Raw genomic sequence first — 57,671 nt, 5'->3', positions numbered from 1 at the left:
CGGGCGATGAGCTGGGCGTACTGCGCTCCGAAGTCGACGACCAGAACGGTGTCGGGGGCGGCGGCAGCGGGGGACGCTGATGGCACGGCGGCGGCCTTCCGGCGTTGAGCGTGAGCTTGAGCGTGAGCTGGGGCTCGTGCGTGAGCAGGGGGTCTGTTTTGTCGATTCTAACGGGCCCGCGGACACCCCCTTCGTCACATCCGACGGAGCCCGGTCCCACCGCGGGGTGCCGGAGAGGGCGTCTCAGCATCCGAGCCGCGCCGGAGCCCGTGTTGACCGGGCACGCGCGCGTGGGGGCATACTGGCCCCGTGACCAAGCACCTCAGCTTCCTCTTTACCTATGGCAACCGGCCCGCCGGCTGCCATGGTCGAGCTGCTTGATCCACTGACAAGCGACTTCCCAGGCGCCCCGGGCCGACAAGGCCCGGGGCGTTCTGTCATTTCCGGGCCTTGTCGCTCCGGGGCACTCCACCGGGATCGATCCGATCCACATCCGATCCCCATCCGACCAGGAGCCCCCATGAGCATCGCCACGACCGACAAGACCGGCGCCCGCACCCCCGAGGCCGCCGACGTGATCGAGGGCGCACGCGACCGCATCGACGCACTCGACGACCGCATCATCGGTCTCGTACAGGAACGGATGGCCGTGTCGGCCGTCATCCAGGAGGCCCGGATCAGTTCGGGCGGCCGTCGCGTGAACCTCTCCCGCGAGATGGAGGTCCTCGGCCACTACAGGGACGCCCTCGGCAAGCCCGGCACGTCGCTCGCGATGACGCTCCTCGAACTGTGCAGGGGCCGGGTCTGAGCACCTCACGGCGCGAGCCGGAGCCCCCGGTGTCCCACCGGATCTGAGTTCGGGTCCGCTCTCACCCGTACGGCGCGTGACCAGGCCCGGAGGGGCTTCGTTGGTCCCGATGTCCGTGCCAGCCAGGGGCGGGCACGGAAAAACCACGCGTGGCTCCGCTGGAGCGATGAGGCGCACACCTCGTGTGCGCCGTGGGACCTCGCTCCAGAGACGTGACCGGACGGCAGGGGACAGCAGCCCGGTCACCCAGGGAACGGTCGGCTTCGGGGACGCCCGAAGCCGACCGGCCTCCGTCCCGGAAGCGTCCCTTCAGTTGTCTCCCCCAGCCGCCCCCGAGCCGTCCCCCAGCTGTCCCCGAGCCGTCCCTCAGCCGTCCCGCGGTCCCCAGGTCCCTCAGCTTTCAGGCTTCTACGTACCCCTTTGTAGACCCAGGTGTCCCTGTTCGTCCGGATCATGTCGAACCGGTTGCGCGGGTCACGGCGCATCCACCACGATGCGTAGCAGGCAGGCCGCGCGTGCGGCACTCCACAACTCCATTGCCATTGGTCGAGACCACTCGTGCGCCCCTCGTGCGCCGGGTAGGCCACCGGCGCGAAGCAGACCCGCGGCGCACTCCCCCGGCGCCGCTCCGGGCACCGACGCTGCCCTGACGTCGGTGCTGACGGCCAAGGGCCCCGTGGTTCCGTCCCGCGGGGCCCTTAGCTCTGCGGTCGCACGCCCCGCTTCCGCCTCAGCTTCTCTCTCTGCCTCTGGTTCTACTTCTACTTCGCCGCAGCCAGCTTCGTGAGCTGTGCCTCGACGATCCCGTCGGCCACCTTCGGGTCGCCCTCCTCGCCGGAACGGGGCGACCGCGGGTCGAAGATGTTCGAGGCGCGGAAGGCGATCAGCGTGGAGCCGCTGCGTACGACCGTGACGCGATCCCTGTGCAGGAACTCACCGGTCCGGCTCGCCAGCTTGTACGAGACGGCCTCGTCGCCGTCGACAGGACCGGGCTGCGGCCTGACACCGATGTACCGGCGGCCGCCGTCCCCGAACGTGGCGCACTTCTTCGTCCTCGTCGCCGCGCGCAGGGTGTCCATGGTCTTCTCGGCGTCGGCCTGGCCGTACGCGAGGAGCACGACCTCGGTCGTCGTGGTGTCCGCGACGTCGGTGCTGGTCAGTGTGCGGCTGACGTGTGCCTTCGACTTCGCCGGGGCGGCAGCCGTGAGCATCTCGGCGAGCGGGCGGCACTCGGCCGGGTTCACCCGGCCCGCCGACGGCCCGGCCTTGTCCGTGCCCTTGTCCTCGGCCTCACCCGGACCGGACTCGACCTTGTACTTCTTCACGTCACGCGAGGCGAGGGCCGCCTTCTCCAGCTTCGCGGAGGCGGAGGCGGAGGCCGGGGCGGAGGTGGGGGCCGAGTCCGCACTCCCGGGCTTCTCGTCCTTGCCGGCGCCACCCCCGTCGCCACTGCTGCCGCCGCTGCACGCCGCCGTCAGGCCCAGCACCACCACGGTCGAAACAGCCACCACGCCCCGCGCCACAGCTGACTTCACGTTCCCGCTCCCCCACTCTCGTACGCATCGTGCGGAGTCACCCGCTCAAGCGGAGTCACCCGCACCCCTCCTACGACGGAAGATCGTTACGAGCGGTTCCCCGCCCCGGGTCGCCGGGCTACTGCCACATCCAGAACCGGAACGGGCTCAGGAGCACGATCGCCAGCGCCATGAAGCCCACCACGATCACCACGCTCCACACCCGGCGGCTGCGCTCCGAACGCCCGCCGCGCCGCGGCCCGGTCGGCGCGGCGCGCCACTCGTCCGGCCGCCACGCCCCGGCGGTGCCCTCCCCCCGCGCCGCCTTGCGCTTCCGGCGCCGACGGCCAAGGGCGCGGGATTCCGCCGCCTGTCGGCGCGCCGCCTCCTCGTCGAGGCGCCGCAGCCGTTCGGCCACCATGCGCGCTCGCGCGGACGGCTCCTTCGGCGCCGAGGTGCGGATGTCGCGCAGACTGTCGCGCTCGAACCGCTCCCACACCTCGTCCGGTATGTGGTCCGGTCTTTCGCCCTGCTTCCCCACGCCCGCCCCCTGCTGCTGCCTGCCGATTCCCCTGGCTCACGACGATCACCGTCGAGCGGAGGAATTTCTACGGCAACCGGCGACAGACGCACAAGCCATGTGATCCAAGCCACATAAGAATTCTGTGAGTTCGAGGACAACCATTCACAGGCGGCGCAGGTCATGCATGCGTAACAACGGCCACACCCGCGTCCCCACCGCGGAGGCCTCCACCTCCGTACCGCCCGCCCGGTGGTACGCCGGACTCACTGAGGTCTTCATGAAGCTTCGCCGTGTCATGGCCGCCGCGGCCGCGACCGCCGCAATAGCCCCGATCGCGCTGCTGTCGGCCCCTGCCGCCTACGCGACCCCGGACACCACGCCGACCCCGACCGCGACGGCCACCGAGTCGGCCACGCCTCCGGCCACGGGCACCCCGACGGAGCAGCCGACCACGACGCCGCCGCCGAGCCCGACGACCACCGCGCCCACCACGCCGGCGCCGAGCGGGACGCCCTCCGACACGGCCAAGCCCTCGGAGACGGCCAAGCCGACCGAGGAGCCCACCGAGGAGGAGCCGACCGAGGCGCCCACGGACTGCCCGGTCGACGAGGACAGCGACGACGCCGACACGAAGCTGGAGATCGGGCTCTCGGGCCTGCCCGGCAAGATCGTCGCGGGCAGCGGCTGGCACCAGTTCAAGCTGACCGCCTCCAACCCGAGCGACCAGAACCTCGGTGAGGTCCAGTGGCTCGCCATGGTGGACAACTACACCGAGAGCGAGGACGAGAAGGACTGGCTCGCCAACTACGCGCAGATCCAGTACTTCAACCCCGACACCAAGGCCTGGGAGTCCATTACGGACGAGGTCTCGGGCGGCTTCTACTTCGGCTCCACCCCGCTGGGCGCCAAGGAGAAGGTCGACATCAAGCTGCGTCTCAACGTCAGCGCCAAGGCCCCGGCCGGCGACGGCTACGCGCTCGGCCTCGGCGGTTACCTGGACTCCGAGGAGAACTGCGTGCGCAACGCGTTCTCCTTCTACGAGTTCACGGTCCTGAAGGCCGGCAGCTCGAACGAGAACCCGGGCGAGGCCGACAAGAACGAGGACGGCAAGACGCCCAACGGTGGCAAGACGCCCGTGGGCGGCGCCAAGGAGATCCCGGTCACCGGCAACCTCGCCGAGACCGGCTCCAGCTCCATGCTGCCGACCATCGGCCTCGTCGGCGGTGTCGCCGTCATCGCCGGTGCGGGCGCGGTCTTCGTCGTCCGCCGCAAGAAGGCCGACGCCACCGCGTAAGCACCGGTATCGGCACGCCGCTCAGCGGCACTGAAGCACGCGAAAGGACCTGCGCTCGGAGGGGGGTGCAGGTCCTTTGGCGTACGCGGGGCCGCTGGTGGTACGGGGGTCTACTTCTTGGCCGGCACCGCGGGCATCCCCAGGAAGGGCAGCTTCAGGGCGCCGAACGCGTCCGCCGGTACCGCCGGGGACTTCGGCTCGACTGCGGCGAGGCGCACGTACTGAGCGCCTTGCGTGGGACGCGTGTCCTCGGCGCCCTTGTTGGGCCAGAACGACATCGCGCGCTCGGCCTGCGCGGTGATCGTCAGGGACGGGTTCACGCCCAGGTTCGCGGAGACCGCGGCGCCGTCGACGACCGAGATGCCGGGGTGGCCGTAGAGGCGGTGGTACGGGTCGATGACCCCGGAGTCCGCCGAGTCGCCGATCGGGCAGCCGCCCAGGAAGTGCGCGGTCAGCGGGGTGCCCATCAGCTCGCCGATGTTCGACCCCGCGAAGCCGTTGATCTCCTTGGCGAGCAGCGACGCCGCCTCGGTGGCCTCGGGGATCTGCGTCGGGTTGGGCGCGCCGTGGCCCTGCCGGGCGGTCAGCAGGCCCTTGCCGATGCCTTTCTCCTTGCGGTACGTGGTCAGGGAGTTGTCGAGGGTCTGCATGACGAGGCCGATGATGGTCCGCTCCGACCAGCGCCGGTTGGAGAGCGAGCGGACCATCAGCCAGGGGTGCTTGACGGCGTTGCCGGCCCAGCCGGCCACGCGCGCCTTGCCGCCCTTGATGCTGTAAGGCACCTGGAGGATCGTCATGCCGCCCATCGCGTTGGACCTCTTGCCGTAGCGGACCGGCTCGATGTGCGTGGTGGCGTTCGGGTGGATCGACGAGGTGATCGCGACGCCCTTGGTGAAGTCCACCTTCTCGGCGCCGTGTTGCTTGCGGTAGCGGCGGTCGGTGGTCTGCGAGCCGACCAGGGCCTCGGAGTTGGTGCGGGTGAGCGCGCCGAGCCTGCCGGAGATGCGCGGGAGCAGGCCGGTGTCCTTCATGCGGTGCAGGAGCGTCTGCGTGCCGTAGGTGCCCGCCGCGACGACGACCTGGCGCGCCGTGAAGGTGCGCCCCTTGCCCTTGCGCTTGGCGTCCGTGGGCAGGGTCGCCACGGCGAATCCGCCTCGCGAGTCCTCGGTGACGGTGACGACGGAGGTCATCGGGTGGATGACGGCTCCCGCCTTCTCCGCGAGGTAGAGATAGTTCTCGTTGAGGGTGTTCTTCGCGCCGTGCCGGCAGCCCGTCATGCACTCGCCGCACTCGCTGCACGCCTTGCGGGAAGGACCGGCGCCCCCGAAGTACGGATCGGGAACTTCCTCGCCGGGCCCGGCCGTTGAAGTACCTGAGGCGTCCTGCTCGTCGCCGAAGAAGACGCCGACCGGCGCCATGTGGAAGCTGTCGCCCACTCCCATGGCCTCGGCGGTCGCCTTCAGGTGGACGTCGGAGGGGGTCGTGGTCGGGTTGAGCCGCACCCCGAGCATGCGCTTGGCCTGCTCGTAGTAGGGGCCGAGCTCCTCCTGCCAGTCCGTGATGTCCTTCCACTGCGGGTCGTTGAAGAACGGCGCGGGGGGCACGTAGAGCGTGTTCGCGTAGTTGAGCGAACCTCCGCCGACGCCCGCCCCGGCGAGCACCATCACGTTGCCGAGCAGATGGATGCGCTGGATGCCGTACAGGCCGAGGGCCGGTGCCCAGAGGTAGTTCTTGAGGTCCCAGGAGTTCTTCGGGAGCGACTCGCGGGTGAAGCGGCGGCCCGCTTCGAGCACGCCGACGCGGTAGCCCTTCTCCGTCAGCCGCAGGGCGGAGACGGAGCCGCCGAAGCCGGACCCGACGACGACGACGTCGTAGTCGTACGCCGCTTCGCCGTCGGAGCCGCCCCCGCCGTACCCACCGGCCTCGCTGTCCGGCTGTTTCTGGACAGAGCTCTCCTGTGACATTGACTCTCCTCGTTGAGATCTAGCGCAGGCGCAGGGACTTCATGACCTTCAGGCTGAGGCTCATGAACGCCGCGTACTTCTCGTCGTCCATGCCGAAGGACGGCGCGAGCGGCATCAGCCGCTGGTGCGCGACGGTCTGCGCCTCGGTGTACTTCAGGATGCCCTCGGAGCCGTGGCGGCGGCCGAGGCCCGAGTCCTTCATGCCGCCCATCGGCGACTGCACGCTGCCGTAGGCGGGCGCGAAGCCCTCGTTCACGTTGACGGTGCCGGTGCGCAGGCGGGCGGCCATCTTGCGGCCACGGTTGCCGTCCTTCGTCCAGACCGAGGAATTCAGGCCGTACGACGTGGAGTTGGCGAGCTCGACCGCTTCGTTCTCGTCGGTGAAGCGGTAGATGGAGACGACCGGGCCGAAGGTCTCCTCGGCGCACACCGCCATCGGGGCCTCGACGCCGTCCAGGATCGTCGGCTCGAAGAAGTACGGGCCTATGTCGGGCCGCGGGACGCCGCCCGCGACCAGCGTGGCGCCCTTGGCGACCGCCTCGTCGACGTGCCGCTTGGTGGTCTCCAGCTGCCGCTCGCCGACCAGCGAGCCCATCTCCGCGCCGTACGCGAGGGAGCGGCCGAGCCGCATCGCCTTCGTCCGCGTGGCGAAGCGCTCGACGAACTCGTCGGCGATCGACTCATGGACGTAGAGCCGCTCGATGGAGATGCACAGCTGACCGGCGGACGAGAAGCAGGCACGCACCGCGCCCGCCGCGGCCTTGTCGATGTCGGCGTCGTGGAGCACCAACATGGCGTTCTTGCCGCCCAGTTCGAGCGAGACGCCGACGAGCCGGCCTGCGGCGCCCTGGGCGACCTCGCGGCCGGTGCGGGTGGAGCCGGTGAAGGAGACGTAGTCGGCGTGCCTGACGATCTCGGGCCCGACGACGGGTCCCTCGCCGATGACGACCTGGAAGACCTCGGCGGGCAGACCGGCCTCGATGATGAGGTCGCGGGCCCACAGGGCGGTCAGGCAGGTCTCCGTGTCGGGCTTCATCACCAGCGCGTTGCCCGCGACGAGCGCGGGCAGGGCGTCGCCGATGGACAGCTCGAAGGGGTAGTTCCAGGGCGCGATCTGGCCGACCACACCGCGCGGCTGCCGGTTCTCGGTGACCTTCGTGAGGGTCGGTACGACACCGGTGTGGCGCTTGGGGTTCAGATACGCGGGAGCCTTGCGGCCGTAGTGCCGGGCGGCGACGGCGACGGCCTGCAGCTCCTCGTGCGCGTGCAGGCGGGCCTTGCCGGTCTCCAGCTGGATGAGGTCGAGGACCTCGGCCTGGCGCTGCAGGACCAGGTCGTGGAAACGGAGCAGGATCGCCGCGCGCTGCCGGACCGGCGTGCGCTCCCAGGAGATCTGGGCGACGCGGGCGCGCTCGAAGGCGGTGGCCACGTCCTCGGGGGTGGACTCGGGCAGGTCGGCCAGCTTCTCGCCGGTGAACGGCGCGTGGTTGGCGGTCCGGCCCGATCCGATCACGTCGCGGGTGAGCTGCGCGATGAGCTCGGGGGTCACCACGTCGGCGGCGGTGCGCGCACCATCCGGGGCGGTGGCTGTCGGGTTCGTGCCGAGGGGCGCTGCGATGGCCTGCGAGTCCGTCATGTGGGTGAGCGTAGGCCCAGGTCAGGGTTTTGGGTACCCGTCGGTAATCAGCTTTCACCGCGCACACACACGATGCCAGCGTTCACTGGCGGTAAAGCCCCTGATCAGGGGCTTAGCCACAGTTGATCAACAACGGGCGACCAATTCCGGCGGGACCCACGGGCAGGGCCGCGCGTCAGGGCTTGGCGATCTCCAGTTCGGCGATCGCGGTCTTGGCGACCTCACGGCCCCGCTCGACGAAATCGCCCTTGCCGGGGTAGTCGATCCAGAGCTTGTACATGTCGCCGGGCTTGGCGGTCTTGTAGTAGAAGACCTTGGCCTCGCGCGGTCTCGGCGCGTCCGAGTCCGAGTCGTCGACGTAGGTGACCGTGTTCTCGGCCGACTCCCGGTCCTTGTACGTGGTCTTCGCGGTGCGGCTGCGGGGAGCGGGCGTCTCGGCCATGTTGCTCTGGTCGCCGCCCTCGATCGCGTCGCCGTCGCTGTACGCCTGCGCGGCGGCGGACCCCGCCATCTCACCGGTGGCGTCCTCGGACTTCTTCGAGAGGTACAGCGTGATCGAGATCGCCGTGCTCGGGTCGGTGTACCTGACCCAGTGCTCGGTCTTGTTGATGCCGTCCGGCACGGACTTCACATAGTGCGGCGGCGCCGCGAGCGTCGCGCCCAGCGCCTTCTCCTCGTGCGTCTTCCAGCTGTCCGCCTCGGCCGCCGCGAACGGGTTCGTGACCACGAGGACGCCCGCGACCACGGCCGCGACGACCACCGCGCCGACGCCCATGAGCCCCTTGCGGCCGATGGTGACGCCCTTGCCTCCCGAGGCACCGCCGCCGCCGACCTGGACGACCCGCGTCGGCGCCGCCTGCGGAGGCCGGGCCGCCTCTTCTAGAAGGGCGCGGACCTGCGCGGCGCGCGGCCGCTGGCCGGGATCCTTGACCAGGAGGCCGTTGATCGCCTGGGCGAGCGGGCCCGAGGCCGAGGCGGGCGCCGCGGGCGTCGCGTTCAGGACGGACTGCAGCGTCGCCGGGGTGTTGTTGCGCCGGAACGGCGAGACGCCCTCCGTGGCGGCGTACAGGACCACGCCGAGCGACCAGAGGTCAGAGGCCGGCCCCGGTCGCTGGCCGAGGACCCGCTCCGGGGCGATGAACTCGGGCGAACCGACGAAGCCGCCGGTGTCCGTCAGGTTGGTCTCGCCCTCGATCTGGGCGATGCCGAAGTCGGTGAGGACGACGCGGTCGTGCTGCCCCAGCATCACGTTGTCCGGCTTGACGTCACGGTGCAGGATGCCCGCCTGGTGGGCCGCGTCCAGGGCGCCGAGCACCTCGAGGCCGATGCGGGCGGCGTCACGGGCGCCCAGGGTGCCCTCCTGCAGCGCCGCGCCGAGCGAGCGGCCCTGGACCAGCTCCATGACGATCCACGGCTGGCCGTCCTCCACCGCCACGTCGTGGACGTTGACCACGGCCGGGTGGTCGAGGCGGGCCGCGGCGCGCGCCTCGCGGCGCATCCGCTCGAAGACGTTGGCACGCTCGCGCTCGGGCAGGTGGTCGGGGATGCGGGGTTCCTTGACGGCGACCTCGCGGTCCACCGTCTCGTCCTTCGCGCGCCAGACCGTGCCCATGCCGCCGTGGCCGAGCTTGGACAGCAGGCGGTAGCGGCCCGCGATCAGCCGGCCCGCGCCCGGTTCCGGCTCGGACGGCTGGTTCGGCACCACCTGGGTGGGCTGGGCGTACGGCGACGGGGGCGGGGTCAGCGGGCCGGGCTGCTGCTGGGCGTACGGGTTGCCTTCCCTGGCGCCGCCCTGACCCCCTTGCCCGGGGGCAGCGGGCTGCGGTGGCTGCAGTCCGAAACTGGTTGGCTCGTACGGGCCGTAAGAGGCTCCCCCGTCATTGCTCATGCCCCATGACTACCTTGCCGACCACCCGGGGTTCCACCCGGGTCACTGACTTGTGACAGGGGTGATGCGCCGGGCGAAGCCTCAGCGGCGCACGAACGAGTCCACCGCCGTGTCGAAGTACCGCCGCCCCTCCTTGGCCTTGTCGACCGGCGCCGAGACCCACACGTCGTACATCCGGCCGCCCTCTTCCCAGCACAGGTCGAACGTGTGCCGGTCGCCCTCCGCCTGCGTGAAGCCGTCCCAGCTGAACTGCCAGAGGGCGGCGGGGCGTCCGTTGTGCGAGGTCTCGGTGACCTCTCCGTCCCGGTAACCGGGGTTGTTCTGAGGCCCCTTGGCGTCGGAGCGGCGCTGCACGGCGAGCGGGCCGCCCGGCTCCGGGGCCGACTCCTTGATGCCTATGCGGAAGGTGCCGCCCGACGACTTGTAGAAGGTGCGGGGCCCGTCCACCTCGCGCGTGAAGCCGTCCGGCACGGCGAGCGTGAAGCCGCGGGGGTCCTTCGTGACGCGGTAGCCCTCGGGGGGCTCGGGCGTGGAGGGCTTGGGGGTGCGGGAGCCTCGCGTGACGGTCACCGTCGGGGTCGGCGAAGGTGTGGGGCTCACCGTCTTCGTCTGCGCGGACTGCGTGGCGGGGGTGGTGGGCGTACCGCCGCCGTCGCCGTCCCGGCTCATCAGGAGCGCGGCGGAGACCCCGGCGCCGGCCACCGCGGCCACGAGCGCGGCGGCTATGAGCATGGCTCTGCGTCGGCGACGGGAGGGGCCGGGCGTCTGCGCGGGCGGGCGTATAGGCAGGTCACGGTAGGTGGGCGTGTAGCCGCCCGGCCCGGCGCCGGGCAGTGCCGAGGGCTGGCCGCCGGCCCGGCCCGCGGGCGTCGACGGCATCCGTCCCGTCTCGACGTACGTCCGCAGCAGCCGTTCCGCGTCCACGGTGCCCAGGCGCCGGTCCGGGTTGCGTTCGAGCAGGCCGAGGATGACGGGCAGCAGCGGGGCGGCGGCGGGCGGCGGACGGATCTCGTCGAAGACGACGGCGTGCAGCACGCCGCTGATCGAATCCCGGCGGAAGGGCGACTCGCCGGTCAGCGCGGCGACGAGGAGCGCGCCGAGCGACCAGAGGTCGGACTCGGGCCCTGTCCGCTCGCCCGACATCCGCTCGGGCGCGGTGTATTCGGGGGAGCCCACGAACGATCCGATCTCCGTGAGCGTCGTCGCCCCGCTGACCTGCGCGATCCCGAAGTCGGTGAGGACGACACGGCCGGTCGTCTCCTCCATGAGGACGTTCGCGGGCTTGATGTCGCGGTGCAGGACCCCGGCGGCGTGCGCGACCCGCAGCGCGCCGAGGAGGGCAATGCCCATCCGGGCCACTTCCCGCGCGCCCATCGGGCCCGCCCGCGCGATCCGCCCGGCCAGCGAACCGCCCTCGATCAACTCCATGACGATGTACGGGTGGTCGCTCTGCACGACGACGTCGTGGACGACGATGATGTGCGGATGTCTGAGCTGCGCGGCCGCCCGCGCCTCGCGCAGGGTCCGCTCGCGCTGCTGCGTCGCGTCGGATTCGGAGAGCGTGTCGTCGAGGGCGAGTTCCTTGACGGCGACCTGACGGCCGAGAAACTCATCCGTGGCCTGCCAGACCACGCCCATGCCACCCCTGCCGAGCCGCACATCCAGGCGGTAACGGCCAGCTATGACCCGGGCGTTGTCCCCCACGCTCCCCATGCGGCCATCATGCCCCACACGTGTGCGGTCGGACCCTGTGGGCCTGCGGGGCGGACTGGTTCCGGCCGCTTGTCCCAGTCGTCCCGGTCACGGGCGACCGCATTCAGCTCTCCCGCCAGCCCCGGAGCATCGCGTCGAACTGCTGGCGCGCCTTGCTCCAGTCTTCTGCGGGGGACGACATGTAAATCACGTACTCGACGCCGTCACGGCTGAGATACGCCTGTTCGATTGCCCGGCGCGGGCCCGCCGTCGTGTCGTTGGCGCCCGCCGTCCAGCTGAACTCCCAGAGGGCGCCCGGACGGTCGCGGAAGGTGTTCGAATCCAGTTGGAGCCGCTTGTAGCGGGGGAGCTTGACCCGCAGGTTCTTCTCCAGGTCCACCTGGTGCGTGTAGGGGCTCTCCCACGTCGAGTTGCGGTCGATGGCGATGCGCACGAAGTGGCGGCCGTGGTCGGGCGTGTAGTCGATCTGGGTGCCGTCGGCCTCGCGCTCCCAGCCCTTGGGCAACATCATGCTGAAGCCCTCGGCGTCCTTCACGCGGTGCCAGTCCGCGGGAATGCCGCCGACGGTCTTGCCCTCCCCGCCGCCGGCGGACTGCCGCGTACCGCCGTCGTCGCCGTCCGCGTAGTACAGGTAGCCCGCGGTTCCGCCGCCGAGCAGCGCGACCGCCGTGGCCGCCGCGACGATCATGGGCGCCTTGCGGCGCTTCGGGGGGTGGGTGGACGGGGGCTGGTGGGAGTTGTGGACGACGGTGCCGGAGGAGAGGGAGGAACCTGCGGTGTCCCCGTAGCCGTGGCGGTAGCCGTCGCCGCTCCCGTATCCGTTGCTGTTCCCGTAGCCGCTCCCGCCGGGGACGGTGCCGGGCTCCACGGAGCGGTGGCCGAACTGCGGGGTGTGGGCCTGCGGCTGTGGGTGGGCCGGGGTCTGTGGGTGGTTCCGCGGCTGCGGCTGCTGGGACGTGGCGTGGACCTGCGTCGGTACGTACGCCTGTGCCGCGCTCGGCTGTCGTCCCTCCGCCGCCTCGGCCAGCATCAACTCGGCGGCCTCCGCGGTCGGCCGCGTGTCCGGGTCCTTGCGCAGGAGCGCGCCGATGACCGTGGCGAGCGCGCCCGCGTGCTCGGCCGGCGCCGGCTCCTCCGTGACCACGGCCTGCATGGTGCCCAGCGGAGACGTGCGCCGGAACGGGGAGTTCCCCTCGACCGCCGTGTAAAGGGTCGCCCCGAGCGCCCACAGGTCGGACGCGGGCCCGGGGTTGGCCCCGCTGACGCGCTCGGGCGCCAGATAGTCGACGGAGCCGACGACCTCGCCGGTCCGCGTGATGGTCGTGTCGCCCTCGATCGCGGCGATCCCGAAGTCGGTGAGCAGGATGCGCCCGTCGTCCGCCAGGAGTACGTTGCCGGGCTTGACGTCGCGGTGCAGGACCCCGGCGGCGTGCGCGGCGCGCAGGGCCTTCAGGGTCCACAGGCCGATGCGGGCGGCCTCACCGGGCTCGATGCGGCCCTGCTCCTTGACGGCGTCGGCGAGCGAACAGCCCTCGACCAGCTCCATGACGATCCAGGGCCGGTCGTCGTACTCGAGGACGTCGTGGACGGTGACGACCGCGGGATGGTTGATCCGGGCGGCGGCCCGCGCCTCCGCGTGCGTACGGGCGAAGAGGATCGCGCGGTCGGCCTCGGCCACGAACTGCGCGGCCGTCAGTTCCTTGACGGCGACGGTCCGGTGCAGCACCTCGTCCTGTGCGCGCCACACCCGTCCCATGCCACCGCGGCCGATGGACTCTCCGAGCCGGTAGCGGCCCGCGAGGAGCAGGCCCTGCATCTGATTCACGATCCCCCGCAATGGTTCTGACATGGCACAGATTAGGGAGCGGTCGGCGTACGTGGAACCTCCGGGGGTGCCCGGAGACCTCACTGTGACGCGCGACGCAACGACGCCGGGCTGCTTCCGCAGCCGATCAACACCGCGAATAGCGGTCAGGAACAGTCAAACACCGTGCAAGAAGTGAAACATGATGACTAGAGAGCCGTGGCTGATGACCGCTCAGGAATCTGTGACCTGGTAGGTCGACGAGGCCTGTTCGTAGAGCCGGTCCACCTCATCCCGCTCGGACTCGGGCCCGCGGATCTGCACGACGTGGTACTTCCCGCCGACGATCATCGCCAGATTGCGTACGAAGACTTCGCCGCCGCCCGGCCCCTGCCAGGTGAACTGCCCCTCGCCCATGACCCGTCCGCCCACGTCGATCCTGCGCATCCCGGAGGATTCCGCCCAGGTCGAGTCTCGGAAAGGCTGCAGCTCGCGCTCGTGTTCGCGCTGGTACTTCATGGGGTCGCTGCCGTACTCGTCCGTGCCGTCCCGCCCCGGCACGACGATCAGTTCGAAGTCGCCCTTCGTGTAGACGACCTGCCCCCGCCCGTTCTTGGGCTGCCGGTCCCAGCCGCTGGCGACGGCTATGCGGAAGCCCTCGGTGTCCTTGCGCAGCGTGAAGCCCTGCGGCACCTCGGGCCCGCTGGTCTGCGGCTTCTGCGAGCTGGGGCTCTTCTCCGGTTTCCCGCTCGGCTCATCGGACTTGCCCTCCTCGCTCGGCCGGGTGCCGGAACTGCTGCCGGGGTCGGGCGCCTGACTGGTGCCGGGGTCCCCTGCGGAGCCCGCGCGCTCGCTGCCCTCGTTCTCCTTCGACTTGGGCATGAAGACCATGGCGTACGCGATCGCCGCGGCGAGGCCGACCAGGATGAGCAGGACTAAGAGGCGCCCCAGGGAACGCGGTCGCCCTGATCCGTTCCGCTTGGGTCTGGGCGCCGGGGCCGCCCTCTCGGGCGTGGGCATGGCGGCCGTCCGCCTGGGCATGGCCTCGGCGGCTGCCGGTGGCCTGGCTTCACGCCCTCGCTTGTGTTTGTGCTTGCGTCGGCCGTTCTGCCGGGAGTTCGGGGTGGCGGCGGGCGCGGCCGCGCGCCGCTTCTTACGGCGTACGAGATCACCGCGGCGGCGTACGACAGGCAGCCGCCGGGCGTCGAACGGTGGCGCGGGCACGACGTTCGCACCGGCTTCCGGCTCGGGCGCCGAGCGCACCAGCGACCGCAGCCAGCCGCTCAGTTCCTCGATGTCGAGGCGCTCGGTGGGGTCCTGACGCAGCAAGGACTCGACGACGGGCCGCAGGGCACCGCACTCCTCCGCGAAGGCGGGCGGCTCCGCACACACCAACTGGACGAGTTCGAAGGTGCTTTCCTCCGGGTAGGGCGCGTGACCCTGCACGGCCCGGAACAACAGTGCGCCGAGGGCCCAGAGGTCGGTGGCGGGCCCGATGGGCGGGGCGAGCTGCCAGTTCTCGTGCACGGGGCCGGCCTGCTCGGGCGCCCAGCGCTCGGTCACGCCTCCGACCACGGTCATCCGCGCGTGCCGGGCTCGCTCCGCGGCAAGCGCGGTGGCGGGACCACGCCGGGCCCCACTCCGCTCGGCGACGAGGGCGTCCCAGTAACTGTGTCCGGATGATGCGGAGGTGGCGGGGGGCTTGGGGGAGGAGGGCTTGGGGGCGGTGGTCTCGGGGGTCGGGGCCCCTGCGGGGGCCGGAACCGCGTGACCGGTGGTGGCTCCCATCCGGCCACGGCCGGGCCCGCCCTCGCCGGACCGCGCGCCGCCCGGCTCCGGTGCTTCGCCCCTGTACGGCTCCTCGGGGCGGTAACCCCCGGCGGAGCCTCCGGCACGCTCGACGCCCCTGCCCGCGGCGGGAGTCGTGGCCCCAGGGCCGCCGCCCCTCGGCACCGCTCCGTGCCACGGCTTCGTACCCGCGACGCCGTACGGGTCCAGGATTCGCCCGGCGGCCCCGGGCTCGGCCTCGCCGCCCCTGCCGTGCGGTCCGTCGCCGCTCCTCGGCCCAGGCAACTCAGAGCTCCGGCGCCCCTCGTCCTCGCTCACCCGCGCCGCGGCACGCGCCCCGGCGCGATACGCGGCTATGGCGCTGGTGCGTGCCGACCGCGCGCCGCCTCCGGGTTCCTGGGCGGGGGCCGGAGCCGGGCCCGCCTCGATCGCGGCCTGCCCTCGCGAGGGGTCGGGGTCATCGGGCTCGGGCCCACCACGGGCCTCAGCACCGACACCCGGCCCGGCACCGGCACCCGCACCCGCACCCGCACCCGCACCCGCAGCGTCCCCGCCCTCGAACCCCGCGAGGAACTCCTCAGGCCGAGGGTCGTACCCGCACAGTGCCTCTTCCGCCGCGCCCGCCGCGAGGCCCGTGAGGACCACTCGGCCGTCTTCGCAGACCAGGACCGTGCGCGCGGTGATGTTCCGATGGACCCAGCCGTGCGCGTGCAGCACCCGCAGCGCCGTCACGACGTCCGACGCGACCTCCGCCGCTCGGAAGGGACTCAGCGGCTGGTCCGCGAGCAGCGCGGCCAGCGGCCTCGCCGCCACCAACTCGCTGACTATCCACAGCGAACCGCCCTCGGCGAACACGTCGAAGACCTGGTCGAGCCGCGGATGGTCGGGGATCTGCGCTGCCGCCTGCGCCGCCTCTATCGCGCGGCGCACCGCGGGATCCGACGGCCGACGCGTCGTACGCGCCGACGGTCGCCGTACCGCCCCCGCGCTCACGAACCCGGCCGGAAGCTCCCCTTCAGGGAGGTCGCGCTCGTCGAGCTCAAGCACTTCCGCGTCGACGACCTCGGGCAACGGGACCTGCCTGACCAGGACTTCCTGCCCGCTGTACGTGTCAAAGGCCCGTGTCTCGGCGAGTTCGTACTCATCCGCGGGAGGCAAAGGGAGGCGATAGCGGTCGGCGAGTACCCGCCCCGCGTATTCGTCCACGACGCCTCCCCCGACCGCCCGGTGGTCAATTCCGTTCGCCTTACGTTCTGTTGCGGCTGCGTACCGTCCTCAAGCACTCACGATACGTGCCGGAGGCAAGCCGCATTGAGGGGATGCGAGATCTCACCGGCACGTTCCGCCGAGTCCGGCTACTTCTTCGGCTCGAACGTCTTCGCGAAGGTCCGCCACGTGTCCTTGCGCTCGTCGCTGTCCCACTTGGCTGCCTTGGCCGTGTACATGATTCCGTAGCCCTGGTGGTCGTTGACGACGGTGCCCCGGTCTATCGAGCGGTACTTCGTGCCGCCGTCGACGTACGTGAACTCCCAGTCGGCCGTGTTCCAGCCGCGGTAGTCGGCCTTCTCTATCCGGATCCGCTTGTACTGCGACCGGACCATGTACGACTCCTGCTTCTTCCAGTCGGCCACGGGGTCCGACTTGGGGGTCGGGGTCCAGCCGATCAGCAGCTTCTGCCCGTCCGGCCCGGTGAAGCGGGCGCCCGCGGCACTCGTGGACTGGTACTTCCAGCCCTTGGGCAGGCCCACCGAGAACCCCTGGGAGTGCTTGTACGTCGACTCGGCCGTGTCCCCCGGCTCCTTGCCGGAGTCGTCGCCGTCGCCCTCGCCCTCGCCCGGATCCTGGCTCTCGCCCTCACCGGGGCTCGCCCCGGCACCCGTGTCCGCGTCGCCCTTGCCCTTGCCCTTGCCCTCGTCGGCACCGTCGCCCTGCCCGGCGCCCTGGTCCTTCTCCTTTTCCTGCTCCTTCTCGCCGCTGCCCGCGGTCGCCCCGCTGGACGCGGCCTTGTCGCCGCCGTTCTTGCTGTCCCGCCCACCGCTCTCGTCCCCGTCGCTCAGCGCGAACGCGAGCACGGTTCCGAGCACCGCGAGCGCGAGGGCCAGGGAGAAGATCACGAGGGTGCGCCGGGGCACCACGTCGGTGAGCGAGGCCTTGGGAGGCGTCGCCCCGGAGCCGGAGCCGGAGCCGGAAGTCGCGGCCGGAGCGGAAGACGAAGCGGAAGCGGGATAGGCGGAGGTCTTCGCGGAATGGGAGCGAGCACCGGAGGCACCGGCGGCCGCTCCAGCACCAGCAGCCCCGGAACGCGAAGGCTTGCCCGCCGCCCCAGAAGCAGAGCCGGAGCGGGCCCCAGAGCCAGTACCGGAACCGGAACCGGAAGCAGAACCGGAACCGGAGTCAGCAGGCGAACCCGAAGAAGCAGAACCGGAAGCAGCCGCCCCAGTCCCAGCACCCGTGCCCGCACCCGCTCCCGTTCCCGCACCCCGCGTGGTAGCCGCAGCCGCAGCCTTCCGCACCGACCGGAGCGCACCCTTCAGCCGCTCGCCGGCCTCCGCGCCCGTCCGACCGGAGTCCCCAGCGGACCCAGCGGCTCCGGAAGCCCCAGAGCCCCCGGAAGTCTCAGCCGTACCCGCCGAACCCGCCGAACCCGCCGTACCAGAAGCCCCGCCAACCCCGGCAGCACCTACGCCACCGGAGCTTGCCTTGCCCTTGCCGAACCGCTTCGTCATCCCGAACGCCGGCGGCACCGGAGGCAACGGCACGACCTTCGTCGCGTCCACCGGCTCCGGCTCGTCCTTGACCTCCGGCGCGTGGATCACGTCGAGCAGGAGCGCCCGCGCACCCGCGTCGTCGAGCCGCTGCTCGGGGTCCTTGGCGAGCAGGCCGTAGATGACCTTCTCCAACGGCCCGGCGTTCGTCGGCTGTTCGACGTCCTCGGTCATGACCGCGGTGAGGGTCGCGATGGCCGACCCCTTGTCGTACGGAGGCACGCCTTCGACGGCCGCGTACAGCAGACCGCCGAGCGACCACAGGTCGGCGGCCGGACCGGGCTTGTGCCCGCGCGCCCGCTCCGGCGAGATGTACGAGGGCGCGCCGACGAGCATGCCGGTCGACGTGATCGACGGGTCGCCCTCGACCTGCGCGATGCCGAAGTCCGTGAGAACGACCCGCCCGTCCTCGGCGATCAGCACGTTCGACGGCTTCACGTCACGGTGCAGGATGCCCTCGCGGTGCGCGGACCGCAGTACGTCGAGCACGGCGAGCCCGACCTCGGCCGCGCGCTTCGGCGTGAGCAGCCCGTCCTCGCGGATGGCCTCGGCGAGGGACTTGCCCTCGACCAGCTCCATCACGATCCACGGCCGGTCGTCCTCGTCGACCACGTCGTACACGGTCACCGCACTGGTGTTGCGGATCCGCGCGATCGCCTTGGCCTCACGCAACGTACGCGTGATGAGCCGGCGCTTCTCGTCCTCGTCGATGCTCGACGGGAAACGCAGTTCCTTCACCGCGACCGTACGACCGAGTGTCTCGTCCTTGGCGCGCCAGACGGTTCCCATTCCGCCGCGGCCGAGCACTTCTCCCAGCCGGTAGCGCCCGGAGAGGAGACGTTCGCTCTTGTCCTGACGGGACTGACCCGTCTTCTCCGCGTCCGACATGCGTCCCCTCTGCTGCTACCGCTGCTACCCGCGCAACCCGCCCTGACAGAGCCTCCATTGTCCCTTACTCAAGGACTGGTCAACGCCCAGGGTCCGACGTCCCTCATGATGGGCTCCGCACAAGGAGGGACCGCCATGCCCAATACACGGACACTGCTGGCCATACCCCTTGTGGTGACCCTCATCTGCCTGGCTTCCGCCAGTGCGCCACCGGCCGCGAAACCGGCCACGGACGCCACTCTTCCGTTGCTCGTCACCCGAGGCAAGGCCCCCGCCGCCGCTCTGTTGGCCCGCGAGGCCCCATGGTCAACGACCGTGCCGGGAGCCCCTGATCTCCCACCGGACCGGCAGGCGACCCAACGGCCCCTCTGGCACTTCGCCCACGTCAACCGGCCTACAGCCGACAAAAGCGACGGCGACGCCACTGGCATCCGCCGCGCCGAACACTTCCGCGCGGGCAGCATCACCAAGACGTTCATCGCGACGGTCATCCTTCAACTCGCCGCCGAGCACCGTCTGTCCTTGTCCGACCCCGTGAAACGTCATCTGCCCGGTCTCGTCCGCGGCAATGATCTCGACGGGCGCGCGCCCACCCTGCGCGCGCTGCTCACCCACACCAGCGGCCTCGCGGACTACACCACCGGCCCCAGAGGCCTCGTCCCCCTCACTCCGACGCAAGCGGTCCGCACCGCCCTCGCCCTCCCGGCGACCACCCCCGGCCGCTGGTCGTACTCCAACACCAACTACGTCGTCCTCGGCATGGTGATCAAGCAGGTCACCGGCCGTTCGTACGCCGCTGAGACCGCGCGCCGGATCATCACCCCCCTTCGCCTGTCCGGCACTTCTTTCCCCGGCACCCGCACCACTCTCCCGTCCCCGCACGGCCGCGCGTACACGACCGGAGGCCGGGACGTCACCGCCCTCAACCCGGCCGTCGCGGGCGCCGCCGGGGAACTGATCTCCACGCTCCCCGACCTGAACCGCTTCTACGCGGCCCTGCTCGCCGGCCGGCTGCTCCCCGTGCCCCAGCTCCGCCAGATGCTCAACACCCGCGCCGCACAGGGCCACTACGGCATGGGCCTCTTTCCGGAGAAGCTGCCCTGCGGCACCACGGTCTGGGGCCACAACGGCCGCATCAGCGGAAGCTACGTGCGATCTGCCGCCACTCTCGGCGGCGACCGCGTCCTCACGTTCCGGGTCAACACGGACCGGCTGGCCGACCCGGCTCTCGAACGGACACTTCTGGCAGCCGAGTTCTGCCCGCGCCAGAGCGTCGCGACGGCTGCCCCTGGAGCGCCCTAGAGCGGCACGATGTCCGGCGCCCCCAGCCTCGCCGCGTCCGCCGTCAGGTCGTCCGGCTGCCGCTGCGACTCCCGCTCCGCCTCCACCCGCTTCTCGTAGTGCTGGACCTCCCGCTCCACCTGGTCCTTGTCCCAGCCGAGGACCGGCGCCATCAGCTCCGCGCACGCCCGCGCGCTGCGCGTGCCCCGGTCGAACGTCTCGATCGAGATGCGCGTGCGCCGGGTCAGCACGTCATCCAGGTGCCGCGCTCCCTCGTGCGACGCGGCATAGACGATCTCGGCGCGCAGATAGTCGTCCGCGGCGGGCAGCGGCTCGCCCAGAGTGGGGTCGGCCGTGACGAGGGCGAGGACCTCTTCGGCCAGTGAGCCGTATCGGTTCAACAGATGCTCCACCCGGACCACATGAAGCCCCGTCCGGGCCGCGATCCTGGCGCGCGCGTTCCACAGCGCCTTGTACCCCTCGGCGCCGACCAGCGGGACGTCCTCGGTGACACAGTCGGCGACCCGCTGGTCGAGGCCGTGCACCGCCTCGTCCACGGCGTCCTTCGCCATGACGCGGTACGTCGTGTACTTGCCGCCCGCGATGACCACGAGGCCCGGTGCCGGATGCGCCACCGTGTGCTCGCGCGACAGCTTGCTCGTGGCGTCCGACTCACCGGCGAGCAGCGGCCGGAGCCCCGCGTACACCCCTTGGACGTCGTCCCGTGAAAGGGGCACCCCGAGCACCGAGTTCACGTGTTCGAGGAGATAGTCGATGTCGGCGCTGGACGCCGCGGGGTGCGCCTTGTCCAGATCCCAGTCGGTGTCGGTCGTCCCCACGATCCAGTGCCGTCCCCACGGGATGACGAAGAGGACGCTCTTCTCCGTCCGCAGGATGAGCCCGGTCGTCGAGTTGATCCGGTCCTTGGGTACGACCAGATGGATGCCCTTGGAGGCCCGGACGTGGAACTGTCCCCGCTCCCCGACCATCGCCTGGGTGTCGTCCGTCCACACCCCGGTGGCGTTGACCACTTGCTTGGCCCGGACCTCGTACTCCCCGCCGCCCTCGACGTCCTCGACCTTGGCCCCGACGACGCGCTCGCCCTCGCGCAGGAAGCCCGTGACCCGCGCGCGGTTGGCGACCTTGGCGCCGTACGCCGCCGCCGTGCGCACGAGGGTCGCCACATAGCGCGCGTCGTCCATCTGCGCGTCGTAGTACTGCATGGCCCCCGTCAGCGCGTCCTTCTTCAGGCATGGGGCGACGCGCAGGGCGTGACGCCGGGTCAGGTGGCGGTGCATGGGCAGGCCTCGGCCGTGTCCTCGGGACATCGACATGGCGTCGTACAACGCGACGCCCGATCCGGCGTAGATCCGCTCCCAGCCCTTGTGCTGCAAGGGATACAGGAACGGCACCGGCTTCACGAGGTGGGGGGCGAGCCGCTCGAGGAGCAGGCCGCGCTCCTTCAGCGCCTCACGCACCAGCGCGAAGTCGAGCATCTCCAGATAGCGCAGGCCGCCGTGGATCAGCTTGCTCGACCGGCTCGACGTGCCCGAGGCCCAGTCCCGCGCCTCGACGAGGCCGGTGGACAAGCCGCGGGTCACGGCGTCGAGCGCGGTGCCCGCACCGACCACTCCCGCACCCACGACCAGGACATCCAGCTCCCGCTCGGCCATTCCCGCAAGTGACTCGGCACGCTCCGCCGGTCCCAAGGTCGCTGTCCTCACCGCTGCCTCCCGTTTGCTGTCGGGTGTGGTCGCGCTCACATCATGCCCAGATTCTGGCCGGGTCCGCTGAGTTCGGTTGGTGCCTGTGGACAACCCGCGGGCAACCCGCGGCCAACACTCCGACGCCCGGCACAGCGCAATGCCGCATAACGGTCATATTTACTCCTAGTCTGACATTGCGCTGGTCCACCTTGTCCACAGGGCTTGCGCGCTCGTCCCGCTCCGGCTATTGGGAGGACGGCCCACCGCCATGCCCGCAGATCTCGCCGTCATCGGTCTCGGCCACCTCGGCCTGCCCCTCGCCCAGGCCGCCGTCTCCGGCGGCATCGCCACCATCGGCTACGACCCCGCCCGCGCCGTCGACCTGGCGAGCGGCCGCCTGCCCTGCGACGGCGCCGAGGGAACCCTCACGGCCGCCGACGTCCGCCGGATGCTCTCGGGAGGTTTCAGGCCCACCACCGATCCGGTCGAGCTGGGCCGGGTCCGCACCGCGGTCATCTGCGCCCCCACCCCTCCGGCGGCCGACCGCAGCCTCGACCTGAGCCAGGTGGCCGAAGCCGCCCGCGCCCTGGCCGCGCGGCTGCGCCCGCACACCACGGTGATCCTTGAGTCACCCGCTTACCCCGGAACCACGGAGGAATTCCTGCGCCCCATCCTCGAGGAGGGCTCAGGCCTGCGCGCGGGCCGCGACTTCCACCTCGCGCACTCCCCCGGCCGCCTCGACCCGGGCAACCGCACCCACGGCTACGCCGGCACCCCCAAGGTCATCGGCGGCCTCACCCCGGCCTGCACCGAATCGGCCGCCGCCTTCTACGGCCGCCTCACCGACAAGGTCGTACGCGCGCGTGGCCCACGTGAGGCCGAGACGGTGCACCTCCTGGAGACCAACTACCGGCACGTGAACATGGCCCTCGTCAACGAGATGGCCGTGCTCTGCCACGACCTGAGCATCGACCTCTGGGACGTCATCCGCTGCGCCGAGACCAAGCCCTTCGGCTTCCAGGCCTTCCGCCCGGGACCCGGCGTCGGCGGCCACGGCGTCCCCCTGGACATCCCCGGCCCCGGCCGCGGCGCCCACCCCCTGCGCATGGTCGAACTGGCCCAGCAGGTCAACGACCGCATGCCCCGGTACGTGATCCAACGCTCGGCGACCCTGCTGAACGAACACGGCAAGTCGGCCCGCGGCGCCCGCGTCCTGCTTCTCGGCGTCACCTACAAGCCCGACCTCGCCGACCAGCAGGGCTCCCCCGCCCAGGAGGTCGCCACCCGCCTGATGGAGATGGGCGCCGCCGTCAGCTACCACGACCCCTACGTGCCCAGCTGGAGCGTGCTCGGCCACCCCGTCCCCCGCGCGGACTCCCTCTACGAGGCGGCGGCCGACGCCGATCTCACGATCCTGCTCCAGCACCACCGCACGTACGACCTGCAAGGTCTCGCCGTGAAGGCCCAGCTGCTCCTCGACACCCGCGGCGCGACCCCGGCAGGCGCGGCCCACCGTCTCTGAGGGCGACAGGACAGACAAGAAGGGCCCCGGTACGCGTACCGGGGCCCTTCTTTAAGAAACAGTCGATCAGCGGCTGTGCTGCGAGTCCGCGACCGTCACCTCGACGCGCTGGAACTCCTTGAGCTCGCTGTAGCCCGTCGTCGCCATCGCCCGGCGCAGCGCCCCGAAGAAGTTCATCGAGCCGTCCGGGATGTGCGAGGGACCGGTGAGAATCTCCTCCGTCGTGCCGACCACACCGAGGTCGACGCGCTTGCCGCGCGGCACGTCCTCGTGGACGGCCTCCATGCCCCAGTGGTGGCCCTTGCCGGGCGCGTCCGTGGCGCGCGCCAGCGGGGAGCCCACCATCACCGAGTCGGCGCCGCAGGCGATGGCCTTGGGCAGGTCGCCGGACCAGCCCACGCCGCCGTCGGCGATGACGTGCACGTACCGGCCGCCGGACTCGTCCATGTAGTCACGGCGGGCGGCCGCGACGTCCGCGACGGCGGTGGCCATCGGCACCTGGATGCCCAGGACGTTGCGCGTGGTGTGCGCGGCGCCGCCGCCGAAGCCGACGAGGACACCGGCCGCGCCCGTGCGCATCAGGTGCAGCGCGGCGGTGTACGTGGCGCAGCCGCCGACGATCACCGGGACGTCGAGCTCGTAGATGAACTGCTTCAGGTTGAGCGGCTCGGCGGCGCCGGAGACGTGCTCGGCCGAGACGGTCGTCCCGCGGATGACGAAGATGTCGACACCGGCGTCCACGACGGCCTTGGAGAACTCGGCGGTGCGCTGCGGGGAGAGCGCGGCGGCGGTGACCACGCCCGAGTCGCGCACCTCCTTGATGCGCTGCCCGATCAGGTCGGCCTGGATGGGGGCGGAGTAGATCTCCTGAAGGCGCCGGGTGGCGTTGTCGGTGTCCAGCTCCGCGATCTCGTCGAGCAGCGGCTGCGGGTCCTCGTACCGCGTCCACAGGCCTTCGAGGTTCAGTACGCCCAGACCACCCAGCTCGCCGATGCGGATCGCGGTCTGCGGGGAGACAACCGAGTCCATCGGCGCCGCCAGGAAGGGCAGCTCGAAGCGGTAGGCGTCGATCTGCCAGGCGATCGAGACCTCCTTCGGGTCGCGGGTACGACGGCTCGGCACGACGGCGATGTCGTCGAAGGCGTACGCGCGGCGGCCGCGCTTGCCGCGCCCGATCTCGATCTCAGTCACGTGGGTGGCCCTTCAGCTTTCTTCGGTACTTCGCACTTCTTCGGCACTTCGGCACTCGGTCTGCCGCTCCAGTATCCCCGACGCGCGCAAAGGGGGCGGCCCCGGGAATCGGGACCGCCCCCACGCGCGCGTGCGCGGCGAAAACGGATCAGCGAACAGGTCAGCGCTTGTTCGCGTAGTTCGGCGCCTCGACCGTCATCTGGATGTCGTGCGGGTGGCTCTCCTTGAGACCTGCCGACGTGATGCGCACGAAGCGGCCCTTGGTCTCCATCTCGTCGATGGACGCGGCGCCCACATAGCCCATCGTCTGGCGAAGGCCGCCGACGAGCTGGTGCAGCACGTTGGCCAGCGGGCCGCGGTAGGGCACCTGACCCTCGATGCCCTCGGGAACGAGCTTGTCGTCCGAGGCCACCTCGGCCTGGAAGTAGCGGTCCTTGGAGTACGAGCGGCCCTGCCCACGGGACTGCATCGCCCCGAGGGAACCCATGCCGCGGTACGACTTGAACTGCTTGCCGTTGATGAACATGAGCTCGCCGGGAGACTCCTCACAGCCGGCGAGCAGGCTGCCCAGCATCACCGTGTCGGCTCCGGCGGCGAGCGCCTTGCCGATGTCACCGGAGTACTGCAGACCGCCGTCGCCGATGACCGGGACGCCGGCCGCGCGGGCGGCGAGCGCCGCCTCGTAGATCGCGGTGACCTGCGGGACGCCGATACCGGCGACCACACGCGTGGTGCAGATGGAGCCGGGGCCCACACCGACCTTGACACCGTCGACACCGGCGTCGACCAGGGCCTGGGCGCCGTCACGCGTCGCGACGTTGCCGCCGATGACGTCGACGCCGACGCTGGACTTGATCTTCGCCATCCAGCTCAGCGCGTTGCTGTTGTGCCCGTGCGAGGTGTCGACGATGAGGAAGTCCACACCCGCCCCGGCCAGCGCCTGCGCCCGCTCGAGGGCCTCGGGGCTGGCGCCGACCGCGGCACCCACGAGGAGGCGGCCCTCGGCGTCCTTGGCCGCGTTCGGGTACTGCTCGGCCTTCTTGAAGTCCTTGACGGTGATGAGGCCCTTGAGCACCCCGGCCCCGTCGACCAGCGGAAGCTTTTCGATCTTGTGGCGGCGCAGCAGCTCCATGGCGTCCACGCCATTGATGCCGACCTGGCCCGTGACCAGCGGCATCGGCGTCATGACCTCGCGCACCTGACGGCTGCGGTCGTTCTCGAAGGCCATGTCGCGGTTGGTGACGATGCCGAGCAGCTTGCCCGCCGGGTCGGTCACCGGGACGCCGCTGATGCGGAACTTCGCGCACAGCGCGTCCGCCTCGGCCAGCGTCGCGTCCGGGTGCACCGTGATCGGGTCGGTGACCATGCCGGACTCGGAACGCTTCACGAGGTCGACCTGGTTGACCTGGTCCTCGATGGACAGGTTGCGGTGCAGCACGCCCACGCCGCCCTGCCGCGCCATGGCGATGGCCATGCGGGCCTCGGTGACCTTGTCCATGGCCGCCGAGAGCAGCGGGATGTTCACACGCACATTGCGGGAGATGCGGGACGAGGTGTCGACCGCGTTCGGCAGCACTTCCGACGCGCCGGGCAGCAGCAGCACGTCGTCGTAGGTCAGCCCGAGCGTCGCGAATTTATCGGGTACCCCCGTCGAAGAACCGCCGTTTGCAGTCATGACACCTTCCCCAAATGGCCTTGATCGGTGCGGATGTCCATGCTAACGGGAACGAAGGGTGTCTCATTCCACGATCAAGATCATCGATCAGGTTTGTACGTTCATACGTCATGAACGGACGCCGAAGCCGCTCACCGAGCGACCGGTGATCGTTACTGCTCGGCCAGTGCCCGCAACCGGCTCAACGCGCGATGCTGCGCGACCCGCACGGCACCCGGGGACATGCCGAGCATCTGTCCGGTCTCCTCGGCCGTGAGACCGACCGCGATCCTCAGGAGCAACAGCTCGCGCTGGTTCTCCGGAAGGTTCGCCATGAGCTTCTTGGCCCATGCGGCGTCGCTGCTGAGCAGCGCGCGCTCCTCGGGGCCGAGGGAGTCGTCGGGCCGCTCGGGCATCTCGTCCGACGGCACCGCGGTGGATCCGGGATGGCGCATCGCGGCGCGCTGCAGGTCGGCGACCTTGTGGGCGGCGATGGCGAAGACGAAGGCCTCGAAGGGGCGCCCCGTGTCCTTGTACCGCGGCAGCGCGAGGAGGACCGCGACGCACACTTCCTGCGCCAGGTCCTCCACGAAGTGCCGTGCGTCTCCGGGCAGTCGGGAGAGTCTGGTGCGGCAGTACCTCAGCGCCAGGGGGTGCACATGAGCCAGCAGATCGTGCGTCGCCTGCTCGTCACCCTCGACCGCGCGAAGGACGAGGGCACCGATCACCGTCGTCTTGTCATCGCGCATCGGTCCATGGTGCCTTGGCGCCGATTGATCCGTGGCACCACGTCCGTAGTTGTGCACCGAAGCGTTATGAGCAGGTGCGCCGGAACTCATCTCGTGCGCCCTCCCCTCCCGCTCGACCGACCTGTCCCCGAGGAACTCCACACCTCAAGGATGCGGCATCGGCGGCGAAGCAACGGCAACCGCTCCCGCGAGGGGGAGCGACGGGCGTCCGTCACCCCGCCCACCACACGGCGGGCGGGGATCGCCGTGCCCGCACGGCGGCACACCTATCGGACCAGGCCCCAGCGGAAACCGAGCGCCACGGCGTGCGCGCGGTCCGAGGCGCCGAGCTTCTTGAACAACCGCCTGGCGTGGGTCTTGACCGTGTCCTCGGAGAGAAAAAGCTCACGTCCGATCTCGGCGTTGGACCGGCCGTGGCTCATGCCCTCGAGCACCTGGATCTCACGCGCGGTGAGGGTGGGCGCGGCGCCCATCTCGGCCGAACGCAGTCTGCGCGGAGCCAGCCGCCACGTCGGGTCGGCGAGCGCCTGGGTGACGGTCGCGCGCAGCTCGGCGCGCGAGGCGTCCTTGTGGAGATAGCCGCGGGCACCGGCGGCGACCGCGAGCGCGACGCCGTCCAGGTCCTCGGCCACGGTGAGCATGATGATGCGCGCACCGGGGTCGGCGGACAGCAGCCGCCGGACCGTCTCCACGCCGCCCAGACCGGGCATGCGTACGTCCATCAGAATCAGGTCCGAGCGGTCGGCGCCCCAGCGGCGGAGGACTTCCTCGCCGTTGGCCGCCGTCGTCACACGCTCGACGCCGGGCACGGTCGCAACCGCGCGGCGGAGCGCCTCTCGGGCAAGCGGGGAGTCGTCGCAGACGAGGACGGATGTCATGACTGTCCTCCGCGGCTCTCACAGCTGCTGCGCGTCACCTTGAGCCTCCAGGCTGGTACATATTCGTCACCTGTGCGGTTGACGCTCTCGGACATCTGCCCGAGCGCTTGTTCTTTCAACCGCCTCGCACTCTCAACGACGGTCACCCGAAAGAGTTACGGGGCGGTCAGCCACGTTCGGCACTCTACGTGAGGGCGCGGACACAGAGCAGACAGCGCAAGAGACCCTCAACCTTTCATCACAACCCATGCCCCATTTAGCCCTCTTCCTTCCCTTTTACTGGTGTCTGTGGCTAGATTTTCCAATGAGTCATATTTTCATCTCCTTAGACAGTAGATGTACGGTCGTGGGCACCGTATCCGCGCAGAACGGCTACCAGGAGACAAGCAATGGCAGATTTCTCCCGCCTTCCCGGACCGAACGCTGATCTCTGGGACTGGCAGCTCCTCGCGGCCTGCCGCGGGGTCGACAGCTCGCTCTTCTTCCACCCCGAGGGCGAGCGGGGCGCGGCACGCAGCGCGCGTGAGAACTCCGCCAAGGAGGTCTGCATGAGGTGCCCGGTACGCGCGGAGTGCGCTGCTCACGCCCTCGCGGTACGAGAGCCGTACGGCGTGTGGGGCGGGCTCACCGAGGACGAGCGCGAAGAGCTCATGGGCCGCGCGCGCAACCGTCTGGTCACCACTTCGGCGCCCTCGGCGTCGGCCTCGCACGGCGGCATGATCACGCACACCTGAAGGAACGTTTCTCCAGGAAACGCTCAGCGCTCAGCGGCGCGCGCGAGGTGGTCGAGCGTGGCCGCGACCGCCGGCACCTGCGCCAGATCCGGCAGGGTGAGCGCGACGATCTCGCGCTGGACGGCAGGCTCCACCGTCACTGTGCGTGCACCTTTGGGGCGAACGGACTCGATGGCCAGTTCGGGCAGCACCGCGACCCCAAGGCCCGCACCGACCAGGCCGATCACCGCCGGATAGTCGTCGGTCGCGAAATCGATCCGGGGCACGAAACCCGCCCCTTCGCAGACCTCGACCAGCTGCCTGCGACAGCGCGGACAGCCCGCGATCCACGGCTCGTCGGCCAGTTCCCCGATGGCGACCGACTCGGCCTTGGCGAGCCGGTGCCCCTCGGGCACGAGGCCGACGAGCCGGTCGGCGAGCAGGGGGCGTACGACCAGGTCGTCCCACTCCTCGGCGGCGGACGCGCCCTCGTAGCGGAAGGCGAGCGCCACGTCGCAGTCGCCCTCGCGCAGCATCTCGACCGAGCGCGGCGGTTCGGCCTCCACGAGCGAGACCCGAGTGCCGGGGTGGGCGGCGCGCAGGGCGGCCAGCGCGCTCGGCACCAGCGTCGAGCTGCCGCTGGGGAAGGAGACGAGGCGGACGCGGCCCGCACGCAGGCCCGCGATCGCGGCGACCTCCTCCTCGGCGGCCGTCAGGCCCGCCAGGATTCCGGTGGCATGCCGGACCAGGGCCTCGCCCGCCTGGGTCAGGCGCATCTCACGACCGGTGCGGATCAGCAGTGTCGTGCCCGCGGAGGCTTCCAGCGCCTTCATCTGCTGGCTCACGGCGGGCTGGGTGCAGCCGAGCTCGCGCGCGGCGGCGGAGAAGGAGCCGCTGAGGGCGACCGCACGCAGGACACGGAGATGACGGGCCTCGATCATGGATCAAGCATAAGTGACGCTTGGGGTGATCGCCCAATAATGCTTCGACGCTTTGGGCGAGCTCGCCTAGCCTTCCGTCATGAAGCTTCTTTCCATGAATCTGGGCCGGTTCAAGGCCGTGGACTACACCGACGCACCCTCGGGCGGCACCGGCATCGACAAACAGCCCGCCGAAGGGGCCGTACGGGTGACGGCGCCCGGCCCCAAGGGCGCCGGCGGGAGCGGCCTCGCCGGGGACGAGGTCTGCGACACGCGGCACCACGGCGGCGACCACCAGGCGGTGTACGCCTACGCGCGCGAGGACCTCGACGCGTGGGAACAACTGCTCGGCCGGGCGCTGCCCCATGGCTCCTTCGGCGAGAACCTCACGACGTCCGGCCTCGACGTGAGCGGCGCGAAGGTCGGCGAACGCTGGCGCGTCGGGCCCGAGTTGCTCCTGGAGGTGACGTCGGGCCGCATCCCCTGCCAGACGTTCCAGGGACACCTCGGCGAGACCAAGTGGGTCAAGCGCTTCACGCAGCGGGGCCTTCCCGGCGCCTATCTGCGAGTGATCGAACCGGGTGAGATCCGCGGCGGGGACCCGATCGACGTCGTGCACCGGCCGGAGCACGACATCACCGTCGCCCTCCAGTTCAGGGCGGCGATGACGGAGAAGCACCTGCTGCCGGGGCTGCTCGCCGCCGGTGAGGCGCTGCATCCCGAGGTGATCGAGGCGGCTCGTAAGTACGTGGACAAGTACGGTTCACCGACGCCGTGATCGGCGGCCTTCGGATCTCACTAGCCTTGGTCCATGACTACGGCTCTGATTACGGGATCGACCGCCGGTATCGGCGCGGCCTTCGCCCGGCGGCTCGCCGGTGACGGCCACAACCTGGTCCTGGTGGCACGGAACACCGAGCGACTGCGGGAACAGGCGACCGAACTGCACGACCGGCACGGCATCGAGGCGGAGGTGCTCACCGCGGACCTCGCGACCGACGACGGGATCGCCGCCGTCGAAAAGCGCCTCGCGGACCGCAGGAACGCGGTCGACCTCCTGGTGAACAACGCCGGGTTCGGCAACAAGGGCCAGTACCTGGAAGTGCCGATGGCGGACGAGCTGACGATGCTCAAGGTGCACTGCGAGGCGGTGCTCCGGCTGACGTCGGCGGCGACGGAGGCGATGCGGGAGCGGGGACGCGGGGGTGTCGTCAACGTCGCCTCGGTGGCCGCGTTCGTGCCGCGCGGGACGTACGGCGCCTCGAAGGCGTGGGTCGTGCAGTTCACCCAGGGTGCGGCGAAGGACCTGGCCGGTTCCGGGGTACGGCTGATGGCCCTGTGCCCCGGCTTCGTACGGACGGAGTTCCACGAGCGCGCCGGGATGGGGACGTCGAACATCCCCAAGTGGATGTGGCTCGACGCGGACAAGCTGGTCGCGGCAGGTCTCTCCGACCTGGCGCGCGGCAAGACCCTGTCCATCCCGGACCCCCGCTACAAGGCGCTGATGGGCGTGGTGAAGGTGACGCCGAGGGCGCTGCTGGGCGGGGTCACTTCGCGTACGGGACGGAAGTACGGCCCTCAGTAGAGGGCCCCGTAGGGGGCGCGGGGAACTGCGCGAGGACGGAGAGACGACCCGCGGTCGGCAACGGCGATAACCCGGCAGACGCGCATCCGTGAACGCACCGAGGCCCGGCGCCCCCAACCAGGGGGAACCGGGCCTCAGTTCAGCTCAGCGGCAGCGGGTCAGTGCGAGTGACCGTGACCGCCGTGGCCGGCGTCCGCCTCTTCCTCGGCCGGCTTCTCGACGACCAGGGTCTCGGTCGTGAGCAGCAGGGAGGCGATGGACGCGGCGTTCTCCAGCGCGGAGCGCGTGACCTTGACCGGGTCGATGACGCCGGCCTTGACCAGGTCGCCGTACTCACCGGTGGCGGCGTTGAAGCCGAAGCCCTTGTCGAGCTCGGCGACCTTCGAGGTGATGACGTAGCCCTCGAGGCCGGCGTTCTCGGCGATCCAGCGCAGCGGCTCGACGGCGGCGCGGCGGACGACCGCGACACCGGTGGCCTCGTCGCCGGTCTTGTCGAGGTTGCCCTCGAGGACCTTGACGGCGTGCACCAGAGCGGAGCCACCACCGGAGACGATGCCCTCCTCGACCGCGGCGCGGGTCGCGGAGATGGCGTCCTCCAGACGGTGCTTCTTCTCCTTGAGCTCCACCTCGGTGGCGGCGCCGACCTTGATGACGCACACGCCGCCGGCCAGCTTCGCGAGGCGCTCCTGGAGCTTCTCGCGGTCCCAGTCGGAGTCCGTGGCCTCGATCTCGGCCTTGATCTGGTTGACGCGACCCTCGACCTCGGAGGCGTTGCCGCCGCCGTCGACGACCGTGGTGTCGTCCTTGGTGATGGTCACGCGGCGGGCGGTGCCGAGCACGTCCAGGCCGACCTGGTCGAGCTTGAGGCCGACCTCTTCGGCGATGACGGTGCCGCCGGTGAGGGTGGCGAGGTCACCGAGCATGGCCTTGCGGCGGTCGCCGAAGCCGGGGGCCTTCACCGCGACGGCGTTGAAGGTGCCGCGGATCTTGTTCACGACCAGGGTCGACAGGGCCTCGCCCTCGACGTCCTCGGCGATGATCAGGAGCGGCTTCGAGGCGTTGGTCTGGATGACCTTCTCGAGCAGCGGCAGCAGGTCCTGGATGGACGAGATCTTGCCCTGGTGGATCAGGATGTACGGGTCGTCGAGGACGGCCTCCATACGCTCCTGGTCGGACACCATGTACGGGGACAGGTAGCCCTTGTCGAAGGCCATGCCCTCGGTGAAGTCCAGCTCCAGACCGAAGGTGTTGGACTCCTCGACGGTGATGACACCGTCCTTGCCGACCTTGTCCATCGCCTCGGCGATGAGCTCGCCGACCTGCGGGTCCTGGGCGGACAGACCGGCGACGGCCGCGATGTCGGCCTTGTCGTCGATCGGACGCGCGGTGGCGAGGAGCTCCGCGGAGACGGCCGCGACGGCGGCGTCGATGCCCTTCTTCAGGGCGGCCGGGGAGGCGCCGGCGGCTACGTTGCGCAGGCCTTCCTTGACCAGGGCCTGGGCGAGCACGGTCGCGGTGGTGGTGCCGTCACCCGCGATGTCGTTGGTCTTGGTCGCCACCTCCTTGACGAGCTGCGCGCCGAGGTTCTCGTACGGGTCCTCGACCTCGACCTCACGGGCGATGGTGACGCCGTCGTTGGTGATGGTGGGAGCGCCGAACTTCTTGTCGATGACGACGTTGCGGCCGCGGGGGCCGATCGTCACCTTGACCGTGTCGGCAAGCTTGTTGACGCCGCGCTCGAGGGCGCGACGGGCGTCCTCGTCGAACTTCAGGATCTTCGCCATGGGAGCGGTTCAGCCCTCTCGAAAAATCGGTTTCAAACGAACTGCGCCCCTCGCCGCCCGGCAATCAGCAGCGGGGTGACCAGGGGCGCAACTCAAAAGCAAAACTGGTGAAGCAGGTGAATTACTTCTCGACGATCGCGAGGACGTCGCGAGCCGAGAGGACGAGGTACTCGTCGCCGTTGTACTTCACCTCGGTGCCGCCGTACTTGCTGTACAGCACGACATCGCCGACCTTCACGTCGAGCGGCAGGCGCTCGCCGTTCTCGAAGCGGCCCGGGCCCACGGCGAGGACAGCACCCTCCTGGGGCTTCTCCTTCGCGGTGTCCGGAATGACCAGGCCAGAGGCCGTGGTCTGCTCGGCGTCGAGCGGCTGGACCACAATGCGGTCCTCGAGCGGCTTGATGGCAACCTTGGAGCTGGCGGTCGTCACGATCCGGTCTCCCCCTTCGGAGATCTACGGGGTTAACAGTCTGGGGTGGCGACCAGGTGGATCCGTCGTCGCGGGTGCCGGACCTGCCCGTCGCTGGTTGGCACTCTCCAGTGGTGAGTGCCAAGGCCGAGACTAGGACGACGATTAGCACTCGGTCAAGCGGACTGCTAATTCGCTGACGCGGGTCTTATCCCGACGGGGACGCCGAGGGGCCCCCGCGCCCCTCGGGGCAACGTTTCCTCACGTCGGGCGGTTCCGTCTCCGGGGCCGTGTGCCGCCCGGATTTCGGCGCGCCCGCGGGTGGGGCGCAGCTGGGCGACGCCCCCGGTTTACGCGGCGGGACCTTCTCCGCCGCCTTGCGGCCGAGGCGCTCGATCGGGTCCACCGACTGCGCGCACCCGGCGAGCAGTGCGGGCGCGAGCACGCCCGCCGCGACGGCCGCGGCGAAGCAGCGGCGCGCCCGCGCCCGCCCGGTCACAGGTAGTCCTCCAGCCTGGCCACCGCGTACCCCTTGTCGGTGACCGTCTTCATGACCTTGCGGACCATGTCGGGCATGCTGCCCTTCCAGTCCTCGCGCCCCCGGAAGTGCGTGAGGATGATGTCGCCGGGGTGCAGGTCCCGGTCCCACTCGCGCCACTCCATGTGGTCGGCGAAGGCCTCGGACGCCCACAGCGGCACGGCCTTGATCCCGCAGGACTTGGCGGCCCGCAGCGTGTCCGCGTTGTAGTTGCCGTACGGCGGGCGGAAGAGTTCGGGCCGCTTGCCGTAGCGCTTCTGGATGACGTTCTGCATGCCGCAGATCTCGCGGCGCTGGCCCTCGTACGAGAGCCCCGGCATGTAGCGGTGGTTGAGGGTGTGGTTGTTCAGGACGACACCGCGCGACTGCATCTTCTTGAAGTAGCCGTAGTCCTCCTTGACCAGGTAGTCGCTGAGGAACGCGGTGTACGGGATCTGCAGTTCGCTCATCATCTTGAGCAGCGCCGGGTCCTTCTCGGCGCCGTCGTCGATGGTCAGGAAGACGATCTTCTTCTTGGTCGGGATCGTCGTGAAGACGGGCGGCAGACTCGCCTGCCCCTTGACCTCGAACCCCTTGCGGGTGGTGATCTTCGGCTTCTTGGCCGGGGCTTGCGGCGCCGCCAGCGGGGTCTTCGCCAGGCCCCAGCGCTTCGCGGCGGCGGCGCGGGCGACCTGGGTGACACGGAGTTTGTGGGCGTAGGAGTCGAGGGCGCGGGCGGGCGGCGCGTCCAGGCGCTGCTGGCCGGGGGCGGGATTCGCTGCGCCGTCGGCGCCCGAGGCGCAGCCGGAGGCGATCGCGGCGACGACGAGCACGGCCACCCCGGCGCGCACCTGTCCCCTGACCCGACGCCGCGCCGGACCCCGTCCCCGGCTCTTCCACCGTGGGCCGAATTTGTCGTTTTGTCGTACTAGTTGCATGGCGCCGGATCTTTGCAGCTCACAGGCCCGCTGCCGGGCCGACACCGCCATCGGGCGCACACCATCCACCGACTGGCCCACAATGGGCCGGGTGAACGACCTCGACCGTGATCCGACTGCCCCGACCCCTCTGACCTCCTTCTCCGCGCTGCTCACCCCCGAAGGCCGGTCGCTGCTCGATCTCGACGAGGTGCGGGAGGCCGATCCCGCACGCGAGCTGGCCGTCGCGACGCGCCTGCGCCGCGAGCACCCGGCGGAACTGGTCACGGCGGTGCTCGCGCAGGCGCGGCTGCGGCGCCGTGCGGTGGCGAAGTTCGGGGCCGAGGACGCGAGCCGGATGTTCTTCACCCCGAACGGCGTCGAGCAGGCGACCCGTACGAGTGTGGCCGTGCACCGCGCCGAGAGCTTCAAGGCCCTCGGCGTACGGAGCGTGGCCGACCTCTGCTGCGGCATCGGCGGCGACGCCATCGCCCTCGCCCGGGCCGGGGTCGCCGTCCTCGCCGTCGACCGCGACCCGCTGACCTGCGCGGTGGCGCGCGCGAACGCGGACGCGCTCGGTCTCACCGACCTCATCGAGGTGCGCGAGGCCGATGTCACCGAGGTCGACACGACGGCGTACGACGCGGTCTTCGTCGACCCGGCACGGCGCGGCGGACGGGGCCGCATCTTCGACCCCGAGGCCTGCTCCCCGCCCCTCTCCTGGGCCATCGAGGCCGCCCGCAAGGCCCCGCACGCGGCGCTGAAGATCGCTCCCGGCATCCCGCACGAGGCGGTGCCCGCCGATGCCGCCGCGGAGTGGATCTCGGACGGCGGGGACGTCAAGGAGGCCGTGCTGTGGTTCGGCACGGAGGCCCCGTCCTCGCACCGCGCGACCCTGCTGCCCTCGGGCGCCTCCCTGTGGTCCTCGCTCGACGCGATGCTGCCGGATCCCGGCGTGCGGCCGGTGGGGCGCTATCTGTACGAGCCGGACGGCGCCGTCATCCGGGCGCATCTGGTGGCGGAGGTGGCCGCGCGGGTGGCGGGCGGCCTGATCGACGAGACCATCGCGTACGTCACCTCCGACGCCCTGCACGCGACGCCGTACGCGGTGGCGTACGAGATCACCGACCAGCTCCCCTTCGGCGTGAAGAAGCTGAAGGCGGTGCTGCGGGAGCGGGAGGTCGGCATCCTGACGGTGAAGAAGCGGGGTTCCGCGGTGGAGCCGGAGGAACTGCGCCGGAAGGTGAAGCCGCAGGGCAAGAACGCGGCGACGGTCTTCCTCACGCGGGTGGCGGGCGCGCCGGCGATGCTGATCGGGCAGCCGGTGGCTGCATTCAGCCCCTCCGGCGTTTGAGGAGAGGGGTCTGGGGCGGAGCCCCAGTTTCGGGAAGGGGTGCCCGCGCGCGGAGCGCGCTAATGGGTGGCAGCGGGGAGAGCCCCGCAGGGACCCCCTACCGGCATGCTTCCGCCCGCCCCAGCAACAACCCCCGCTCTCGCCCGTTCCGCGTGAGCCCCGCCGCCCGCTCGAACTCGACCCGCGCCTCCGCCGCACGCCCGAGCCGCAGCAGCAGGTCCCCCCGCACGCTCGGCAGCAAGTGGTAATCCTTCAGGGCGGGTTCCGCCGCAAGCGCGTCGACGAGCAGCAGCGCCTCCGCGGGCCCCGAGGCCATCGACACCGCCACCGCACGGTTCAGTTCGACCACCGGTGAGGGAGCCCGCGCGGCAAGCAGTTCATACAGGGCGACGATCTGAGGCCAGTCCGTCTCGTCATACGACGGCGCGTTGGCGTGGCAGGCGGCGATCGCGGCCTGGAGCTCGTAGGGACCGGGGCCGCCCGTCGACGCGGCCCGCGCGCGGGCGAGCGCGGCGAAGCCCCGCCGGATCAGCGGCCGGTTCCAGTGCCGCCGGTCCTGGTCCGCGAGGAGCACCGGCTCGCCCTTCGGCCCCGTACGCGCCGCCGAACGGGACGCCTGGAGCTCCAACAGCGCCGCCAGGCCGTGTACTTCGGGCTCCCGGGGCATGAGCCCCGCCAGCACGCGGGCTAGACGCAGGGCGTCCTCGCACAGGGAGGGCCGCAGCCAGTCGTCGCCCGCCGTGGCCGCGTACCCCTCGTTGAAGACGAGGTAGATGACTTCGAGCACCGACCCGAGCCTCGCCTCGCGCTCGGCCCCGTACGGCACCTCGAAGGGCACGCCCTTGGTCGCGAGGATGCGCTTCGCGCGCACGACGCGCTGGGCCACCGTCGCCTCGGGGACCAGCATCGCGCGGGCGATCTCCGCCGTCGTGAGGCCGCCGAGGAGACGCAGGGTGAGGGCGATGCGGGCCTCGGCGGAGAGCACCGGGTGGCAGGCGGTGAAGACGAGGCGCAGGAGGTCGTCGTCGATGTCGTCCGGGTCAACCGGCTCGTCGACGTGGGGCGGCGCCGCCTCCAGGTCGCGGCCCATCTCCGCCAGCTTGCGCGCGTAGCGCTCCCTGCGGCGTACGAGGTCGATGGCGCGGCGCTTGGCGGTGGTCGTCAGCCAGGCGCCCGGATTGTCGGGGACGCCGGTCCGCGGCCACTGTTCCAGGGCGGCGACCATCGCGTCCTGCGCCAGCTCCTCCGCGATGCCCACGTCGCGCACGATCCGGGCGACGCCGGCGATGAGGCGCGGGGACTCGATGCGGAAGACGGTCTCGATGGCGCGGTCAGGAGAGTCCGGACTAGAAGTGTCCGGGCGAGGAGAGTCCGGGCCAGGAGAGTCCGGGCGAGGGTGCTCTGAGGAGTGGGCCGTCACGGCCACCCATCAGAGCACCCCCGCGGCGGCACCGCAAAGGTCCGTCACCGGCCGCGTCAGCCCTCGACGATCTCCCGGACCTCCGCCGTGACGGTCCAGTGCTCGTCGTGGGTCTTCAGGAACCGGCCGGCCCACTCGACCGCCTCGGCCTTGTCCTTGCACTGCGTGATGGAGTAGCCGCCGACGACCTCCTTGGCCTCGGTGAACGGCCCGTCCGTGACGGTCAGTCGGCCGTCCTTCCAGTGCACCTGGGTGGTCTGGGCGCTCGGGGTGAGGCCCGCGGTCTCGAGCATCACCCCCGCCTTGGTGATCTCCTCCAGGAGTGCGCCCATGCGCTCGCCCATCTCGGGGCTCGGGCCGCCCTCGGGAGAGTTCTTCTCGTCGACGCGGATCATCGTCAGAAAGCGCGGCATGGTGGTCTCCCAACAGGTGATGGCGGGGCTTCTCCTCGCCTCTCACCCATGCGTCGAACGGGAGACACCCGGATCGACACCGCCGCCCAGATTCTTCGAAGAATTTTCCCGGTCATACGTTTCTGCAGGTCGCGGCCGTGCGGGGGCGCGATGCAGCAACGCCGTGGCCACCGCCGCAGCCACGAGCAGCGCCGCGGCGACCCCGAACGCCGTCGCGTACCCGTCCGCGAGCCCGCCCGGCCCCCGCCTCTCCCCGGTGACGCCCGACGCCACCGTCACCAGGACCGCGAGTCCCAGCGAACCCCCCAGCTGCCGGGAGCTGTTGAGCAGCCCCGAGGCCATGCCGGTCTCCTCGGAAGCCACACCGGAGGTCGCCGCCGTGCCCAGGGGCACGAAACACATGCCGGTGCCGACGCTCGCCACCAGCGAGGGCCCCACGATGGACCCCAGGAAGGTGCCGTCGGGCCCGACCGTCAGGGCGAACCACCCGAACCCCACGGCACCGAGCAGCCCCCCGGTCACCAGCAGCGCCCGCTCCCCGAAACGCCCCACCTGCCGCGCCGAGATCACCGACCCGGCGACAACGCCCGCACAGAACGGCAGGAACGCCGCTCCCGCCGGAGTCGATCCGTACGCCAGGACCTCCTGGAGATAGAGCGAGGTGAAGTAGAAGGCGGCGAACTGCCCCGATGACATCAGCAGCGCGAAGGCGTTCGCGGAGAACACGGGCCGGTTCCTGAGCAGGCCGGGCCTCAGCAGCGGCTCCCGGCTGCGGGACTCGACGACGGCGAAGGCGCCGAGTAGCACGGCGGCCGCGCCCAGCGTGCCCAGGGTCGTGCCGGATCCCCACCCGTACGTCTCCGTGCGGACGAGGCCGAGGACGAGCGCCGCCATGCCCGCCGTGACGAGCAGTGCCCCCGTCACGTCGAGGCGCGGCGCGGTCCCGGTGCGCCGGTCGGCGGGCACTCCGTGCCGCGAGAGGAGCAGCGCGGCGAGCACCACCGGGACGTTGATCAGCATCACGGAGCGCCAGCCGGCCCAGTCCGTGAGCAGCCCGCCTGCCATCACCCCGACCGCGCCACCGAGCGCGCCCGCCGCGCCCCAGAGACCGAGCGCCCGTGAACGCGCGGGCCCGGCGGCGTAGTTGACGGTGATCAGCGCGAGCGCGACGGGGGCGAGGGCCGCCGCGCCCGCACCCTGCACGGCCCGCGCGGCGACGAGCTGCCCCGGCGTCTGGGCAAGACCGCCCACCAGGCTCGCGACGCCGAAGACCGCGAAACCGGCGATCAGGGTGCGCCGCCGCCCCACCACGTCGGCGAGGCGCCCGCCCAGCATGAGCAGGCCGCCGAAGGCGAGCGCGTAGGCGTTGACGACCCAGAGCAGCGAGTCGGCACCGAAGCCGAGGTCGTCGCCGATGTCGGGCAGCGCGATGTTCACGACGGACATGTCGAGGGAGACCAGGAACTGCACGGTGAGCAGCACCGGCAGCAGCCAACGGGTCCCCGGGGACTTCGGGTCAGCGGTATTCACCATGCCCACGCACATTACTATACGCGTATAGAAAATACATGGGGAGCGTGGGAGAGCATGCGGCATCCGCCCGGCGCGGACGCGACAATGAGCCACGTGGAAGCAGAGAAATCAGCGCCGGAAGCAGCGAAGCCCGTCGGGGAGAAGAAGAAGCGCGGTCGCCCGAGCCGCATCGACCTCGACACGATCGTCGGCATCGCGCGCCGCATCCTCCAGGAGGAGGGCGTGGCCGCCCTCAGCATGCGCCGGGTCGCCAAAGAGGTCGGCACGACCCCGATGGCGCTCTACCACCACGTGCACGACAAGGACGAGCTCCTGATGCTCACCCTGTCCGGTACGGCCGACTCGGTCCCGCGCCCCGACCTGCCCGACGATCCGCGCGACCGGATGCTCGCGGTCTCCGTGCACATGCACGGCACGCTGGCGCGGATGCCCTGGGTGGTGGAGGTGCTGAGCCTGGGCGACCTCACCGACAAGGGCGCCCTGTGGATGGTCGAGGAGATCATCGCCGCGTGCGAGGCCTGCGGCCTGACCCCGTCCGAGGCCGTCGCCGCCTACCGCACCATCTGGCACTGCGTCTACGGCGACCTGGTCTTCCGCCGGGCGATGGCCCGCCGCGCCGAGGAGCCCGAGCGCAAGCGCCACTTCCCCGACATGCTCGGCGACGCGGACGCCGACGAGCTGCCCCGCATGACCGCGCTCGCCGGCCGCTGGCTGGAACTGACGGCGCAGTACGACGTGTCGAGGCAACTGGGAGCGGTCATCGACGGGCTTCTGGGCCAGGCGCGACGCCCCTGACCCATGCCCGGCCGGTACGGGGCGTCAGCCCAGGCCGACCGACTCGAACCGCCAGCGGTGCACCGCGCGCGTCACCAACTCCGGGGAGGGCTCCGGGAGTTCGGGGAGGTCGGCGTCGTAGGCCGCGTCCCACCAGGTCAGGACGAGGACCCGGTCCTGCGGGGCGCGGAAGCTCTCCCGGCGGACCGGCTCACCGTCCAGGACCTGGGCCCGCGCCCACGCGAGCAGTTCCTCGCCCCGCCCGTCGGCGGCGCGGGCCTCCCACATCAGCGCGACGGTCACGAGTACAGGTTCTCCTTGCTGACCTCGTGCACATGGTCATGACTGTGGCCGTGGTCGTGCGCGTGGCCCGGCACGTGCGGTTCCGTCACCGGGAGCGAGGAGTCCGCCGACAGGTCCCAGTCGGATGCCGAGCGGTTGCGTGCCACCATCTCCGCGCCGAGCGCGGCCACCATCGCGCCGTTGTCCGTGCACAGCTTCGGCCGCGGCACCCGCAGCCGGATGCCGGCCGCCTCGCAGCGCTCCTGCGCCAAGGCGCGCAGCCGCGTGTTGGCGGCCACGCCACCGCCGATCATCAGGTGGTCCACACCCTCGTCCTTGCAGGCCCGCACGGCCTTGCGGGTCAGCACGTCGACGACCGCCTCCTGGAAGGACGCCGACACATCACGGACGGGAACGTCCTCGCCCGCGGCCCGCTTGGCCTCGATCCAGCGCGCGACGGACGTCTTCAGACCGGAGAAGGAGAAGTCGTACGGGGCGTCGCGCGGCCCGGTGAGACCGCGCGGGAACGCGATCGCGTTCGGGTCGCCCTCCTTCGCGTACCGGTCGATGACGGGACCGCCGGGGAAGCCCAGGTTCAGCACCCGCGCGATCTTGTCGAAGGCCTCGCCCGCCGCGTCGTCGATGGTCGCGCCGAGCGGCCGTACGTCCGAGGTGATGTCGGTGGAGAGCAGCAGCGAGGAGTGGCCGCCGGAGACGAGCAGCGCCATCGTCGGCTCGGGCAGCGCGCCGTGCTCCAGCTGGTCCACGCAGATGTGCGAGGCCAGGTGGTTCACGCCGTAGAGCGGCTTGCCGAGCGCGTACGCGTACGCCTTGGCCGCCGAGACGCCCACCAGCAGCGCACCCGCGAGGCCGGGACCCGCGGTCACCGCGATGCCGTCGAGATCGGAGGCGGCGACCCCCGCCTCCTTCAGGGCGCGCTCGATGGTCGGCACCATCGCCTCCAGGTGCGCGCGCGAGGCGACCTCGGGCACGACACCGCCGAACCGGGCGTGCTCGTCGACGCTGGAGGCGATGGCGTCGGCGAGCAGGGTGGTGCCGCGGACGATGCCGACGCCGGTCTCGTCGCAGGAGGTCTCAATGCCGAGAACGAGAGGTTGGTCGCGCGAGTCAGCCATGGGTGTCGGATCCTTGTACGGAGGTTGATGGATCGGTCAGGCGCATGACGAGGGCGTCCACGTTGCCCGGCTGGTAGTAGCCGCGCCTGAAGCCGATGGGCTCGAAGCCGAAGCGCTCGTACAGCTTCTGCGCCCGGGTGTTGTCGACCCGCACCTCGAGCATGACCTCGGCACACTCGAAGGCGGTCGCCGCGTTCAGCAGGTCGGTCAAGAGCCGGGAGCCGAGCCCCGTGCCCCAGTGACTGGGGGCCACCGCGATGGTCTGTACGTCGGCCTGGTCGCCGGCCGACGCGAGTCCCGCGTACCCGACGAGGCGTTCCCCGTCCGTCGCGACCACGTAGCGGCGGGTGGCCGTCGGGCCGCGCGCGTGGGAGAGCTCGGACCAGAACATGCCGCGCGACCAGGCGTCGTCCGGGAAGAGTTCCTTCTCCAGGACGAAGACGGGCTCGATGTCCCACCAGCGCATCTCGCGCAGGACGACTGTCGTCACGGATGTCACTTGGGGGTGACCACCTTGTAGTTCTTGGGCACCTGCGCGTCGGGCCTGCGCAGGTACAGCGGCCGGGGGGCCGGCAGCTCCTCGCCCGCGGCGAGCCTCTCGGCGGCGAGCGCGGCCAGCGAGGCCGCCGAGACGTGCTCGGGGGCGCGGGCGTCCGGGAAGGTCTCGGGGTAGAGCACCGCGCCAGCGCCGACGGCGGGCAGGCCCGCCACCTCGTCGGCGATGTCGGCGGGGCGGTCAACCGCGGCGTCCGTGAGGCGGGTGCGCGGGTCCGCGTACCGCGCCCAGTAGACCTCCTTGCGGCGCGCGTCGGTGGCGACGACGAAGGGGCCGCCCTCGATGCCGGACTCGTACGCGAGGCCGTCGAGCGTGCAGACCCCGTGCACCGGCACGCCGAGCGCGAGGCCGAAGGTGTCGGCGGTCATCAGGCCGACACGCAGACCGGTGTACGGGCCGGGGCCCACGCCGACGACGATGCCGGTCACGGCGTCGAGCCTGCGGCCCGCCTCGGCGAGCACCCGGTCGACGGCGGGGAGCAGCAGCTCGCCGTGACGGCGGGCGTCCACCTGGCTGGAGGCTGCGACGACGGACGTGCCGTCGTGCAGCGCGACGGTGACGGCGGGGGTGGCGGTATCCAGAGCGAGCAAGAGCACGCGAATAGCCTACGGCTCCGACGCCCGGAGCACGGCCGCCCGAGGATGCCGCACACCTGCTGCTAACGTCACCCCATAGCCGTACGGAGTACGAAGAGGGTGGCGCAGGTGTCCAGGAGCAGCTCGGGATTCGTGGCCGGGCTCACCGCCGCTGCGCTCGCCGCGGTCGGCTTCCTCGCTTTCCAGGCCTCGGCCAACGTGCCGGACACCCTGGGCAAGAAACCGGACAGCTCCCCCTCCGCGTCGACGACCCGCTCCCCCAAGGAGAAGGCCGACCCGACGACGGTCCCCGCGCAGTCCGGTGCGGGCGAGCGGGTCGTCTACTCGGTGGGCGAGGACCGCGTGTGGCTGGTCGGCGCCTCCGGCAAGGCGCAGCGCACCTTCAAGGTCACCCCGAGCACGGTGGACCCGGTCCCCGGGACGTACGCCGTCACCTCGCGCTCGGGCACCGTCACCGGAACGGACGGAGTGGCGATCGAGCACGTCGTGCGCTTCGCGACCGTCGACGGGATCGCGATCGGCTTCAGCGCGGCGGTGGACGGCTCGACGCCGAAGCCGGACCCGTCGAGGAAGACCGGCGGCATCCGCGAGTCGCGCAAGGACGGCAACGCGATGTGGGAGTTCGCGACGATCAGCAAGAAGGTCGTCGTCGTTCCGTAGCCGCTTCGCCCCTGGGTGCCGGATCGCGCGGCGGTGTGGACACCTCGCTCGCGGCGGCGCAGGACGCCAGCAGATCGCGCATGGAAATCCCCGACGGCCCCGACAGCCCGTGCGGCCGGGGCTTGGCGTCATGTTCTGAAGCCGACATGGATGCCTCCTGGGCTCCGGGGGCAGACGTGGTTAGGTAGACCTAACCCGTACCGGTATCCATGTGACCACGCGCGACGCGCGCCGCGCAACATCTTCCCGACGCCTTGTCGGAATGTTGGGCGAAAAGACGAGGATCAGGCCGAAAGCAGCGTGAGGTCGGCCTCGGCCCAGCGCGGTCCGACGCCGGTCAACGTCACTTCGCGCACCTCGTCCGTCGTGTCGCCGACGGTCCGGTCGATGACCACACGCAGCCGGTCGTCGGAGAGCTCCTCGACCTTGCCGTCGCCCCATTCCACGACGATCACCGATTCGGGCAGCGAGACGTCGAGGTCGAGGTCCTCCATCTCGTCGAGGCCGCCGCCCAGGCGGTACGCGTCCACGTGCACCAGGGGCGGCCCTTCGGAGAGGGACGGGTGGACGCGGGCGATGACGAACGTCGGCGACGTGACGGCGCCGCGCACGCCGAGGCCCTCGCCGAGGCCGCGGGTCAGGGTCGTCTTTCCGGCGCCGAGCTCGCCGGTGAGCATCACGAGGTCACCGGGGCGAAGCAGCTTGGCCAGGCGGCGACCCAGGTCGCCCATCTGCTCGGGGGAGGTGACGGTGATGCCGAGGGAGTTCACGGGGGCCGGATCGGTCACGGGGGCCGGGTTGTGCGGTGCTTCCATGCCCACCCACGTTAGCCGCTGGAGGTCCGTGCGTCGGCCGAAGCGGGTGTCGCCCCCGCGCGCGCGAGCAGGTCCGCGAGGCGGTCAGTGACGACCTCGGGGTGCTCCAGCATGGCCAGGTGCCCGGCGTCCGGAACGAGCACCAGTTCGGCGTCCGGGAGCAGGCCGGCGATGGCCTCGCTGTGCTCGCTCGGCGTCACCAGGTCCTTGTCCCCCGCGAGGACGAGCACCGGCAGCTCGGCGAAGTGCTTGAGCGCCTCCGCCTTGTCGTGCTCGGCGAAGGCCGGATAGAACTCCGCGACCACGTCGATGGGCGTCGACTCGATCATCCGCTCGGCGAACCGCGAGATCGCCGGGTCCACCTCCCGCGACGAGAACGAGTAGCGCTTGATGACGCCGGCGAAGAGGTCCGCAGTGGCCCGCCGGCCCTTCTCCACCAGCTCGGCCTGCGATCCGAGGGCCTTCAGGACCCCCGGCAGCACCCGCCGCACCGCGTTCATCCCGGCGACCGGGAGGCCGAAGTTGACCTGGCCGAGCCGCCCGGACGACGTACCGACGAGGGCGACGCCGACGACGCGCTCGCGGATCAGTTCCGGGTAGTGACAGGCAAGGGCCATCGTCGTCATGCCGCCCATGGAGTGCCCGACGAGGACCAGCGGCCCCTCGGGCGCCGCCGCGTCGATGACGGCCTTCAGGTCCCGCCCCAACTGGTCGATGGAGACCGGCGTCCCGTCCGCCTGCGCCATGCCGCGCGCCGAACGGCCGTGGCTGCGCTGGTCCCAGTACACACAGCGCACGACGCCACGCAGGGCCGCCCGCTGGAAGTGCCAGGAGTCCTGGTTCAGGCAGTAGCCGTGGCTGAAGACGACGGTGACGGGAGCGGGCGCCTTGCGCCCGAAGAGCCTGCGGCGGCGCGGCGCCTGCTCGCCGTCCGCCTCGCCCTCGTCGATCTCGTCGACCTCGTACGAGAGTTCCGTGCCGTCGTCGGCGTACGCCGTGCCCGGCAGGCCGCGCAGCGAGCCGTACGGACCGGAGGCGTCGAGTGCGAGCCGCGCCTTCTTGCGCATGCCGCGGCCGACGGTCAGCCGCTCGATGGCGACACCGGCCGCCGCGCCCGCGGCGACGACACCTATCGCGGCACCGGCGAAGCCGGCCCTGCGCCAGTTCCCGGCCGCCGCGGCGACTTCCGTCACCACGTCCGCGGCCGCCCCCGTGCTGGTCTCGCTCACGTGCCGCTCCTCCTCACTCTTCGGGTCGCTCGTTCACATGGACGCGCGGGACACGCGATCCGATGCGGGTGACGATCTCGTACGCGATGGTGCCCGCCGCCTGCGCCCAGTCCTCGGCGGTCGGCTCGCCCCGGTCGCCGGGACCGAACAGGACCACTTCGGAGCCCACCGCCGGCTCGTCACCGCCGAGGTCGACCACGAACTGGTCCATCGCCACCCGTCCGGCGACGGTCCGCAGCTTGCCGCCGACGAGCACGGGCCCGGTGCCGGACGCGTGGCGCGGGATTCCGTCCCCGTACCCGACGGGGACGAGTCCAAGGGTCGTCTCGCCGGGTGTGACGTAGTGATGCCCGTAACTCACGCCGTGACCCCCCGGGGCGTGCTTCACCAGGGCGAGCGAGGCGCTGAGCCGCATGACGGGGCGCAGCCCGAACTCCTCCGGGGTGCCGACCTCGGGGCTCGGCGAGATCCCGTACATCGCGATCCCCGGACGTACGAGGTCGAAGTGGGTCTCCGGAAGGGTGAGCGTGCCGGGCGAGTTGGCGATGTGCCGCACCTCGGGCCGGATGCCCCGCTCCTCGGCGGCGGCGACCATCTCGCGGAACAGGGTGAGTTGGGCCGCGATGGACGGGTGCCCCGGCTCGTCGGCGCACGCGAAGTGCGACCAGAGTCCGGTGACGCGGACCAGGCCCTCGGCCTCGGCCTGCAGCGCCTGCGAGACGAGTTCGGGCCAGTCGGCGGGCATGCAGCCGCCCCGACCGAGGCCGGTGTCGGCCTTCAGCTGGATACGCGCCGTACGCCCCACGGACCGCGCGGCGGCGGCCACTTCGCGCAGCGCCCACAGTCCGCTCACCGACATGTCGAGGTCCGCCTCGATGCCCTCGCGCCAGGGCCCGCCCGGCGTCCACAGCCAGCACATCAGGCGGCCCTTGATCCCGGCGGCCCGCAGTGCGAGGGCTTCCTCGGGGGTCGCGGTGCCCACCCAGGTGGCTCCCGCCTCTACGGCGGCGCGGGCGCAGGGCACCATCCCGTGGCCGTACGCGTCCGCCTTCACGACGGCCATGAAGGCGGCTCCTGGCGCGAGCGCACGCAAAGTCCGCACGTTGGCCCGGAGGGCGGCCAGGTCGATCTCGGCGCGGGCACGCAAAGGTGCGGTCTCAGTCATAACGCCGACCAGTGTCTCAGAGCGGCGCCTGGCCCCTGGCCTGTGCCCGCTCCCCGCATCCACCCCTGCCCGAACAAGCCTCCCCACCCACCCGCCCGCCCGATCACCCCGCAGCGACCTTCGCCCCGAACAAGCCTTTCCCACCCGCCCACCCGATTGCCCCGCAGCGACCAGCGAACAACCGCAGCCGGCAGCGCTCGCGAGGGGACGTGCCGGTATGTCTGCCCGGAGCACGGCTCGCGGCACTCCGGAGCCGAAGCAACCCAGGGGCCACCGGAGCGATAGCGAGGACGGACATACCGGCGCGGCCCCGCACCCACCCACGAAGCGGCCCCGCAGCACCGCCCGCCCCGCAGTCGGCAACGCACCGCCCCAGCCCCGCAGGGAACCCCCACCGCCCAGCCCCAGCCCGCAGGCGGCAGCACACGGGCACGCGCCGGAACGTCCCCGCACCCGCCCACACACCGGCACCACCCCCGGCCCGCGCCCCAGCGGGCCCGCCCAGCGCCGCCCGGGACCGCCCAGCCGCCCCCTACTCCCCCCGCACATCCCGCCAAGCCGCAGGGATCGCCTCTGCCACGTCGTGTGCGCCCACCGGTGCTCCGTTCGCCGCGTGGCGGGCCGCGAGGCCGTGGAGGTATGCGCCCACCGCGCCCGCGTCCCCCGCGTCGAGGCCGGAGGCGAGCAGCGCACCCGCGAGCCCCGACAGGACGTCGCCGCTGCCCGCGGTGGCCAGCCACGGCGTTCCCGTGGGGTTGACGCGTACCGGAGCGCCACCCTCCGGCCCCGCGACCAGCGTCGTGGACCCCTTGAGCAGCACCGTCGCCCCGTACCGCCCCGCAAGCTCCCGCGCGGCGGCGAGGCGCCCGTGCTCCACCTCCTCGCGCGCGACCCCCAGCAGCGCGGCGGCCTCCCCCGCGTGCGGCGTCAGCAAGGTGGGCGCCCGGCGCCCCCGTACGGCCGCCGCGTCGGCGAGGCGCAGCCCGTCCGCGTCGATCAGCACCGGCACATCGGCGGCCACCACATCCGCGAGCCGCTCCGCGTCGTCCCCGAGCCCCGGACCCACCACCCAGGCCTGCACACGCCCCGCCTTGGACGGCGGGCCGGCGGAGACGAGGGTCTCCGGGAACCGCGCGATGACGGCGTCCGCCGCGTGCCCCACGTACCGCACGGCCCCCGCGCCACCCCGCAGCGCACCCGCGACCGCGAGCACGGCGGCCCCGGGGTACCGGGCGGACCCGGCGACGATCCCCACGACGCCCCGCCGGTACTTGTCGCTCTCCCCGGTCGGCATCGGCAGCAGCGAGGCGACATCGGCGTACTGCATAGCTTCGACCTCGCCCCCGCCCATTCCGGAAAGGTCCGGCTCGAGCCCGATGTCGACCAGCCGCACCACACCCGCGTACTCCCGTCCGGGATCGATCAGCAACCCCGGCTTGTACGCACCGAAAGTCACCGTCACGTCGGCCCGCACCACGTCGCCGACGACCACCCCGCTGTCCGCGTCGACCCCGCTCGGCAGGTCGACGGCGACCACGGGCGTGCCCACATCCCGTACGGCACCCACCAGTTCCGCGGCCGGCTCCCGCAGCCCGCCCTTCCCGCCGATCCCCACGATCCCGTCGACGACGAGATCAGCGGAGCGAAGAACACGGTCCACGCCCTCGCCCGCGGCGACCCGCCCCCCGGCCGCACGGAAGGCGGCGAGCCCGCCCGCATGCACCCGTCCGGGCGAGAGCAGCACCGCCGACACCCCGGCCCCACGCCGGGCGAGCCGGGCCCCGGCGTACAGCGCGTCGCCGCCGTTGTCCCCGCTCCCCACGAGCAGCACGACCCGGGAGCCGTACACCTTGCCGAGCACCTCGGCACAGACCACCGCGAGCCCGGCCGCAGCCCTCTGCATCAGGGCACCTTCCGGCACCCTCGCCATCAGCTCCCGCTCAGCAGCCCTGACCGTCTCCACCGGATACGCAATACGCATACCCCCGAGTGTCACCCGACGCCGGGAACGGCGCCCACCCCTCAGCGATCAGCCCTCGGCGATCACCACGGCGGAGGCCACCCCCGCGTCATGGCTGAGCGAGACATGCCAGGACCGCACCCCCAGCTCGGCGGCCCGCGCGGCCACCGTCCCCTTGACCCGAAGCCGCGGCTGCCCGCTCCCCTCGACGTACACCTCCGCGTCCGTCCACCGCAGCCCCGCGGGCGCGCCAAGCGCCTTGGCCAGCGCTTCCTTGGCCGCGAACCGGGCCGCGAGCGAGGCGATCCCCCGCCGCTCCCCGCTCGGCAGCAGCAACTCCCGCTCCACGAAGAGCCGCCCGGCCATCCCGGACGTACGCGTCAGCGCCGCCTCGAACCGCTCGATCTCGGCCACGTCGATTCCGACCCCAATAATCACGGCAGCAGCCTACGATTCCGGGCCCCTCATCCGTTCAAGCCCCGCAGGGGGTGACACACCCCACCCCCCGGCCCGTTCAAACAGCCGTAACAATGGACTGTGATCTCATCGGTCTCCGAACCCGCGACGAACCCGCGGAGCGCCCACCGGCACAGGCCGGAGGCGACTCCCTACGTCGACCTCACCCGCACCGAGTGGAGCGCCCTGCGTGACAAGACGCCGCTTCCCCTGACCGCCGAGGAGCTGGAGAAGCTCCGCGGCCTGGGTGATGTCATCGACCTGGACGAGGTCCGTGACATCTATCTGCCGCTCTCCCGCCTCCTGAACCTCTACGTGGGCGCGACGGACGGCCTGCGCGGCGCCCTGAACACCTTCCTCGGCGAGAAGGGCTCCCAGTCGGGCACTCCCTTCGTCATAGGGGTCGCCGGATCGGTGGCCGTCGGCAAGTCGACCGTCGCCCGCCTCCTCCAGGCCCTGCTCTCCCGCTGGCCCGAACACCCCCGCGTCGAGCGCGTGACGACCGACGGCTTCCTGCTGCCCACCAAGGAGCTGGAGGCCCGCGGCCTGATGTCCAGGAAGGGCTTCCCGGAGTCGTACGACAGAAGGGCCCTGACCCGCTTCGTTGCGGACATCAAGGCGGGCAAGGACGAGGTGACCGCGCCCGTCTACTCCCACCTGATCTACGACATCGTGCCGGACCAGCGCCTGACGGTCCGCCGCCCCGACATCCTCATCGTCGAGGGCATCAACGTCCTGCAGCCCGCCCTCCCCGGCAAGGACGGCCGCACCCGCGTGGGCCTCGCCGACTACTTCGACTTCAGCGTGTACGTGGACGCACGCGCCGAGGACATCGAGCGCTGGTACCTGAACCGCTTCAAGAAGCTCCGCGCCACCGCGTTCCAGGACCCGTCTTCGTACTTCCGCAAGTACACCCAGGTCTCGGAGGAGGAGGCCCTGGACTACGCGCGCACGACCTGGCGCACCATCAACAAGCCCAACCTCCTGGAGAACGTGGCCCCCACCCGCGGCCGGGCCGCCCTGGTCATCCGCAAGGGCGAGGACCACAAGGTGCGCAAGCTGAGCCTGCGCAAGCTGTAGCCACCGCGGGCTCCTGGATACCCTGCGCGCATGCTGCATCTGCGCCTGATCACCCCGGCGGACAAGACCGACGACGTGGTGCGTCTGATCGAGAGGACGGTCGGCACCACCCACCTCGCCGTGGTGCCCGGCGCGGCCCGCAACCCCGTGGGTGACGTCGTGATGTGCGACGTGGCCCGCGATGCGGGCGACGAACTGATCGGCGGTCTGCGCTCACTCGGCATCGACGAGTCGGGGTCGATCGCGGTCGAGAACATCGACCTGTCCCTGTCCCAGCGCGCCGACAAAGCCGAGGACGACGCCCCGGGCGAAGGCGCGGACGCCGTCCTGTGGGAGCAGCTCTCCGACGCGACCCACGAGGAGTCGACGCTCTCGGCCACCTACGTCGCGTTCATCACGCTCGCCACGATGATCGCGGCCTGCGGCGTGGTCCTGGACAACGCGATCCTGATCGTCGGCGCGATGGCGGTGGGCCCCGAGTTCGGCCCCCTGGCGGGTTTCTGCACCGCCCTGGTCCAGCGCGCCCCGCGCCTGGCCGTGCGCTCGCTGGTCGCGATCCTGGTGGGCTTCGCCGTCGCGATGGCGGTGACGGTGGGCTTCAGCCTCTTCATGGACGCGGTGGGCCTCTTCACCGAGAAGCAGTTGGACCAGGACCGCCCCAACACCGGCTTCGTCTACGCGCCCGACTGGTTCTCGTTCGTCGTGGCCGTGCTGGCCGGAGCCGCCGGCATGCTCTCGCTGACCTCGGCCAAGTCGGGCGCCCTGGTGGGCGTCGCGATCTCGGTGACGACCGTCCCGGCCGCGGCGAACGCGGCGGTGGCGCTCAGCTACGGCGACGCGGAGCAGACCTGGGGCTCCTCGGAGCAGCTCCTGCTCAACCTGCTCGGCATCGTCGTCGCCGGTACGTTCACGCTGCTCGTCCAGAAGTTCTTCTGGGCCAGGCAGCGCGAACGTACCGCCAGGAAACAGCCGGCCTAGCCCAGCGCGGTCTTCACCACGTCGGCGAGGCGCCCGGCCACGGACCGCGCCTGGTCGATGTCGGCGGCCTCCACCATGACGCGCACCAGCGGCTCGGTGCCGGACGAGCGCAGCAGCACCCGGCCCGTGGCGCCCAGTTCACGCTCGGCCTCGGCGACGGCGGCCGACAGCTCGGCCGAGGTGTTGACCCGCGACTTGTCGACGTCGGGCACATTGATCAGGACCTGCGGAAGCCGCTCCATGACCCCGGCGAGCTCCGCGAGGCTGCGCCCGGTCTCGGCGACACGTGCCGCGAGCAGCAGCCCGGTCAGGGTGCCGTCGCCCGTGGTCGCGTGGTCCAGCACGATGACGTGCCCGGACTGCTCGCCGCCGAGGGCGAAGCCGTGCTGCTTCATCGACTCCAGGACATAGCGGTCGCCGACGGCGGTCTGCACGAGGGAGAGACCCTCCCGCTCCATGGCGAGCTTGAAGCCCAGGTTCGACATGACCGTCGCGACGACGGTGTTCTCGCGCAGCGTGCCGTGCTCGCGCATGGCAAGGGCCAGGACGGCGAGGATCTGGTCCCCGTCGATCTCGGCGCCCGTGTGGTCCACGGCCAGGCAGCGGTCCGCGTCACCGTCGTGCGCGACACCGAAGTCGGCGCCGTGCTCGACGACGGCGGCCTTGAGCAGGTCCAGGTGCGTGGACCCGCAGCCGTCGTTGATGTTCAGGCCGTCCGGCTTGGCGCCGATCGTGATGATCTCGGCACCGGCGCGCGCGAACGCCTCGGGCGAGACACGGGCGGCGGCGCCGTGCGCCTCGTCGAGGACGATCTTCAGTCCGTCGAGGCGGTTGGGCAGCACACCGAGCAGATGCGCCACGTACTGGTCGAGGCCCTGGTCGTACGTCTGCACACGGCCGACGCCCGCGCCCGTGGGGCGCTGCCAGGGAGCGCCGGTGCGGTGCTCCTCGTACACGGACTCGATGCGGTCCTCCAGCTCGTCGGCCAGTTTCTGGCCGCCGCGCGCGAAGAACTTGATGCCGTTGTCCGGCATGGCGTTGTGGCTCGCGGAGAGCATCACGCCGAGGTCGGCGCCCAGCGCACCGGTGAGATGCGCCACCGCTGGGGTGGGCAGCACACCGACGAGCTGGACGTCCACGCCCGCGCTCGCGAGACCGGCGACCACCGCGGCCTCCAGGAACTCCCCTGACGCACGCGGGTCACGCCCGACCACCGCGACGGGCCGATGCCCCTCGAACGTTCCTACCTCGCCGAGCACATGAGCCGCCGCCACGGAGAGCCCGAGCGCGAGCTCGGCCGTCAGATCCGCGTTGGCGACACCGCGCACGCCGTCCGTACCGAAGAGTCGTCCCACTGCTGTCCTCCTCCGGACTTCCATCACCAGGGTTTGCGATAAACGAACGCCCCGGCAGCACACAACGTGCCGCCGGGGCGAACGAGAAGTACAAGCAGGCAGATTAGCGCTTGCTGTACTGCGGAGCCTTGCGGGCCTTCTTGAGACCGGCCTTCTTGCGCTCGACCGCACGGTCGTCACGCTTGAGGTAACCGGCCTTCTTGAGGGCGGCGCGGTTGTTGTCGACGTCGGCCTCGTTCAGCGCACGGGCGACACCGAGACGGAGCGCACCGGCCTGACCGGAGACGCCGCCACCCGAGATGCGGGCGATGACGTCGTAGCGGTTGTCGAGCTCGAGCACCTTGAAGGGCTCGTTGACTTCCTGCTGGTGGACCTTGTTCGGGAAGTAGTCCTCGAGCGTGCGCCCGTTGACCTTCCACTTGCCGGTGCCCGGGACGATCCGGACGCGGGCGATGGCGTTCTTGCGACGGCCCAGGCCGGCGGCCGGCTGCGGGTCGCCGAAGCGCGCGGCGTTCGACTCCGAGGTGTACTCGCCCTCGACGGGCGCCTCGGACTCGGTGGTGTACTGCTCGACGTCAACAACCTCGGTCTCTTCGACCGGCTGCTCAACGGTGGTCTCGGCCACGATTCTCCTCAGAATTTCTTACGTCTTTGGGGGTGGTGGCCGGAACTACTGCGCGACCTGGGTGATCTCGAACGGGACCGGCTGCTGAGCGCCGTGCGGGTGCTGGTCGCCCGCGTAGACCTTCAGCTTCGAGAGCATCTGACGGCCCAGGGTGTTCTTGGGGATCATGCCCTTGATGGCCTTCTCGACGGCCTTCTCGGGGTTCTTCTCAAGAAGCTCGTCGTAGCGGACGGAACGCAGACCACCCGGGTAACCGGAGTGGCGGTACGCCAGCTTCTGGGTCTTCTTGTTGCCGGACAGGTGAACCTTGTCGGCGTTGATGATGATGACGAAGTCGCCCATGTCCATGTGGGGGGCGTAGATCGCCTTGTGCTTGCCCCGCAGGAGGTTGGCGGCAGTGGTCGCCAGACGGCCCAGGACGATGTCCTGAGCGTCGATGACGTGCCACTGGCGGGTCACATCGCCGGGCTTGGGGCTGTACGTACGCACTTCGTAGCCTTCGCTTCTTCAGTGGATGGGGTCCAGACACACGGATCCCCGGAAGCGAATCATGCAGCTGGGGCTCACAATGCCGGGGACGCTGCCCGTATGCGAGCCACTGGTAACTGCTCCAGGGAACCTACGTAAGGGCCCTTTCGCGTGAGAACGACGAAACCCAATACGTATAACAATCCTCGAGAGTACCCGCGCCGCCCCGTACGGGTCAAAACGCGGACCTGGAGACCGGCACCGCCGGCTCGACCGCCTCAGGAGGTTCTGCGGCATTCAGGGTAACCGCCCTCGGCCGCAGACATGACCGGCCGACCGTGAAGGCCAGCACACACAGCGTGACGCAGTCCCGGAAGGCCCGCCGGTTGCCGGGTTCGAGCCAAGGCCAGGTGAACCCGGGGATCTGCGGGACGAGCGCCAGCCAGAACCACTTGTCCCGGACCACCGCCCCCGGCACGAGCGCCCCGGAGAGCAGCAGCGGCACGACGACGAGCAGATAGTGGTCGTACGAGGGCCTGGACACCAGGAAGGCCGCCAGCATCAGCATCACGGCCGTCTCGACCACCCGCGGCACCTGAGCACCCCCGCCCCGCCAGCGCCGCCACGCGCACCACACCCCCGCGCCCGCGGCCACGAGCGCGATCACCGACGCCACCCCCTGCGGCACCCCGAGCCGCGGCAGGATCGCGGCGGGCGACGCCTCATAGAGCCGTACGAAGCTGTCGTCGCCCTGCAGCAGGAACGGCAGCGTCCGCGTGAAGAACCCCGCGGGGTCCGGCATGACCAGCGCCGCGCCCACCGAGACACCCGCGGGCAGGAGCACCGCGCCACCGAGCGCGCGCCACTGCCGGGCGAAGACGAAGAGCAGCACCACCGGCGCGAGCAGCGGCTTCACGGCGACGACGGACCCGATCACAAGCCCCGCGGCCACCCACCTCCCCCGGCACACGAACAGCAGCGCGAGCGGCAGCGCGGCCGCCGACGCCACGGTCCAGTTGCCGAGCCGGACGAGATGGCCGAACGGCGCGAACCCCATGGCGAGCGCGAGCAGCCCGAGCACGGCGAACCGGCTGCGCCAGGCCACCCCGTGGATGCGCAGGGCGCACCCCCATCCGAAGACGAGCGTGGCCGCGACCCCCGTCGGCACGAGGAACCGCAGGACGGACTGCGGAAGCACCGCCTGCGGCACCGCGGCGAGCACGGCGCCCGGCAGATAGAGGAAGTGCCGGTCGGCATAGGGGGAGCGCCCGTCGAGCCAGGCCTCGGCGGCCCGCACCACGATGGCGTTGTCCATCCCGCCGTCCGCACCCCGCAGCCCCGCCCGGATGACCGTGGCGACCAGCACGACCCCGAGCGCCGCCCAGGCATGCCGGGTCGCCGGTCGCAGCAACCACCCACTTACATCTACTTTGCCCGTATTCATATGGATCAGGCTAGGTCGGGCACCTCCCCCGGCCCCCGCTCAACATCCCCAACTCCCCGTCTAAGATGCGGCGCATGAGCTTTGGGCAAGGGGGACCTCAGTGGGGTCCAGGGGATTCACGGACCCCTGACTGGGCGGCGCTCGCCGAGGCGTCCGAATCGCGCACCCGGCGCCGCAAGTGGCTGATGATCGGCGGCGGCGCGCTCGCCACCGTCGTGGTCGCGGCCGCCGTCGCCGTCGCCGTGGTCTCCGCGAACAGCGACAACACCTCCGCCTCGAACAAACCGGCGAGCGAGCTGCCCTCGACGGCGGACATCCCCGGCGCGAGCGAGAACCCGGGACCGTCCTTCGCGGAGACGACGCCGCCGCCCCCGCCGGACCCCAAGGAGTTCATCTCCAGCGCGAAGAAGGACAAGGCGCCGCTCAGCGCCGACACGCTCTTCCCCGGCAAGACGCTGACCTCGGGCGAGGTCGTCTACAAGAAGGGCGCCACGGACAGCACGAAGAAGTGCGCGAGCGTCGCCCAGCCCGAGCTCGGCACGATCCTCACCAAGAACGACTGCACGCAGCTCTTCCGCGCCAGCTACGTGAAGGACAACATCGCCGTGACGGTCGCCGTCGCCGTCTTCGACACGAAGGCCCAGGCCAAGAAGGTGCCCGAACAGGCGAAGAAGGGCCTGATCGTCTCCCTGCCCGGCAAGGGCGTGCCCAGCTTCTGCCGTACGGCGGTCTGCCGCGGCACGTACAACGCCTACGGCCGCTACGCCTACTTCACGACCACCGGCTTCACCAGCGACAAGGACGTCACGCCCAAGGAGCGCAAGGTCTACGCGGTCGGCGACAACCTGGCCGACTTCGCCTTCGGCCAGATCCACCGGCGGGGCGAGGCCCAGGCTTCCGCCGCGGCCAACGCCCCGCAGTAGCCGGGCAGCGGCCCGGCCGCCGGTGGCTCAGCAGCAGCCGGCGCCGGGCAACGTCCGCTTGTTGCGCGCTTCCTTGCTGCGCGCGGCGAGCAACTCGTCGGCGGGGTAACCGACTTCTTCGAGGGTCAGCCCGTGCGGCCGTACGACATGCACGGCGGAATCCCGCACCCCGGCGGCGAGCACCTTGGCCGGCCACTCCACAGGGCGATGCCCGTCCCCCACGAACAACATGGCACCCACCAGCGACCGCACCATGTTGTGACAGAAGGCATCGGCCCGCACGGTCGCCTCGAGAATCCCGTCCGGCCGCCGCTCCCACCGGAGTTCCTGGAGCGTACGAATGGTCGTGGCACCCTCGCGCTTCTTGCAGTAAGCGGCGAAATCATGCTCGCCGATGAGCTTCTCGGCGGCGGCGTTCATGGCGTCGAGGTCCAACTCCCAGTCGTGCCACAGCACATGACTGCGCAACAACGGGTCCACGCCGCCGGGGTGGTCGGTCACGCGATAGGCGTAACGCCGCCACACGGCCGCGAACCGCGCGTTGAACCCCGCGGGAGCCTCGGCCACCTTCCAGACCCGCACATCGTGCGGCAGCCGCCCGGCGAGCCTGCGCAGCAGCTTGTCACTGTGCTCGGCCCACACGCTCTCCGGCAGATCGACGTGGGCGACCTGCCCGCGCGCGTGCACCCCGCTGTCGGTCCGCCCGGCCACGGTCAACTCGTACGTCTCCTGCGACCGCGTCACGGTCTTCAGCGCGGCCTCGATCTCCCCCTGGACGGTCCGCTGCCCCTGCTTCTGCTTGGCCCAGCCGGAGAAGTCCTTGCCGTCGTACGAAAGATCCAGCCGCACCCGCACGAACCCGGGCTCTACTTCATCGCTCACACCAACAATCCTCTCAGCACCAGGTACATGCGAAAGCGGGCCCGCCCCGAAGGGCGGACCCGCTTACTGCAAGGCAGAGCCTCAGGCGTCCTTGGACTCCTCGGCAGCGTCCTCAGCCGGCTTCGCGTCCTCGACGGGCGCGTCGTCCTTCTTGAGGGCGTCTTCCTTGACGGCACGCTTGGTGGCGGCCTCGGCCTCACCGGTGGCAGCCTGCGCCACGGTCAGGGCCTCGACAAGCTCGATGATCGCCATGGGCGCGTTGTCGCCACGACGGTTACCGATCTTGGTGATACGGGTGTAGCCACCCGGGCGGTTCTCGTAGCGCGGGCCGATCTCCGTGAAGAGCGTGTGCACGATGCTCTTGTCGGTGATGACGGACAGCACCTGGCGGCGGTTGTGAAGGTCACCCTTCTTCGCCTTGGTGACCAGACGCTCCGCGTAGGGACGCAGACGACGGGCCTTCGCCTCGGTGGTGGTGATGCGGCCGTACTCGAAGAGCTGCTTGGCGAGGTTCGCCAGCAGAAGCTTCTCGTGCGCGGCACTGCCGCCCATACGGGCACCCTTGGTGGGCTTCGGCATGGTGTTTCTCCTTGTTGTCTGCCCCGGCCGTATCAGGTACCGAGGTCAGTGGCACCGCGCCCCGTAAGGGGCGCGGGGAACTGCGCGAGCAACCACAACGCACGCGCAGCCAAAATCAAACGGTCGGCGCCGAGCTCTTAGTACTGCTCGGTCTCGACGAAGCCCGCGTCCGCGTCGTCGTCAGCCCCGAAGGCGTCAGCGGCAGCGGTCGGGTCGAAGCCGGGAGGCGAGTCCTTGAGCGCGAGGCCCATGCCGTTCAGCTTCATCTTGACCTCGTCGATCGACTTCGCACCGAAGTTGCGGATGTCGAGCAGGTCCGCCTCGGAGCGGGCCACGAGCTCACCCACGGAGTGGATGCCCTCACGCTTGAGGCAGTTGTACGACCGAACGGTGAGCTCGAGCTCCTCGATCGGCAGCGCCAGATCGGCGGCCAGGGCCGCGTCCGTCGGCGAGGGGCCCATGTCGATGCCCTCGGCGTCGATGTTGAGCTCGCGGGCCAGACCGAACAGCTCGACCAGGGTCTTGCCGGCGGACGCCATGGCGTCACGCGGGCGCATGGCCTGCTTGGTCTCGACGT

The 57,671-nt window shown here is 71.0% G+C and carries 51 protein-coding genes (1 of these 51 running past the window's edge); 13 read left to right on the top strand and 38 right to left on the bottom strand.

Annotated elements, in window-relative coordinates:
* On the bottom strand, positions 1-86 hold the 5' end (the start) of the coding sequence (gene guaA, locus AB0I66_RS17605) for a glutamine-hydrolyzing GMP synthase (RefSeq protein ID WP_363208765.1). Its footprint begins 1,501 nt before the window's first position; the window shows 86 of its 1,587 coding nt (coding positions 1-86); the start codon lies at positions 84-86; its stop codon lies beyond the left edge, outside the window.
* Between the two features lie 434 nt (positions 87-520).
* On the opposite strand from guaA, the gene AB0I66_RS17600 reads away from it, so the two are divergent.
* Positions 521-808, top strand: coding sequence for a chorismate mutase (locus tag AB0I66_RS17600; protein ID WP_363208764.1), 288 nt, complete (start codon positions 521-523; stop codon positions 806-808).
* Positions 809-1,569: 761 nt separating this feature from the next.
* Here the strand turns inward: AB0I66_RS17600 and AB0I66_RS17595 are convergent.
* Both AB0I66_RS17595 and AB0I66_RS17590 read right to left on the bottom strand, forming a co-directional pair.
* Positions 1,570-2,343, bottom strand: a complete 774-nt coding sequence (locus AB0I66_RS17595; protein WP_363208763.1) for a hypothetical protein — start codon at positions 2,341-2,343, stop codon at positions 1,570-1,572.
* Positions 2,344-2,461: 118 nt separating this feature from the next.
* Positions 2,462-2,863, bottom strand: coding sequence for a hypothetical protein (locus AB0I66_RS17590; RefSeq protein ID WP_363208762.1), 402 nt, complete (start codon positions 2,861-2,863; stop codon positions 2,462-2,464).
* A 166-nt stretch (positions 2,864-3,029) separates the two neighbouring features.
* Between AB0I66_RS17590 and AB0I66_RS17585 the strand changes: the two genes are divergently transcribed.
* Positions 3,030-4,139 carry an LPXTG cell wall anchor domain-containing protein gene (locus tag AB0I66_RS17585; RefSeq protein WP_363208761.1) on the top strand — a complete coding sequence of 370 codons (1,110 nt, stop codon included), beginning with the start codon at positions 3,030-3,032 and terminating at the stop codon, positions 4,137-4,139.
* Between the two features lie 110 nt (positions 4,140-4,249).
* Here the strand turns inward: AB0I66_RS17585 and AB0I66_RS17580 are convergent, their stop codons facing one another.
* The 7 genes from AB0I66_RS17580 to AB0I66_RS17550 all read right to left on the bottom strand — a co-directional run bounded on the left by AB0I66_RS17580 (position 4,250) and on the right by AB0I66_RS17550 (position 18,585).
* The gene (locus AB0I66_RS17580) at positions 4,250-6,103 is read right to left on the bottom strand and encodes a GMC family oxidoreductase (protein WP_363208760.1); all 1,854 of its coding nucleotides are present in this window, start codon (positions 6,101-6,103) and stop codon (positions 4,250-4,252) included.
* A 19-nt stretch (positions 6,104-6,122) separates the two neighbouring features.
* Positions 6,123-7,739, bottom strand: coding sequence for a succinic semialdehyde dehydrogenase (locus AB0I66_RS17575; RefSeq protein WP_363208759.1), 1,617 nt, complete (start codon positions 7,737-7,739; stop codon positions 6,123-6,125).
* A gap of 175 nt (positions 7,740-7,914) precedes the next feature.
* Positions 7,915-9,627, bottom strand: a complete 1,713-nt coding sequence (locus tag AB0I66_RS17570; RefSeq protein ID WP_363208758.1) for a serine/threonine-protein kinase — start codon at positions 9,625-9,627, stop codon at positions 7,915-7,917.
* Between the two features lie 81 nt (positions 9,628-9,708).
* Positions 9,709-11,340, bottom strand: coding sequence for a serine/threonine-protein kinase (locus AB0I66_RS17565; RefSeq protein ID WP_363208757.1), 1,632 nt, complete (start codon positions 11,338-11,340; stop codon positions 9,709-9,711).
* Between the two features lie 103 nt (positions 11,341-11,443).
* Entirely contained in the window at positions 11,444-13,156 is a 1,713-nt protein-coding gene (locus AB0I66_RS17560; protein WP_363209372.1) for a protein kinase, read from the bottom strand.
* A gap of 222 nt (positions 13,157-13,378) precedes the next feature.
* Positions 13,379-16,138 carry a protein kinase gene (locus AB0I66_RS17555; RefSeq protein WP_363208756.1) on the bottom strand — a complete coding sequence of 920 codons (2,760 nt, stop codon included), beginning with the start codon at positions 16,136-16,138 and terminating at the stop codon, positions 13,379-13,381.
* Positions 16,139-16,287: 149 nt separating this feature from the next.
* Positions 16,288-18,585 (bottom strand): protein kinase, encoded by a 2,298-nt coding sequence (locus tag AB0I66_RS17550; protein WP_363208755.1) that lies wholly within the window; start codon positions 18,583-18,585, stop codon positions 16,288-16,290.
* 135 nt (positions 18,586-18,720) lie between these two features.
* Here AB0I66_RS17550 and AB0I66_RS17545 point away from each other — a divergent pair, with 135 nt between their 5' ends.
* Positions 18,721-19,887, top strand: coding sequence for a serine hydrolase domain-containing protein (locus AB0I66_RS17545; RefSeq protein ID WP_363208754.1), 1,167 nt, complete (start codon positions 18,721-18,723; stop codon positions 19,885-19,887).
* Here AB0I66_RS17545 and AB0I66_RS17540 read toward each other — a convergent pair.
* Positions 19,884-21,590 (bottom strand): glycerol-3-phosphate dehydrogenase/oxidase, encoded by a 1,707-nt coding sequence (locus tag AB0I66_RS17540; RefSeq protein ID WP_363208753.1) that lies wholly within the window; start codon positions 21,588-21,590, stop codon positions 19,884-19,886. The two genes, AB0I66_RS17545 and AB0I66_RS17540, sit on opposite strands and share 4 nt — an antisense overlap.
* Positions 21,591-21,840: 250 nt before the next feature.
* On the opposite strand from AB0I66_RS17540, the gene AB0I66_RS17535 reads away from it, so the two are divergent.
* Positions 21,841-23,094: a nucleotide sugar dehydrogenase gene (locus AB0I66_RS17535; RefSeq protein ID WP_363208752.1), complete on the top strand. Its 1,254-nt coding sequence runs from the start codon at positions 21,841-21,843 to the stop codon at positions 23,092-23,094.
* A gap of 66 nt (positions 23,095-23,160) precedes the next feature.
* Here the strand turns inward: AB0I66_RS17535 and AB0I66_RS17530 are convergent, their stop codons facing one another.
* From AB0I66_RS17530 to AB0I66_RS17515, 4 genes are all read right to left on the bottom strand, one after another.
* Positions 23,161-24,285: a GuaB3 family IMP dehydrogenase-related protein gene (locus AB0I66_RS17530; RefSeq protein ID WP_363208751.1), complete on the bottom strand. Its 1,125-nt coding sequence runs from the start codon at positions 24,283-24,285 to the stop codon at positions 23,161-23,163.
* A gap of 160 nt (positions 24,286-24,445) precedes the next feature.
* Complete coding sequence (guaB, locus tag AB0I66_RS17525) at positions 24,446-25,960, bottom strand: IMP dehydrogenase (protein ID WP_363208750.1); 1,515 nt, start codon at positions 25,958-25,960, stop codon at positions 24,446-24,448.
* A 152-nt stretch (positions 25,961-26,112) separates the two neighbouring features.
* A complete protein-coding gene (locus AB0I66_RS17520; protein ID WP_363208749.1) occupies positions 26,113-26,688 on the bottom strand; it encodes a sigma-70 family RNA polymerase sigma factor in 576 nt (191 codons plus the stop codon).
* A 266-nt stretch (positions 26,689-26,954) separates the two neighbouring features.
* On the bottom strand, positions 26,955-27,566 hold the full coding sequence (locus AB0I66_RS17515; protein WP_003948568.1) for a response regulator transcription factor: 612 nt from the start codon (positions 27,564-27,566) through the stop codon (positions 26,955-26,957).
* Positions 27,567-27,955: 389 nt separating this feature from the next.
* Here AB0I66_RS17515 and AB0I66_RS17510 point away from each other — a divergent pair, with 389 nt between their 5' ends.
* A complete protein-coding gene (locus tag AB0I66_RS17510; protein ID WP_363208748.1) occupies positions 27,956-28,300 on the top strand; it encodes a WhiB family transcriptional regulator in 345 nt (114 codons plus the stop codon).
* 23 nt (positions 28,301-28,323) lie between these two features.
* On the opposite strand, the gene AB0I66_RS17505 is transcribed toward AB0I66_RS17510, so the two are convergent.
* Positions 28,324-29,220 (bottom strand): LysR family transcriptional regulator, encoded by an 897-nt coding sequence (locus AB0I66_RS17505; protein WP_363208747.1) that lies wholly within the window; start codon positions 29,218-29,220, stop codon positions 28,324-28,326.
* Positions 29,221-29,299: 79 nt separating this feature from the next.
* On the opposite strand from AB0I66_RS17505, the gene AB0I66_RS17500 reads away from it, so the two are divergent.
* Entirely contained in the window at positions 29,300-29,977 is a 678-nt protein-coding gene (locus AB0I66_RS17500) for an MOSC domain-containing protein (RefSeq protein WP_363208746.1), read from the top strand.
* Positions 29,978-30,010: 33 nt separating this feature from the next.
* Positions 30,011-30,784: an SDR family oxidoreductase gene (locus AB0I66_RS17495; RefSeq protein WP_363208745.1), complete on the top strand. Its 774-nt coding sequence runs from the start codon at positions 30,011-30,013 to the stop codon at positions 30,782-30,784.
* 158 nt (positions 30,785-30,942) lie between these two features.
* Here the strand turns inward: AB0I66_RS17495 and groL are convergent, their stop codons facing one another.
* From groL to AB0I66_RS17480, 3 genes are all read right to left on the bottom strand, one after another.
* A complete protein-coding gene (groL, locus tag AB0I66_RS17490) occupies positions 30,943-32,568 on the bottom strand; it encodes a chaperonin GroEL (protein ID WP_363208744.1) in 1,626 nt (541 codons plus the stop codon).
* 121 nt (positions 32,569-32,689) lie between these two features.
* On the bottom strand, positions 32,690-32,998 hold the full coding sequence (gene groES, locus AB0I66_RS17485; RefSeq protein ID WP_006347174.1) for a co-chaperone GroES: 309 nt from the start codon (positions 32,996-32,998) through the stop codon (positions 32,690-32,692).
* Positions 32,999-33,472: 474 nt separating this feature from the next.
* A complete protein-coding gene (locus AB0I66_RS17480; RefSeq protein WP_363208743.1) occupies positions 33,473-34,432 on the bottom strand; it encodes a polysaccharide deacetylase family protein in 960 nt (319 codons plus the stop codon).
* 82 nt (positions 34,433-34,514) lie between these two features.
* Between AB0I66_RS17480 and AB0I66_RS17475 the strand changes: the two genes are divergently transcribed.
* Complete coding sequence (locus tag AB0I66_RS17475) at positions 34,515-35,765, top strand: methyltransferase domain-containing protein (RefSeq protein WP_363209371.1); 1,251 nt, start codon at positions 34,515-34,517, stop codon at positions 35,763-35,765.
* A gap of 97 nt (positions 35,766-35,862) precedes the next feature.
* On the opposite strand, the gene AB0I66_RS17470 is transcribed toward AB0I66_RS17475, so the two are convergent.
* The 3 genes from AB0I66_RS17470 to AB0I66_RS17460 all read right to left on the bottom strand — a co-directional run bounded on the left by AB0I66_RS17470 (position 35,863) and on the right by AB0I66_RS17460 (position 39,131).
* Positions 35,863-37,089: a sigma-70 family RNA polymerase sigma factor gene (locus AB0I66_RS17470; protein WP_363209370.1), complete on the bottom strand. Its 1,227-nt coding sequence runs from the start codon at positions 37,087-37,089 to the stop codon at positions 35,863-35,865.
* Between the two features lie 152 nt (positions 37,090-37,241).
* Positions 37,242-37,598: a YciI family protein gene (locus AB0I66_RS17465; protein ID WP_363208742.1), complete on the bottom strand. Its 357-nt coding sequence runs from the start codon at positions 37,596-37,598 to the stop codon at positions 37,242-37,244.
* Between the two features lie 42 nt (positions 37,599-37,640).
* On the bottom strand, positions 37,641-39,131 hold the full coding sequence (locus AB0I66_RS17460; RefSeq protein ID WP_363208741.1) for an MFS transporter: 1,491 nt from the start codon (positions 39,129-39,131) through the stop codon (positions 37,641-37,643).
* Positions 39,132-39,224: 93 nt separating this feature from the next.
* On the opposite strand from AB0I66_RS17460, the gene AB0I66_RS17455 reads away from it, so the two are divergent.
* Positions 39,225-39,926 (top strand): TetR/AcrR family transcriptional regulator, encoded by a 702-nt coding sequence (locus AB0I66_RS17455; protein WP_363208740.1) that lies wholly within the window; start codon positions 39,225-39,227, stop codon positions 39,924-39,926.
* Between the two features lie 24 nt (positions 39,927-39,950).
* Here AB0I66_RS17455 and AB0I66_RS17450 read toward each other — a convergent pair whose 3' ends face one another.
* From AB0I66_RS17450 to tsaB, 4 genes are read right to left on the bottom strand one after another with little or no spacing between them, the layout of a single operon-like run.
* Entirely contained in the window at positions 39,951-40,208 is a 258-nt protein-coding gene (locus tag AB0I66_RS17450; protein WP_363208739.1) for a hypothetical protein, read from the bottom strand.
* A complete protein-coding gene (gene tsaD / locus AB0I66_RS17445; RefSeq protein ID WP_363208738.1) occupies positions 40,205-41,323 on the bottom strand; it encodes a tRNA (adenosine(37)-N6)-threonylcarbamoyltransferase complex transferase subunit TsaD in 1,119 nt (372 codons plus the stop codon). The genes AB0I66_RS17450 and tsaD overlap by 4 nt, the downstream gene beginning before the upstream one ends.
* Positions 41,316-41,789 carry a ribosomal protein S18-alanine N-acetyltransferase gene (rimI, locus tag AB0I66_RS17440; protein WP_363209369.1) on the bottom strand — a complete coding sequence of 158 codons (474 nt, stop codon included), beginning with the start codon at positions 41,787-41,789 and terminating at the stop codon, positions 41,316-41,318. The genes tsaD and rimI overlap by 8 nt, the downstream gene beginning before the upstream one ends.
* Positions 41,790-41,818: 29 nt before the next feature.
* Positions 41,819-42,475 carry a tRNA (adenosine(37)-N6)-threonylcarbamoyltransferase complex dimerization subunit type 1 TsaB gene (tsaB, locus tag AB0I66_RS17435; RefSeq protein WP_363208737.1) on the bottom strand — a complete coding sequence of 219 codons (657 nt, stop codon included), beginning with the start codon at positions 42,473-42,475 and terminating at the stop codon, positions 41,819-41,821.
* A gap of 108 nt (positions 42,476-42,583) precedes the next feature.
* Between tsaB and AB0I66_RS17430 the strand changes: the two genes are divergently transcribed.
* Positions 42,584-43,135, top strand: a complete 552-nt coding sequence (locus AB0I66_RS17430) for a hypothetical protein (protein ID WP_363208736.1) — start codon at positions 42,584-42,586, stop codon at positions 43,133-43,135.
* A 284-nt stretch (positions 43,136-43,419) separates the two neighbouring features.
* Here the strand turns inward: AB0I66_RS17430 and tsaE are convergent, their stop codons facing one another.
* From tsaE to AB0I66_RS17405, 5 genes are all read right to left on the bottom strand, one after another.
* Positions 43,420-43,950, bottom strand: coding sequence for a tRNA (adenosine(37)-N6)-threonylcarbamoyltransferase complex ATPase subunit type 1 TsaE (gene tsaE / locus AB0I66_RS17425; protein ID WP_363208735.1), 531 nt, complete (start codon positions 43,948-43,950; stop codon positions 43,420-43,422).
* A gap of 11 nt (positions 43,951-43,961) precedes the next feature.
* Complete coding sequence (locus AB0I66_RS17420; RefSeq protein ID WP_363208734.1) at positions 43,962-45,179, bottom strand: alpha/beta hydrolase; 1,218 nt, start codon at positions 45,177-45,179, stop codon at positions 43,962-43,964.
* A gap of 13 nt (positions 45,180-45,192) precedes the next feature.
* Positions 45,193-46,344: an alanine racemase gene (alr, locus tag AB0I66_RS17415; RefSeq protein ID WP_363208733.1), complete on the bottom strand. Its 1,152-nt coding sequence runs from the start codon at positions 46,342-46,344 to the stop codon at positions 45,193-45,195.
* Between the two features lie 532 nt (positions 46,345-46,876).
* A complete protein-coding gene (locus AB0I66_RS17410; protein ID WP_363208732.1) occupies positions 46,877-48,325 on the bottom strand; it encodes an NAD(P)H-hydrate dehydratase in 1,449 nt (482 codons plus the stop codon).
* A gap of 48 nt (positions 48,326-48,373) precedes the next feature.
* Positions 48,374-48,742 (bottom strand): holo-ACP synthase, encoded by a 369-nt coding sequence (locus tag AB0I66_RS17405; RefSeq protein WP_363208731.1) that lies wholly within the window; start codon positions 48,740-48,742, stop codon positions 48,374-48,376.
* 102 nt (positions 48,743-48,844) lie between these two features.
* Between AB0I66_RS17405 and coaA the strand changes: the two genes are divergently transcribed.
* A complete protein-coding gene (coaA, locus tag AB0I66_RS17400; RefSeq protein ID WP_363209368.1) occupies positions 48,845-49,840 on the top strand; it encodes a type I pantothenate kinase in 996 nt (331 codons plus the stop codon).
* 30 nt (positions 49,841-49,870) lie between these two features.
* A complete protein-coding gene (locus AB0I66_RS17395; protein WP_363208730.1) occupies positions 49,871-50,818 on the top strand; it encodes a DUF389 domain-containing protein in 948 nt (315 codons plus the stop codon).
* Here the strand turns inward: AB0I66_RS17395 and glmM are convergent.
* The 4 genes from glmM to AB0I66_RS17375 all read right to left on the bottom strand — a co-directional run bounded on the left by glmM (position 50,815) and on the right by AB0I66_RS17375 (position 54,674).
* Positions 50,815-52,173, bottom strand: a complete 1,359-nt coding sequence (gene glmM, locus AB0I66_RS17390; RefSeq protein ID WP_363208729.1) for a phosphoglucosamine mutase — start codon at positions 52,171-52,173, stop codon at positions 50,815-50,817. The genes AB0I66_RS17395 and glmM overlap by 4 nt on opposite strands.
* A 103-nt stretch (positions 52,174-52,276) precedes the next feature.
* On the bottom strand, positions 52,277-52,798 hold the full coding sequence (rpsI, locus tag AB0I66_RS17385) for a 30S ribosomal protein S9 (protein ID WP_249588321.1): 522 nt from the start codon (positions 52,796-52,798) through the stop codon (positions 52,277-52,279).
* Positions 52,799-52,843: 45 nt separating this feature from the next.
* A complete protein-coding gene (gene rplM, locus AB0I66_RS17380) occupies positions 52,844-53,287 on the bottom strand; it encodes a 50S ribosomal protein L13 (protein ID WP_160506678.1) in 444 nt (147 codons plus the stop codon).
* Positions 53,288-53,501: 214 nt separating this feature from the next.
* The gene (locus AB0I66_RS17375; protein WP_363209367.1) at positions 53,502-54,674 is read right to left on the bottom strand and encodes a glycosyltransferase family 87 protein; all 1,173 of its coding nucleotides are present in this window, start codon (positions 54,672-54,674) and stop codon (positions 53,502-53,504) included.
* A gap of 110 nt (positions 54,675-54,784) precedes the next feature.
* Between AB0I66_RS17375 and AB0I66_RS17370 the strand changes: the two genes are divergently transcribed.
* The gene (locus tag AB0I66_RS17370; RefSeq protein WP_363208728.1) at positions 54,785-55,633 is read left to right on the top strand and encodes a hypothetical protein; all 849 of its coding nucleotides are present in this window, start codon (positions 54,785-54,787) and stop codon (positions 55,631-55,633) included.
* 27 nt (positions 55,634-55,660) lie between these two features.
* Here AB0I66_RS17370 and truA read toward each other — a convergent pair whose 3' ends face one another.
* From truA to AB0I66_RS17355, 3 genes are all read right to left on the bottom strand, one after another.
* A complete protein-coding gene (truA, locus tag AB0I66_RS17365) occupies positions 55,661-56,515 on the bottom strand; it encodes a tRNA pseudouridine(38-40) synthase TruA (protein WP_363208727.1) in 855 nt (284 codons plus the stop codon).
* 81 nt (positions 56,516-56,596) lie between these two features.
* Positions 56,597-57,094, bottom strand: coding sequence for a 50S ribosomal protein L17 (gene rplQ, locus AB0I66_RS17360; RefSeq protein ID WP_361053552.1), 498 nt, complete (start codon positions 57,092-57,094; stop codon positions 56,597-56,599).
* 137 nt (positions 57,095-57,231) lie between these two features.
* On the bottom strand, positions 57,232-57,671 hold a 440-nt coding region (locus AB0I66_RS17355), incomplete at its 5' end, for a DNA-directed RNA polymerase subunit alpha C-terminal domain-containing protein (RefSeq protein WP_363208726.1).

Source organism: Streptomyces sp. NPDC050439, assembly GCF_040655335.1.
GTDB lineage: Bacteria > Actinomycetota > Actinomycetes > Streptomycetales > Streptomycetaceae > Streptomyces.
The sequence above is the reverse complement of the archived record's forward strand: the minus strand, read 5'-3'. Positions and strand labels throughout refer to the sequence as shown.

Coding starts and splice junctions, on each gene's coding strand:
- groL (WP_363208744.1), bottom strand. CDS start 32,568: ATGGCGAAGATCCTGAAGTTCGACGAGGACGCCCGTCGCGCCCTCGAG.
- AB0I66_RS17510 (WP_363208748.1), top strand. CDS start 27,956: ATGGCAGATTTCTCCCGCCTTCCCGGACCGAACGCTGATCTCTGGGAC.
- AB0I66_RS17580 (WP_363208760.1), bottom strand. CDS start 6,103: ATGTCACAGGAGAGCTCTGTCCAGAAACAGCCGGACAGCGAGGCCGGT.
- AB0I66_RS17515 (WP_003948568.1), bottom strand. CDS start 27,566: ATGACATCCGTCCTCGTCTGCGACGACTCCCCGCTTGCCCGAGAGGCG.
- AB0I66_RS17550 (WP_363208755.1), bottom strand. CDS start 18,585: ATGTCGGACGCGGAGAAGACGGGTCAGTCCCGTCAGGACAAGAGCGAA.
- AB0I66_RS17475 (WP_363209371.1), top strand. CDS start 34,515: ATGGGCCGGGTGAACGACCTCGACCGTGATCCGACTGCCCCGACCCCT.
- alr (WP_363208733.1), bottom strand. CDS start 46,344: ATGACTGAGACCGCACCTTTGCGTGCCCGCGCCGAGATCGACCTGGCC.
- AB0I66_RS17460 (WP_363208741.1), bottom strand. CDS start 39,131: ATGGTGAATACCGCTGACCCGAAGTCCCCGGGGACCCGTTGGCTGCTG.
- AB0I66_RS17575 (WP_363208759.1), bottom strand. CDS start 7,739: ATGACGGACTCGCAGGCCATCGCAGCGCCCCTCGGCACGAACCCGACA.
- AB0I66_RS17535 (WP_363208752.1), top strand. CDS start 21,841: ATGCCCGCAGATCTCGCCGTCATCGGTCTCGGCCACCTCGGCCTGCCC.
- guaB (WP_363208750.1), bottom strand. CDS start 25,960: ATGACTGCAAACGGCGGTTCTTCGACGGGGGTACCCGATAAATTCGCG.
- AB0I66_RS17565 (WP_363208757.1), bottom strand. CDS start 11,340: ATGGGGAGCGTGGGGGACAACGCCCGGGTCATAGCTGGCCGTTACCGC.
- AB0I66_RS17395 (WP_363208730.1), top strand. CDS start 49,871: ATGCTGCATCTGCGCCTGATCACCCCGGCGGACAAGACCGACGACGTG.
- AB0I66_RS17505 (WP_363208747.1), bottom strand. CDS start 29,220: ATGATCGAGGCCCGTCATCTCCGTGTCCTGCGTGCGGTCGCCCTCAGC.
- AB0I66_RS17600 (WP_363208764.1), top strand. CDS start 521: ATGAGCATCGCCACGACCGACAAGACCGGCGCCCGCACCCCCGAGGCC.
- rplQ (WP_361053552.1), bottom strand. CDS start 57,094: ATGCCGAAGCCCACCAAGGGTGCCCGTATGGGCGGCAGTGCCGCGCAC.
- rimI (WP_363209369.1), bottom strand. CDS start 41,789: ATGCGCTGGTGGGACATCGAGCCCGTCTTCGTCCTGGAGAAGGAACTC.
- AB0I66_RS17560 (WP_363209372.1), bottom strand. CDS start 13,156: ATGCAGGGCCTGCTCCTCGCGGGCCGCTACCGGCTCGGAGAGTCCATC.
- AB0I66_RS17370 (WP_363208728.1), top strand. CDS start 54,785: ATGAGCTTTGGGCAAGGGGGACCTCAGTGGGGTCCAGGGGATTCACGG.
- AB0I66_RS17465 (WP_363208742.1), bottom strand. CDS start 37,598: ATGCCGCGCTTTCTGACGATGATCCGCGTCGACGAGAAGAACTCTCCC.
- AB0I66_RS17480 (WP_363208743.1), bottom strand. CDS start 34,432: ATGCAACTAGTACGACAAAACGACAAATTCGGCCCACGGTGGAAGAGC.
- AB0I66_RS17570 (WP_363208758.1), bottom strand. CDS start 9,627: ATGAGCAATGACGGGGGAGCCTCTTACGGCCCGTACGAGCCAACCAGT.
- AB0I66_RS17495 (WP_363208745.1), top strand. CDS start 30,011: ATGACTACGGCTCTGATTACGGGATCGACCGCCGGTATCGGCGCGGCC.
- AB0I66_RS17585 (WP_363208761.1), top strand. CDS start 3,030: ATGCGTAACAACGGCCACACCCGCGTCCCCACCGCGGAGGCCTCCACC.
- AB0I66_RS17545 (WP_363208754.1), top strand. CDS start 18,721: ATGCCCAATACACGGACACTGCTGGCCATACCCCTTGTGGTGACCCTC.
- tsaE (WP_363208735.1), bottom strand. CDS start 43,950: ATGGAAGCACCGCACAACCCGGCCCCCGTGACCGATCCGGCCCCCGTG.
- AB0I66_RS17520 (WP_363208749.1), bottom strand. CDS start 26,688: ATGCGCGATGACAAGACGACGGTGATCGGTGCCCTCGTCCTTCGCGCG.
- AB0I66_RS17410 (WP_363208732.1), bottom strand. CDS start 48,325: ATGCGTATTGCGTATCCGGTGGAGACGGTCAGGGCTGCTGAGCGGGAG.
- AB0I66_RS17500 (WP_363208746.1), top strand. CDS start 29,300: ATGAAGCTTCTTTCCATGAATCTGGGCCGGTTCAAGGCCGTGGACTAC.
- tsaD (WP_363208738.1), bottom strand. CDS start 41,323: ATGGCTGACTCGCGCGACCAACCTCTCGTTCTCGGCATTGAGACCTCC.